Genomic DNA, 55202 nt, shown 5'->3' with positions numbered 1-55202 from the left:
CATGGAGGGTATCCTTACTAACCGCTTTAGGTGTGATGCCGTGCGAAACGAGAAAGACAAAAACAGTTACATTCTTGCCGCATATATTATTGCGGTGAACGACCTTAAGTACAGCCCGCGTGTTATGGATCTCGCCCGACACACCAAAACGGGTGGGTAAAAACCCTCACCAGATCGCGCTAGTCTGCCTGATTTGAATGGATGACCAGGACTAACGATTAGAACGTATGGAAATTATTTTGATGCGGCATGGAGAACCCCATTACAGGGGCGCGCCAAGGGTCTCGTGCAGGGAAATGACCGAATGGATCGACAGCTATAACCTCTCTTCGACGGGCAGCGACAGGCCGCCTGAAAAGGCTCAAATTCAGGCGTACCGCGCGCTCACGTTTCTCAGCAGCCCTCTCCCGCGAGCCCTTTCATCGTTGAAAACGCTGGGGTGTGAACCGGATTTAATTGATGAGGTTTTTCGGGAAGCAGAGCTGCCGGTGTTCCGCATTCCGGGGTTACGGCTATCGCCTTTTTACTGGGCAGCGCTGTTTCGCGTTCTTTGGCTCTGCGGCCTGTCTGGCGAGGCAGAGTGCGTGAGCGTCGCAAAAGAACGTGCCGTTAAGGCGGCAGAAATCCTGGTGAATGTCGCGAAGGACTCTGACGGCCCCGTCTTGCTCATGGGGCACGGAATGATCAATCGGTTTATTGCGAAGGAACTGATCGCATCAGGCTGGAAAGAACAGACTTCCCGGGGTACCGGTTACTGGGGAGCGGGGATTTACAGCCTTGTGTAAGGGTACATACTGACACCGAGGATTTTTTCATCCTCGGCGCTTGGGTCATAGCGTCTGGCCAAGAATAACGCGATCAAACAGACGGTCTCCCAACCAGAGACGCATGCGGATGAGCATCTTTGCATACTTGCCGGCTGCATAGCGTGTACGCGGATGAGGGCTTTTAACGGCGCGGGCAACCACGTCCGCAATCACCTTCGGATCGCTGCCTCTGCCATTCCCGTATGCATTTTTGACCGATTTAGCCACCTTTTCCACGAGGCGAGCGTAAGGGCCATTTGCTGAACGTTTAACTATATTGCTGCTGACCACATCACCAAAGCCTGTCTCGATTAAACCCGGTTCAACAATCACAACCTTAATGCCAAACTCAGCCACTTCAAGACGCAGACAGTCAGACCATCCCTCAAGCGCATGTTTCGTTGCGTGATACCAGGCTCCCAGAAGGGTGTAAATCTTACCCCCCATAGAGGTGATATTAATAATGTAACCGCTGCGTCTGGCGCGCATGGCCGGGATCAGCAGTTGCGTAAGGCGGGCCGCACCAAACACGTTAACCTCAAACTGATAGCGAGCTTCATCAATACCGATCTCTTCTACCGGTCCATAGAGCCCAAAACCCGCGTTGTTGACCAATACGTCAACCCCACCTGTCTGCGACATGATGGTGTTCACTGCAGCCAAAATGTCTTCATCACGTGAGATATCCATCCGCAGAGGGTACGCGCCAAGCTGGGCGAGATCGTGCATTTTCTCAACGCTACGGGCAGCAGCGTAAACCTGATAGCCATCCTGAATAAGACGACGGGCGATGGCTTTGCCCATACCTGACGATGCACCGGTGACCAGCGCAGTTTTTTTGTCCTGAGTAAACATAGATACCTCGGTGAGTAGACTGTGGCTAGTTTGCTCTCCTTCGACCTGATGTTAACTAGCGTATCGCGCCATGTGACTAGCAAACTGCGCCATCAGAGCGATAAATACGCGCGTGTTTACTCAAGACGCATGGTTGACCTGGCCGCTTCAGGGGTCTGGCCAGTCCAGGTCATAAATGCGCGATAGAATGAATTAGGATCTTCGAACCCCAGCAAAAATGCGATCTCATAGCCGGAAAGACGCGTATTGCGAAGATAATGGCGGGCCAGGTGTTCGCGACACGCGTTGACGAGGTTGCGGAAATTGTCCCCTTCCAGCTCAAGCCTGCGCTGCAGCGTGCGCTTGCTCATTCCCAGGCGCTCCGCCGTTTTTTCGATAGTCGCTTCGTTACCGGGAATAAGTTCCAGAAGTACTGAACGTACGCGCTCAGCGGTTGAGGCCGTGTCATCTAACTGACCGAGACGACGCTGCAGTTCCGGTTCAAATACCTGCCACATTCCCTCATTTACCGTTAAAAAAGGCCGAAGCGCATCGGCTGCGGAAAAAGTGATGGCGGGATGTTCTCCGTATTGCACGTCAGTACCAAAGAAACGTGAAAAGTGGCTGTTCTGAACCACTGACGGTAGCGCAGAAACGCAGATCTTTAAGGGGGTAACCGGTTCGCGGGTTCCCAGCCGCAGAAGCTTGAGCAGGAATCCCAGCTCTGCCACCTGCAGAAACGGCGGAAGATCTGTCGCAAAAAGCCAGCGCGGTGAAACGGTCAGGTTGCCGTTGTGATCCACCTTTGTCTCCAGAACCATGGGCGCAATAAGCTGTTTATATCTGGCCAGACGCTGGACGGCCTGCATCATATTGCTGCTACACAGTGCGGCAAAGAGCGGTGGATCAAATACGTCCGCTGAGATCAGTTCAATAAGCGGAACGGGAAAGGCCGGATCGTTCGATTCTGTCTCCAGCGCGTCCCAGAAACGGATGTATTCATCCGTATCAAGCCCCCGCGCTTTTTGCACAAACAGATCGTCAGGTAATCCTGCCCTGCGAAGAATGCGTTCTGGCTCAAGCCCCGCGTCTTTCAGCAGCGTTTTCCAGCTTATATCGAGCGCGAAAGTGCGGTTATAGGCCATTTGCTCATTTCCGGTGTGAAGGTTATTGAACGCTTAGCATTATTGTTCATCAACCGATGAACGAGCGCAACGCAGTAACGAGGAGGAAAGCTTTTTAAACGGGATCTCGCCAGTCATTTTTCCCCTGTTAACCCTGATAATGCCTTCTTCAATGGTTTGATGACATCAGCTGTATTCACGCCCATTTGCGCATGAATAATTGCGCCGTCAATCAGCAGCATGATCTCGCTAACGACGCCCTCGTCAGCGGTTTTCGTCAGCAACGCAATGATTTTCTTTGTTTCTATTTTATGGTTGCGGCAAATCTCTTTAATTTCGCTTTCAATATCTTCAGATTTTGCCTCTGCGCTGGCGTTAATAAACGCGCAGCCGTGAAACTCGGGCGAAACAAACCATTCGTGAAGCGTTGCGGATAATGCATCAGACGCTGTCAGGCCTGCTTCGAGATGTCGACGCAGCGTGGTTTCAAACCAGTTAATCCATATTTCATGCCGGTACTGTAAATAGGCAAGAATAAGTAAACTTTTACTCGGAAAATGGCGATAAAACGTCACCTTCGTCACTTTCGACTCTCTAATCAGCGTATCTACCCCCGTGGCTTTGAAACCCGTGGAATAAAACAGATCGTGCGCCGTATGTAATATTTTATCCCTGACGCTGATTTTTTTATCGTTACTCATGACGGGTGTATTCACTTTTCGGCAGCCTCTAAAAGGAGTGTTGACAGCGTTATTTTTCAGGCATAGATTAGCGTAAGTAGACAGACCTGTCTACATAATAACAGACAGAGGTAATCGCAATGAACGCACGCCCTCCTTTACCGCCCTTTACGCGTGAAAGCGCAATCGAAAAAGTCAGACTGGCAGAAGACGGCTGGAATAGCCGCGACCCGGCGAAGGTCGCGCTGGCCTATACGCTGGATACTCAATGGCGCAACCGCGCGGAGTTCGCCACCAACCGTGAAGAGGCGCAGGCGTTTCTGGAGCGGAAATGGAAAAAAGAGCTCGATTATCGTCTGATTAAAGAGCTCTGGGCGTTTACGGATAACCGCATCGCCGTTCGCTATGCCTATGAATGGCATGATGATTCCGGCAACTGGTTCCGCTCTTACGGCAATGAAAACTGGGAATTCGAACCGGACGGACTGATGAAGCGCCGTTTTGCCTGCGTAAACGATATGCCGATAAAAGCCGCTGAGCGACTGTTCCACTGGCCGCTGGGCAGACGCCCGGACGATCACCCCTCATTGAGCGATCTGGGATTATAGTGTTGTCGCCAAAATAAGAGATAGCGCGCATTTCGGTGACCACCTCAGGACTACGCTATGAGCGGTTTTCAGGAGGAACAAAATATGAAAAAGCTTCTGATATGTTGTTTGTTCGGTTATACCGCAAACGCTCTTGCCAAAAAAATGCAGTCCCTGGCAGAACAAGAAGGCTCTCCACTGATGATTAGCGCCGTTGGGCTGGATAACTTCGCCAGCGTCGCCCCCGCTTTCGACGGTTTTCTTATCGCGCCGCACATTCAGTACAAACTCGATGAGATACACGCAACGGTGGGCAATACGCGTTCAATCGCCATCATTGAGAGTCTTCCCTACGCGTCGCTGGACGCGAAGAAGGTGTTGAATTTCGTGAAGGAGCAAATGCCTGAACTGGCTGCCTGACAGACAAGGCCGCATCGCTATTGCGGCCTCCTCGCCCCCGCAGACAGATAGATGCCATAGCGCGCGAAAAACAGTGATACACTTACCCCCACCTGGTTGATCGTCCCGTCTGAACGGCTCACGACGAAAACGAATGTAACCAAAATACGAAATGGTCACTCGTTGTCAATCGTAGCCCGTCACGCTAAGCTTAAATAATGACTAAAAATATGAACGCCCCATCAACGCGTGGTCCCCTTGACCACTCTGTCAGAGAGCAAATCGTCGAAGCGGCTTTTGAGCACTTCGGTCACTATGGCTATGAAAAAACCACCGTAGCAGAACTGGCTAAATCCATCGGTTTTTCAAAGTCCTACATTTATAAGTTTTTCGATTCCAAACAGGCTATTGGCGAGGTGATCTGCGCTAACCGCCTGGAGTTGATTATGGCGGCCGTGCTTGCGGCCATCAAAGATTCGCCGTCAGCAAGCGAAAAACTACGCCGTCTTTTCAAAGCCCTCACCGAGGCAGGCAGCGAGCTGTTTTTCCACGATCGTAAGCTTTACGACATTGCCGCCGTTGCCGCACGCGAGCAGTGGCCGTCGACTGAACGGTATGCAGAAAGCCTGATGAAGCTGATTGAGAGCATCATTATCGAAGGCAGGCAGGCCGGCGAGTTCGAGAGAAAAACGCCGCTGGATGAGGTCACCCAGGCCATCCACATGGTGATGTGCCCTTATATTAATCCCGTACAGCTGCAGTACAACCTCGAAACGGCCCCCGCTGCTGCTGTGCTGCTCTCTTCGCTGATTTTAAGAAGCCTGGCCCCCTAATTTGTGACCATTGACTTTATTGGTCACTAGTCAGAGAATGCGGATACCGTCCTGTTACGTCGATAAGGTTTCCCCATGCTCAGGCTCACTTCTGCCCGCGTTGCCGTTTGTCTCCTGCCGTTTGCCCTGGTGGCGTGCGGCGATAATTCCGCGAGTGACGATCCGCGCACTCAGCCACCGCTCGTCAGATCCGCCTCCGTCGAGCTTGCGAACAATACCGCCCGCGCCTTTACGGGAGTGGTGGTCGCCAGAACGCAAAGCGATTTAGGCTTCAGGGTTCAGGGCAAAATCCTCGAACGCCTGGTGGATACCGGGCAGACCGTCAAGCAGGGCCAGCCGTTGCTGCGCCTCGATCCGGTTGACCTCAAATTACAGGCCCAGGCGCAGCAGCGCGCGGTGGATGCCGCCCGGGCGCGTGAGCGAAAAGCGTCCAGCGATGAGGCGCGCTATCGCGGCCTTGTGGCATCCGGCGCCGTATCTGCCTCGGAGTATGACCAGATCAAAGCCGCGGCCGATACGGCCAGGGCCGAGCTCAGCGCGGCCCGCGCGCAGGCTAACGTGGCGCAAAACGCCACAGGCTACGCCGTACTGCTGGCGGATTCAGACGGCGTGGTGATGGAAACGCTCGCCGAGCCTGGCCAGGTCGTCAGCGCCGGTCAGGTGGTGATCCGGCTTGCCAGAGCGGGACAGCGCGAAGCGCTTGTGCAGTTCCCGGAGACCTTGCGCCCTGCCGTCGGCAGCGAGGCGCAGGCCACGCTGTATGGCAATGAAAAGCACCCGGTCACCGCAACGCTGCGCCAGCTCTCTGATTCAGCCGACGCCGCTACCCGCACCTTTGAAGCACGATACGTCCTGGAAGGCGCCCTGGCCAACGCGCCGCTGGGGGCCACCGTCACGTTGAACATTGCAGACGCGAAAGCGCAGGGCCAGGTCATGCAGGTGCCGCTGGCCTCGCTCTACGATGCGGGCAAAGGCCCCGGCGTCTGGCGCATTTCCGCTCCGCCAGCAAAGGTCGCCTGGACACCCGTCAACGTGCTGAGCGTGGGTGAAGCTGCGGCGCAGGTCACGGGCGGCGTGAAGCCCGGCGAGAAGATCGTTGCGCTAGGCGCGCATCTTCTGCACGAGGGTGAAGTCGTCAGGCTTGCCGTACAACGCGATGCCACTCGCGCGGAGAACACGCCATGAGCGGAAGCCGCTTTAACCTGTCAGCACTTGCCGTTCGCGAGCGTTCAGTCACGCTGTTTCTGATCGTTCTCGTGACGATTGCCGGTATTTACGCCTTTTTTGGGCTTGGACGCGCGGAAGATCCGCCCTTCACCGTAAAGCAGATGACGGTGATCGCCGTCTGGCCGGGTGCCACCGCGCAGGAAATTCAGGATCAGGTTGCCGAACCGCTGGAGAAGCGCCTGCAGGAACTCAAATGGTATGACCGGACGGAAACCTATACCCGCCCCGGCATGGCCTTTATCACCCTGTCATTGCAGGACAAAACGCCGCCCGCGGAAGTGCAGGACGAGTTCTACCAGGCGCGTAAGAAGCTTGGAGACGAGTCCCAGCGTCTTCCGGCAGGCGTCATCGGCCCGATGATGAATGACGAATTCGCGGATGTTACCTTTGCACTTTTTGCCCTGAAGGCGAAAGGCGAGCCCCAGCGGCAGCTGGTACGCGATGCCGAAGGCCTGCGCCAGCAGCTTCTGCACGTGCCCGGCGTGAAGAAAGTGAACATTATCGGCGAACAGGCCGAACGGATTTATATCTCCTTCTCGCACGATCGTCTGGCGACGATGGGGCTCTCGCAGCAGGATATTTTCAGTGCGCTTAACAGCCAGAACGCGTTAACCGCCGCGGGCGCCATTGAGACCCGGGGCGCGCAGATTTTCATCCGCCTGGACGGCGCTTTCGATGAACTGCAGAAGATCCGCGATACGCCATTTGTTGCTCAGGGGAAAACGCTCAAGCTCTCCGATGTGGCAACGGTTGAACGCGGCTACGAAGATCCCCCGACGATGCTGATACGCAATCAGCACGAGCCCGCCCTTCTGCTGGGCATCGTGATGCGTGAAGGGTGGAACGGCCTGTCGCTGGGTAAAGCGCTGGATGCGGAAACGGCAAAAATTAATGATGCCCTGCCTCTCGGCATGACCCTGACCAAAGTCACCGACCAGTCCGTGAATATCCGCTCGTCGGTCGATGAGTTTATGATCAAATTCTTCGTCGCCCTGCTCGTGGTGATGGTGGTCTGTTTTGTCAGCATGGGCTGGCGCGTGGGCGTGGTGGTCGCGGCGGCGGTCCCGCTGACGCTGGCTGTCGTCTTCGTGGTGATGGAGGCCGCGGGGATTAACTTTGACCGCGTCACGCTGGGCTCCCTGATCCTCGCCCTCGGCCTGCTGGTTGATGATGCCATTATTGCCATCGAAATGATGGTGGTGAAGATGGAGGAAGGTTACGACAGAATCAAAGCCTCAGCCTACGCCTGGAGCCATACCGCCGCGCCCATGCTGGCGGGTACTCTGGTGACGGCCATTGGCTTTATGCCGAATGGTTTTGCCCAGTCGACCGCCGGGGAATACACCAGCAATATGTTCTGGATTGTCGGCCTCGCCCTGATTGCGTCGTGGTTTGTCGCCGTGGTGTTCACCCCTTATCTGGGTGTGAAGATCCTGCCGAACATCCCGAAAGTGAAAGGCGGCCATGCCGCCATCTATAACACGCCACGTTACAACCGTTTTCGCCAGCTGCTTGGCCGCGTTATCGCCAGAAAATGGCGGGTGGCCGGCTCCGTGGTCGCCATCTTCATCCTGGCCGTGCTCGGCATGGGGATGGTGAAAAAACAATTTTTTCCGACCTCCGATCGCCCGGAAGTGCTGGTTGAGGTACAGATGCCCTACGGCACCTCGATTGCCCAGACCAGCGCCGCCAGCGCAAAAATAGAAGCCTGGCTGAGCAAGCAGCCGGAAGCCAAAATCGTTACCGCCTATATTGGTCAGGGTTCACCCCGTTTTTATCTGGCGATGGCCCCCGAACTGCCCGACCCTTCATTTGCAAAAATCGTGATCCTGACGGACAGCGAGACGTCTCGCGAGGCGCTGAAGTTCAGGCTCAGAGAGGCCGTCGCCAGCGGCCTTGCGCCCGAAGCGCGCGTGCGGGTGACGCAGCTGGTATTCGGCCCCTACTCTCCCTTCCCGGTTGCCTGGCGCGTGTCGGGACCGGATGTCGATACCGTGCGCGGTATCGCGGATAAGGTAAAAGCCGTGCTCCAGGCAAGCCCGATGATGCGGACCGTTAACACCGACTGGGGATCGCGGGTGCCCGTTTTACATTTCACCCTCGATCAGAACCGCCTGCAGGCCACCGGCTTAACCTCCAGCGCCGTCGCCCAGCAGCTCCAGTTTCTGTTATCGGGCGTGCCGATTACCGCCGTGCGGGAAGACATTCGTTCGGTAGAGGTGATGGGCCGCGCGGCGGGCGATATCCGCCTCGATCCGGCAAAAATCGAGGGCTTCACCCTTGTGGGTAATGCGGGACAGCGTGTTCCGCTGTCACAGATCGGCAAAATTGAGATCGGCATGGAAGACCCGCTTCTGCGCCGTCGCGATCGCACCCCAACGATTACCGTGCGGGGCGATATCGCCGACACCCTTCAGCCGCCGGACGTGTCGACCGCCGTCATGAAACAGCTCCAGCCGATTGTTGATGCGTTGCCGGCCGGCTACCGCATCGACATGGCGGGGTCGATTGAAGAATCGGGCAAAGCCACGCAGGCCATGTTGCCGCTGTTCCCAATCATGATTGCCCTGACGCTGCTGATCATCATTCTGCAGGTGCGTTCACTTTCGGCGATGGTAATGGTGTTCCTGACTGCTCCGCTGGGGCTGATAGGCGTGGTGCCGACCCTGCTGATCTTTAATCAGCCGTTCGGCATCAACGCCCTGGTGGGCCTGATCGCCCTCTCAGGCATTCTTATGCGCAATACGCTGATTCTGATCGGGCAAATCGATCATAACCAGAAGGACGGCCTCGATCCGTTCCAGGCGGTCGTCGAGGCGACGGTCCAGCGTGCGCGCCCGGTATTACTCACCGCCATGGCCGCCGTGCTGGCGTTCATTCCCCTGACGCATTCCGTATTCTGGGGAACGCTGGCCTGGACGCTGATCGGTGGAACGCTGGGCGGGACGATAATAACGCTCGTCTTCCTGCCCGCGATGTATGCGATCTGGTTCCGGATCCGCCCTGTGGAACAACGCGTGCAGCCCACCACGGAAAACGTGTAAACTACCATCGGTAGATAACTATATTGAGGAAAGCATGGTTGTTAAGCGCTTAAGAAAAGAGGACCGCCGCGTGCAACTGCTGGAAGTTGCGCGTGGAATTGTCCGCCAGCAAGGCACGGAGGCACTGACGCTGGGCTATCTGGCTGAACGGGCCAACGTGACAAAGCCTATTCCCTACGATCACTTCGGCGATCGCGAAGGGCTGCTGATGGCGCTGTACCAGGATTATAGCGATCGGCAGCTGGCGAAATTCCGTGAGACGCTGGCGGTAGACAGCAAAACGCTGGAAAAGACAATCCGCTTTTTCAGCGCTGCCTATATCGATTGCGCGATAACCGCCGGGCCGGAAACCGGGCCGATCGCCGCGGCGCTGTCCGGTTCCCGCGCGCTGCAGACGTTTCGGGAGGCCTGCGTGGCCGAATGCGCCGACTGCCTGCGCACCGCGCTTTCTCCTTTTATCGTGCTGAAAGGTGTTCAGGGTGAAGCGGTGCTGACGGCCATCATTGGTGCCGCGGACGCGCTCAGTAGCGCCGCGGGTAACGGCGTGCTCGCCCGAAATGTGGCGGAAGATATGCTCAGCGGCGCCATGTCCGGCGTGCTGGAGACCTACGCCAATAGCACAAAATGATCGTAGAAGGCGGATTGACACCTAAGTTACCAATAGTAATATAGGTGTCAATTCACTCCCCTGTTGAGGTTTCTATGTCTGCTACAAACGTCATCAAGAATGCGCTGATCGTGACGGCTCACCCTGTCGAAAATTCGTTATCTCATTCACTGGCAGATCGCATTGCCGGAAAGCTTCGCGAACAAGGTATGCAGGTTGAAATTGCCGACCTGCATGCCGAAGGCTTTAATCCGGCCATGTCTCGCCCCGATCTGGATCTGTATCACGGTGATGCCAGCGCCCTCCCCGACGATATTCTACGCGAGCAGCAGCGCGTCGAGCGTGCGGATATGCTGGTGTTTGTCTTCCCGGTGTACTGGTGGTCGGTTCCCGCGCTGTTGAAAGGCTGGTTCGATCGCGTACTGACCCTGAACTGGGCGTATAAGGTGGCCGACGACGGCCGGATCGTGGGCAACTTACGGGATGTTCCCGTTCGCCTGATTGCCACTGGCGGTAGCGATCTCACCGGATTTGATAAACACGGCTATTCGACGGCGATTCAAACGCAGATAATCGAAGGGGTATTTGGCTTCTGCGGGTTGAAGAACGTTAAGCTCGATATCCTCTACCAGGCAGACACGGCGACGCCTGAGCAGGTTGAGGATTTCCTGCAAAGCCTCGGCAATATTAAATAATATCAGCCAGTGAACTTTATATCATCCGGGCGCAACGCTGACGTTGTGTAGCACCAATATTATAATGTCACTTTTTGCGGCATATAAGGATACAACCTTCGCTGCAACAAGGACATCCGGATGCTGGTGACTGTGTCAGATAAAGAATTAATCGCGTTAACGTCATTCAGGCGGTCTGTGAAAAGCGGCTCAGACGGCGTGATGCAGCCGCTCATCTGGAACTGACTGAACTGCAGGTACAGCGGCTTGTCAACCGTTACCGTGAATCAGGCGCAGCAGCACTGGCTCACGGGCCCGGCAATCATTGTTGTTGTCTGCCTGACTCCTTTAAACTTCATGTGCTGGCTCTGGTGCACTGAGAGCCATCAACCCCGTATTAGCCAATCCGGAAGAATTCAGAGCCATTCTGATAAAATAGAGCAGACATCCCGGCCTTCATTTAGCACTACGAGTGCAGGTGGCAGGGCGGTAGAAAATGATTTCAGGGTCACCTTCATCAAGGTTGTCTATGTAACCGCTTGGTCTGAAGCCCAACCTGACAAACAACTCCTGCATCTGCCTGTTCGACATGTTGGCGGAACCGAACAATTTCGAGTCGGTGAAAGCTGACTCGAAATGTCTAACAATTGCTGTGCCTAACCCCTGGTTACGATATTCTACGCCTACCATCACCATCTCAATAAAAGGCTGGTCAAAGAAATGGCGCGTTAATACGCCGTAAGCGACCACCCGATTATTTACCTCTGCAACACAACAGCACGCCGACCCGAGCCAGTAACGAATTTGGTCACGTCGCGCCATGCTCTCTGCGGCAACTGAGTCGATGGCGCAAAGCGCCTCATAGTCATCAATACTGGCTGAACGTACGCACATGATCTCATCTTCTCCGTAGTAGCCAACTGCAATAGTTGTCAGAGTCCGAAGTAGGCTTTCTGAAACTTAATCGCAATAAACTGTTTTTTCATTGTGTTACGGAACTCCCTTTTTATACTTGACCATCATAATAAAAAGTTGAAGACAGTTCTCTAAAGAAGAAAATGTGACATTTTAAATTTGCAATAACACGTTGCACCTACTGATGTTGGTGTATTGAAGAGAATCTCTCACCAGGGCTATAACTGGACACGATAGTTGCGTTAACAGCGAAATAAACAAAGGTCATTGCATGGTTAAGTCAGTTCAGCCAACAACCCCCCTCACCACCACCGACACCTTCGGCGGCGTGGGCGTATCTGTAGCGAACGACTGACAAACAGAACCTCATCCCCGCCAATCTGGACGGGGAAATGTGTCTCCGTTCATCACCTTCTGAATGGAGAAAGAAAATGGTTTCATCTGACAATGCTCTCTTAGTTATCGACATGCAGCAGGGACTGTTCAATGACCCGGTTTCCCCCTGTTCCGCCGATGCCGTTCTGGCAAATATCCGTTTGTTAATAGCCAAAGCGCGTCACGCGCAGGTGCCCGTCTTTTTTGCCCGCCATACCGGGCCTGATAACTCTCCGTTTTCAGAGAAGAGTCCGTTAACAAGCCTGCTACCCGAACTGGAGGTGAAGCGTGAGGTGGATGTTGTTTTCACAAAGCGCTATCCCAGCTGTTTTCGGGATACCGTATTGCAGCGTGAACTTAATCAGAGAGGCATCAAACAGCTGGTCATTGCCGGGATGAAGACAGAGTTTTGTGTCGATACCACTTGTCGGATTGCACCGGAACTGGGTTTCAGGACGGTATTGATTTCAGATGCACATACCACAATTGATAATGAATATTTATCTGCCAATGACATCATTACTCATCACAACAGCACGCTGGCAGGCCCATTCGTGACGCTGTCGACTGCCAGTGACTGGCATTTTAATACGGTCAGTTGAGTCAGCGGGATCTTGTCTATCTTGCCCGGCTCGCCTTTACGCGCGCCGGGCACCGGAGGGTATCTCTACAGGGTAAAACCACCGTCACCCACCTGCGCCTGAGCGTACCATTTCATCAGCTCGGCGGTGCCGGGCGCGTTTTCCGCCGGTGACCATGGGGCGGTATCGTGCTCAGCCACGGGCTGGTAACCGCCGTGTTTTACCTCAAAAATAACGCCGCCTTTATCAAGCGACAGCACGGCATGCCAGGTCCCTGCGTCCATCTCCAGCACCCTGCACTCTTCACCTAACACAACGCGCTGGGTCACGGTACCGTTGTCATCAAAATTCAGCACCAGAAAGCGGCCGCTAAGCGCGGTCAGCAGTTCAAACGTGTGCGGGTGGCGATGGGGACGAACATAGGTACCGGGCTCCATCGCAATGGCCAGACGCTGCACCGGGTCGCTCAGTTCAGGATGTAAATTACGATGCGCGCGTAAGCGAGGGGAATTTGCGGCCTGCTCGCTCTGTTGCTGCAGGTCACTGAAAGTAATTTGTTTCATATACACCTTTATGAATAGGATCGGCTGACGGCAATCCGATTGCCGCAAGACGTTATATCATTTGGAACAGTTGATGAGCCATGGCATTTGTGAAACAAAACGCTGCCTGAGTTATCGGACTATGGCTGATATAAGGCTTCAAAGAATTGAGACGGACTCTTCCAGCCAGCCGGGAAGATATTCTCTGTACCAGTTAAGGTAGAGATTCAAATCAGGCTTTTTCCTTTCGTTCAGCAATAATACGACTTCCGTGACAATCCAGGCTTTGGCGAGTGTGATTTCTCTGGCTAATCTATCTGCAACTAAGTGCCCGGCAAAAAAACAGTAGCGTTCAGCAAGCTGTAAAATGCTTTGTCCTGTGCCCAATCCTTTTACCAGCGGGGCAAGGTCGATAGCCGGACTACCCGTACCGAACCTTTCCCAGTCAAAAAGGATCACATCGCCGTTTTCTCTTTTGCCCCAGTTACCGGCATTGGTATCCCCTGATATTAAACATTCCTGGCTGAACAAAACGCTGCCTGCCTGTTGAAAACACCGCATCTGCCGGGCAGCGCGGTTCGGCAATTTTAAAAGAGACAGGGCTTTTTCAAGCGCCGAAGCAGACCAGCCGTGGGTATGATAAATCCATGCAGGATCGGCAGAATAATTGTGAAGAGCAGAAAGTCGTCTCAAGATTTCATCACCAGCGACCTCCTCCTGGGAAACCTTGTGAGGAACGTATTCCAGCCACAGACTGCGTCGGTGTGGATCGGCGTGCAGCAGTCGAGGAGATTCAACAACGCCGCGAAGGGGTTCCGCCACGCGCTCATAAAAGCAGTATTCAACATCACTAACAGGGCATTTTTCTATTATCTGCTTGCCCTGTTGATTCGCAAAAAGGCGAACCTCTGCTTCGCCCATTCTGGATAAGTTCCCGGTAGACATATCATCCTCATACGACATATTCGGTTTCTGATCGTAAGTATAGCGTCATGTTAACAACGAGATGTTGAGTAAAACTCACACTAATTCTCACTATTTATCGTTTTTCAAACACGTTGGTCTTGAAATACCATCCGCACATCCCTGGGATATATTTATCACGTCTAAAAATAATGAATACCAAGCCTGTATGGAGCACCTATGACACTCGATGTTTTATTCCGTGTGACGAAAATTATCGCGGCACATAAAAGCAGTACCGGTGAAAGTTTACATGAAATAATAAAGATTCTTTCAGCAGAAAAAGAGAGCTCAGAAGCACTGTCACCCTTTATCCATCGGCTGCATCTGCTCTCTTTCGCTCAGGGCAATCCAGGCAACGCCGAAGAGCTGCTGGCAGCGCATTTACCAAAAGATGACGGGATCCTCCCACTGCTTGACTTCGCGGACTGGCCCCGGGTACGTTACGCAGCATCAGGCGAAGTGCAGACGCCGGAATCAGAGGAGTATTTCCGTAAAATGACCTCGGCTGCTAATCTGTTACGTTCAGCGCTGATCGATGCCGAACGCACCAAGGGAACGCCTGCGCTGTATATTCTCGATAAATTACTCAACCTGAATAGCGCCCTGCCGGAAAGATATAGAAAAATGGCAAACATTCCCTACGCGTAAATACATTTAATATGCAGGACATCCGGTAAGGAATATCCTGCATTGATATTGTTAAAGCCGTTTTTCATCGTATTCAAGACAGACGATATCCAGGGCGGGAACAACCGGCGAGTTAAGGTTAAGCCAGTTCAGCAGCCGTTCAATACTCTGCGCTCGGAGCGAATTTTTCGGCCAGACAAGATAGTAGCCGTCTCCCGTGGCGATGGCTTCCCTGAAGGGCAATGCGAGCAAGCCACTTTTCAGGGCTTCCAGCGTGAGACGAAGGTCCGCCATCGCGACGCCGTGTCCGTTCATGGCGGCCAGGCTTCCCTGCTCCAGGGTGTCGAACACTATTCCGCCGCTTACGTCGAGCCCCGGGAATAACCCCGTCCTTTTCAGCCAGCGGCGCCAGTCACGTCGGTCCGGGGAGGGATGAATAAGATCGCACTGCGGAAGATGCTGCCGGGCTGATTCAAGCAAGGATGGGGTGCAAACCGGAACAAGCCATTCACTGAAAAGCAGCTGGCTCTCTGTTGCTTCGCCAAAATAGCCATTACCGAGGAGGATCGCGCAATCGTAAGGCTCACGGCTGAAGTCAACCGTGTCGAAGTCCATCCAGACGCTGGCAATTTCGATTTTGGGTTTCGCATGGTTCTCGCGAAAGGATTTGAGAACGTTCAGAAGCCATCGCATCGTCAGGGTGCTGGGTGCCTTAAGACGCAGAAGGTGATTTTCACTTTTGAATGCGCGGCAGGCCCACTCGATGCTGGTGAAGCTTTCGCTAAGATGACCGGCCAGAATGCGCCCGGCATCACTGACCTCGACTCTCGGGCCTTGCCGCTTAAAGAGCTCACAGTCGAACCACATTTCAAGCGTCCGGACATGTCTGCTGACCGCCCCCGGCGTGATGTTGAGCGCTTCAGCGGCCTTGCTGAAGGAGTTCAACCGCGCGGCAACTTCAAACGCGCGCAGGGCATACAGTGGAGGTAAGGACATAATTTCCCTTTCGGTGAGGTTTATTCATGCTGTGGTTTTATCGGTACCCGGCGACGTATCCACCTCGTCCTCGGGCGGGAACGCCAGCAGTAACTCCCTGAGCAGGGACTCAAGCTGCGAGCGCTGTGCGTCAGATAAGTTTCTCAGCAGCGCATTTTGCGTTTGGGTATGAACGAGCAGCGCCTGTTCGATACGCTCCAGCCCGAGGGACGTCAGGCTTACGAGGGTGCTGCGCTTGTCATCGGGATCGGCAACTCGCCGGATAAGCCCCTGTTGTTCGAGGTGCGTGAGCCGGTTCGTCATCGCCCCGGAGGTGATCAGCAGCGATTTATACAGCTGCGTGGGCGAAAGACAGTACGGCTCTCCGGCGCGACGCAGCGTGGCGAGTACGTCAAATTCGCCCTCGCGAAAGCCAAACGGCGCCATGGCCTGCGCGCGTTTTTTCCCCAGATGCTTCATTAGCCTGAGCATTCGGCCAAAGATTTTCATCGACGAGGCGTCCAGTTCAGGCATGGCGCGGCTCCACTGGTCGACGACGAAGTCTACATGGTCTTTCATTTTCACCCCTGATGGCGTGGGAATTTATCGTGTTGTGCGGTACATCTTACACAAAAATACATTTTATCTTAACGTTAAGATAAATGCTCGCGGCGATTTGCCCGGGCTATTCACAACCGAAAAGGATTCCATGTTGAAACGCACGTCTCCAGTACTCTTCGCCCTTATCGCGTTTATCGTCGGGTTGAACCTGCGCCCCATTCTGGCATCTGTCGGGCCGCTTTTTTCCGTGCTCCAGCGCGAAGCGGGACTGACGGCCACACAATTCAGCCTGCTGACCACCCTGCCGGTCGCGATGATGGGTCTGGCCGCCCTGTGCGGCCCCTGGCTGTTAGCCAGAGTCGGTGCCGTCCGGGGGATCGCGATCGGTCTTTTCATCCTGCTGGTGGCCTGTTTATTACGCGGGTTGAGCGCTTCGCTGGCGGGGTTGATGGGCACCGCGTTACTGGGCGGGGCAAGCATCGGCACGATCCAGGCGTTAATGCCCGCCCTGATTAAAAAAGAGTATGCCCAAACGGCCAGCACGGTCATGTCGCTGTTCAGCACGGGCATTATGGCGGGTGCGGCACTAGCCGCCGCCAGCGCCGAACCGTTGTTTTCGTGGCTGACGCTGAAACCGGCGCTGGCCATGGCAGGCCTGTTGGCACTGCTTGCGCTGATGCTGTGGCTGGCCCTCGTAACGCGTTCGCAAAGTGAAAATACGGCCCGCGAAGCCGTTACGCTCACCGCCTCCCGGACAGGGTTACTGCTGCTCTTTTTCGGCGTCGGGACGGGAGCCTATACGCTGGTGCTCGCCTGGCTGCCTCCGCTCTATATTCAGGCGGGATGGTCCGCACGCAGCAGCGGCTATATGCTGGCCTGGCTGACGTTAACCGAGGTGGTCGCAGGGTTTGCCGTCTCCGCGCTGATTGGTAAATTCCCCGACCGCCGCGTTCCGCTGATTACGGTCCTGTTGCTGCTGCTGGCAGGATTACTGTGTCTGGTCTTTGCGCCGGGCACCACGCCGGTGTTATCAACACTGCTGCTTGGCACAGGGATCGGCGCCCTCTTCCCGCTGTCGCTCATCGTCACCTTCGATCACGCCCGCACGCCCGCGCAGGCCGGGAAGCTATTGTCTAACGTTCAGGGAGGGGGATATATGATTGCTGCGCTAATGCCGTTAATTGCGGGGATTGTTCGCGACAGCGCTGTTTCACTAACCAGCGCATGGCTGGTCATGAGCGCGGGTGTTATCCTGCTGATCGTCATCGCGCTGAAGTTTAAACCCGTCGTGAAAGCGCAACCGCGGTGAATGCGGTACCCGATTTGAGAGCCGTACTATAAATTTTCCAGCCAATTAAGGAGTGGATATGTCGCAGACGTTACCGGGAATTGATGTCTTATTTATCGCCGGCTTCGGGCCTATTTCGCAAAGCATCGACGCCAGCACCGCGTTTTATGTCCAGACGCTCGGTTTGCCGCTGAAGCCGATGGAAGGAAATGCCGACTATCTGCTCACTGAAGAGAGCCAGTTGCCGGGCGCGAAGCATTTTGCCGTCTGGCCGCTCTCACAGGCGGCAACCTCCTGTTTTGGCGAAGCGCACTGGCCCTCTGAATACCCGATACCGCAGGGATGGATTGAATACGAGGTGCAGGACCTGGATTCCGCTACCCGCATTCTGAGCGAAAAAGGCTATCGCCTGCTGGTGCACAACCGCATCGAACCGTGGGGACAGACCGTTACTCGCCTGCTCAGCCCGGAGGGCCTGCTGACCGGCCTGACAATCACGCCGTGGCTGCGCGGGTAAACGGAATTTATTGTGGCGCCGGTTACAGTGAGTCAACTGACTGCTATTTTGCACCGAGCCGGTAATGATTTAAATATTATCGGCCACCTCCTTCAGGCGGCCCAAAGTTAAATATCGCCCCTTACGTCAAATTATAAAAAAATTACCAAAACTGGCAGTTGATTCTTATTTGTGTGGCTTTTAACATTTCCCTGCAACTCATTGATTAATTTGTTTTAGGGAAATAAAAATGACAAGAAATATTGTTGCGGGAATGATGATGGCCGCGTTTTCAGGGGCGGTATATGCAGGTACCTCACAAGTCACACCGGATTTTTCACCGGAAAGCTTCACGGTTTCAGCGTCCGCCGGGATGCTGAGCGGAAAATCTCACGAGATGGTTTATGACGAAGTCACAGGAAGAAAAGTTAGCCAGCTGGACTGGAAAATAAAAAATGTCGCTATTCTGAAAGGCGATATTTCCTGGGACGCGTACTCATTCTTGACGCTGAACGCCCGCGGCTGGACCTCTCTGGCATCAGGCTCAGGTCACATGGATGACTATGACTGGATGAATGCCAAACAATCCTCCTGGACAGACCATTCAAGCCATCCTGCGACCAACGTGAACTATGCCAATGAATACGATCTCAACGTAAAAGGCTGGATCTTCCAGGGCGATAATTATAAAGCGGGCATCACCGCAGGTTATCAGGAAACCCGCTTCAGCTGGACGGCGACCGGTGGTTCTTACAATTACGACAACGGCGCCTATCAGGGGAATTTCCCGGCAGGCGAACGCGGCATTGGTTATAGCCAGCGCTTCTCTATGCCGTATATTGGCCTGGCAGGACAGTACCGCTTTAATGACTTTGAATTTAACGCCCTGTTCAAATTCAGTGACTGGGTTCGCGCGCATGATAACGACGAGCACTATATGCGCGATCTGACCTTCCGCGAGAAGACTTCTGATTCCCGCTATTATGGCGCATCCGTTGATGCCGGATATTACGTGACGCCGCACGCCAAAGTTTTTGCTGAATTTACCTATAGCAGTTACGAAGAAGGTAAAGGCGGTACGCAGATTATTGATACCAATACCGGGCAGTCCGGCTCTATTGGCGGGGACGCTGCGGGAATTTCTAACCACAACTATACCATTACAGCGGGTCTGCAATATCGCTTCTAATTCAGACGTTAAAACAGACCAGGCCCCTTACGGGGCCTGAGATTGATGACAAACCCTGCCATCAACATTTTTGCCGGGTGGCGCTGCGCTTACCCGGCCTACATTTCACACCGGGCGAAACCCACAAATTGCACTGTGTCAGCAGTCTGAAATTTCGGTTTCGGGTAAATCGATGATAACCAGTGTGCCAAAGCTGCCGATTTCCACCGTATGAGGCACGCCCGCTTTGGCTATATAAAGCTCGCCCGAGCTTACAGAGATTTTTTTGCCGTTAACACTCATTTCCAGACGACCGTCAATGACCAGTAATCCCTCGTCGTACTCATGCACCTCTTCAGTGACCGAGCGCTCATCCATTCGCAGAATTTTGAGATTTGTTTCCCCAACGCGGCCTAGTACATGAGAGCGCCAGGCCTCATTTAATGCATCTGCTTCAGTCTTAAGGTCATAAAGCGACATACGGTCGTTTCCGTTGATATTCGTATGGAGCATTTATGCCATATAAATTCTCTTTCGCTATATAACAAATCGGGGAAAACAAGGCGAAAAACAGACTAAAGAAAGGCCATCAGGCCCGCTCCAATCGAAGACGCTTAGCTTTCCAGGGCAGCCAGAATCGCTGCTTCCATTTTCTCGGGCTTTGTCATCGGTGCAAAGCGCTTGAGAGGTTCCCCGCTGCGTCCGATCAGGAACTTCGTAAAGTTCCACTTAATACGCCCGCCCAGCACGCCGGGCAGTTCGTTTTTCAGATAACGAAACAGCGGGTGCGCTTCAGTTCCATTTACCTCTACTTTCTCGAACATCGGGAAACTGACGCCGTAGTTGATGTAACAGGTTTTTGAGATATCATCGGCACCACCGGGTTCCTGCTTACCGAACTGGTTGCAGGGGAAGCCAAGCACCACCAGCCCTTGAGCCGCGTATTTCTTGTATAGCGCTTCAAGCCCGGCGTACTGAGGCGTGAAGCCGCATTGGCTGGCGGTATTCACGACCAAAACCACTTTACCCGCGTAGTCGGCCATAGGGATCGGTCGACCATCAAGGCTGGTCGCTGTAAGTTGGTAAAAGCTAGTCATATATGGCCCCGTCTAAATTGAAGAGCTGTGAAGAAAACAGAGAAATGGATTCGGGCTGAGCTAAATCAGAGAGATACCCGTTTGCGACGCCACCTTCAGTAGCGATGATGTTTTGAATATCCTCAACCCATCGGGCGCTAAAAAATTAGCTTTCTGCCCCTCTGAATTCGGAACATGGCGTATTTATACCTTGGTTTAACTTTAATGCTTAATTTAGCAGCGTCATACTTTGATTTTGCATCTAACTCTCATTCGACTCGGGTGTGCCCTGATGAAAAACTAGTTTCCACTGGTCATCATCATAACGCCCCCAACATGAAGAACGAAGAGCAGCACGACTGCCATCTGGATTAAAAGTCTTGTAATGCAATATGGCGAAATTTTCGCTTACGCTGGTGAGTTGAAAATCGCTACTGAGAATGGTCGGTGCATTTATTTCAGCAGAAAGGCTTTCTATTGCCTCTGCACGATCAACTAACACACCTGAACGTGTTATTTCTCTAAATTCTTTATGAAGTATCTGTTCAAGCCATACCCTGTCTTTCCGCTTATTGCCATGGAGAGAACATTCGAGCCTGATAAGCTTCTCCAGGAGCATACTGATTGCCCTCATTAAATTCTGTCAGTGTTTACAAAACGACAATCATTCTAAGGCAGCATCCGCTTCACCCGCGAAGCGGACCTTCCACCCTACACCGCCGACTTCGGCCGTAAATTCTCGTCAAACGTCAGCCGTTTCCGCTCAGGCTCAACCTCGCGCAGCGGCTCCACCTGATGCATCGTCAGCTTGCAGCGTTCGACCAGCACCTGATACTCCCGCGTGCCCTGCTGTTTCCAGGCCAGCTCCTGCTCGCTCAGCTCGCGGATCGCTTTGGCCGGGCTGCCGATAATCAAATGGTTGGCGGGCATTTCCGCTTTCGCCTTCACGAACGCCGCCGCGCCGACGATGCTGTTTTCACCGATGACGGCCCCGTCCATCACCACCGCGTTCATGCCCACCAGCGCATTGCGACGGATCACGCAGCCGTGGAGAATGGCACTGTGGCCGATATGCCCGTCCTCTTCCACCACCGTGTCCTGCTCCGGGAAACCGTGCATCACGCAGTTATCCTGAATGTTCGCACCGTCTTTCACCACGATACGACCAAAGTCTCCGCGCAGGCTGGCATTCGGGCCGATATACACGCCTTTGCCCAGAATCACGTCGCCAATCAGCACCGCCGTTGGGTGAACATAGCTCTCGTCCGGCACCACTGGCGTCAGGCCGTCAATTTGATAAACAGGCATCTTCACTCCTTATGCGCTCGTAAGACCACCAAAGCGTTGATAGTAGAGCGTGCCGGGCACGGGCAGTTCGCCGACGGAGGTTTCGCCCTTCTCGCTGACAAACGCCAGCGCCCCCGGTGCCACACGCTGATAAATATTGATGCAGAGCTGTCGCGCGCTTTGTCCCGCCCAGTGCGCAGGCAGTAACTCTTCCGGCAGCAGCGGGTCTTTCAACACCACGCGACGATAAAAGTGAATCAGTAACAGCTGGATCTGGAAGCAGCGTTCCGGCGTCAGTTCCTCCGGCGCGGCCTCTTTCAGCAGCGGCAGCAGCGGGCGGAACGAGCTGATAAACGTCTCGTACATCGCGTTTTGCTCGGTCAGCTGCCAGCACTCTTCTACCCGTGAGCGCAGTGCGGCGCGGGAGAGCGCCAGCGGCGAGTGGGCTTCAAAGAAAATCACGTTTTCCGCCACGCCGGCATCGTGAAGCAGAGACTGCACGTCCGCCAGATGCTGCGACGGCGAGGCCATCAGGCTCGGCGCCAGCGTGCCAAACCCCTGCCAGATAAGCTGTTTTTTAACGTCGGCAAGGGTGTTTTTATCCAGCCCCTCGGAGAGCAGCAGTAACCATTTGCCGTCCCAGGCGGGCAGTTCCGCGCGGTAGATCTTGTTTTCCGCGCGACGCGTCAGGCGCAGGCCTTTATCGCTCAGGCGGTAAAAGCTGCGCCGCCCGATGCGCGAGACGTCCAGCCAGCCCTCTTTGTTGAGGCGAAACAGCGCGGTACGCACGAAGCGTTCACCAAACCCCATGCCTTCCAGCAGGGCCGCCAGGCTGCCGAGCCAAATCTCACCGCCGCGATGGGAAAGCGCGTCACCGTATAACGAGGAGATAAGCGAAGTCCCGCTGACGGGAACGGAGCTGACCGCGTGCTGGATAAAGGCATCGAGTTTATTCATGTGATTCATTCTGTTGTTATTTTTGTCCTGGATGAATCATAGCATACGATTCTGGGGTGTACCCTCACCCTAACCCTCTCCCACAGGGAGAGGGAACTCAATACACCCTCTCCCTTTGGGAGAGGGCTGGGGTGAGGGAAATTCAACCGTTGGCTGCCACTTTACGCAAATCAAACACCCGGCAGGCTTTCCCCTCCGAGCGCGGGATGCTGCCGCAGTTGACGATCGTCACGTCGGTGGAAATCCCGACCATCGATTTGATCCGGTGGCGCAGCTGGTGGCACACCTGACAGCGCTGCTCGTGGGTCAGCGTCAGGCTGCTCTCTTTCAGCTCCACCTTCACGGAAAGTGAATCAAGATGGCCGCGGCGGTTCACCTCCAGCTGGTAGTGCGGAGAGAGATGTTCGAACTTCACGATCTCCTCTTCCAGCTGCGACGGGAAGACGTTGACCCCGCGGATGATCAGCATATCGTCACTGCGACCGCTGATGCGGTCCATACGGCGCATACTGCGTGCGGTCGCCGGCAGCAGACGCGTCAGGTCGCGGGTGCGGTAGCGGATCACCGGCAGCGCCTCTTTGGTCAGCGTGGTGAACAGCAGTTCCCCCTGCTGACCGTCATCCAGCGGCGTGCCGTCGTTCGGGTTGACGATCTCCGGGTAGAAGTGGTCTTCCCAGATGGTTGGGCCGTCGACGGTTTCGATACACTCCATCGCCACGCCCGGCCCCATCACTTCGGAAAGGCCATAGATGTCCAGCGCCGTAATGCCCAGGCGTTTTTCGATTTCGCGACGCATGGCCTGCGTCCACGGTTCGGCGCCGAAGACGCCCACGCGCAGGGAACAGCCGCTGGCATCGCCGCCCATCTGGCGCTCAAGCTCTTCAATCAGGTTAAGGCAGTAGGATGGCGTCACCATGATCATGTCCGGCTGGAAATCACGGATCAGCTGGGCCTGTTTCTCCGTCTGGCCGCCGGACATCGGGATCACCGTCGCCCCTAAACGCTCGGCGCCGTAGTGCGCCCCCAGCCCGCCGGTAAACAGGCCATAGCCATACGCCACGTGAATTTTGTCCTTCGCGCTGCCGCCTGCGGCGCGCAGAGAGCGGGCCACCAGGTTGGCCCAGTTGTCGATGTCGCCCTGCGTGTAGCCAACGACGGTCGGTTTGCCAGTGGTGCCGGATGACGCGTGAATGCGCACCACCTGCTCCATCGGCACGGCAAAGGTATCGAACGGATAGTTATCCCGCAGGTCCTGCTTAGTGGTGCACGGGAATTTACGGATATCCGCCAGCTCTTTGAAATCGTCAGGATGAACGCCCGCGGCGTCAAACTTGCGTTTGTACATCGGCACGTTGTTATAGGCGTGGTGCAGCGTCCATTTCAGACGCTCGGTTTGCAGCGCCTGTAACTCGTCAAGGGAGGCCGTTTCAATCGGATCAAGCTTTGTTGTATTTGTCATTGTAGGGTACTCACATTGTTTTTATGCTCAAACACGCTCAAGGATCATGGCAATGCCCTGACCCACACCGATGCACATCGTACACAGCGCGTAGCGCCCGCCGCGTCGGTGCAGTTCATTGCTCGCGGCCAGCGCAAGCCTGGCACCGCTCATCCCCAGCGGGTGGCCCAGCGCAATCGCGCCCCCGTTCGGGTTGACGTGTGCGGCATCATCCGGCAGCCCCAGCTGACGCAGCACGCCCAGCGCCTGCGCGGCGAACGCTTCGTTAAGCTCAATCACGTCCATATCGTTAATACTAAGTCCGGCGCGCTCCAGCACCTTACGCGTGGCGGGTACCGGGCCGAGCCCCATCAGACGTGGCTCCACGCCTGCCGTTGCCATCGCCACGATCCGCGTGCGCGGGATTAACCCCTGTGCCAGTGCCATCTTCTCACTGGCGATGAGCAGCGCCGCGGCGCCGTCATTGACGCCGGAGGCATTTCCCGCCGTGACCACCCCGTTCTTGCGGAACGGCGTTTTAAGCCCGGCGAGCTGCTCGAGCGTGGTGTCCGCGCGCGGGTGTTCATCCACGCTGAACTCTGTGACCGCGCCCTTTTTACCCGGCACCTGCACCGGCACGATCTCCTGCGCCAGAATGCCGTTCTGCTGCGCCCGAGCGGTACGCTGCTGGCTGCGCAGCGCGAACGCGTCCTGATCGGCTCGGCTGAGATTTAACAATTCAGCTACATTCTCTGCCGTTTCCGGCATAGTGTCAGTTCCGAATTGCTGATGCATGAGCGGATTCACAAATCGCCAGCCGATGGTGGTATCAAAGATTTCCGCCTGACGCTGAAACGCGGCGGTGGCTTTGCCCATCACAAACGGCGCGCGGGACATCGACTCCACGCCACCCGCGATCAGCAGGTCGCCGTCGCCTGCCTTAATGGCGCGTGCGGCAAAACCAATCGCGTCCAGCCCCGACCCGCACAGGCGGTTAATGGTGGTCCCGGAGACCGTCTGCGGCAGCCCGGCTAGCAGCGCCGACATGCGCGCCACGTTGCGGTTATCTTCCCCCGCCTGGTTGGCGCAGCCGTAAATCACGTCGTCAACCCGCTCGAGGTCGAGTTGCGGATAGCGGGCCAGCAGCGCGCGCAGCGGCACGGCGCCGAGATCGTCGGTTCTGACCGCAGAAAGCGCGCCGCCGTAGCGCCCCACCGGCGTCCGAACGCCATCACAAATAAATGCGTCACGCATTTGCCTCTCCTGTCACGCTGCCGCCGATGCGGTGAGATTTCCCGCGAAAAAGGGCGACGGTTTTCTGTTGTTGGTTCTGGATTTCAATGTCGTACACGCCGGTCAGCTTGCCCTGATGCATCACCCGCGCGGTGGCGGTAAGCGTGTCACCGGCAAAGCCCGGACGCAGAAAATCAATCGAGCAGCCTGAGGCCACCGCCGCCAGCCCCTGGCTGTTGCAGGCGTAGGCAAAGGCGGTATCTGCCAGGGAAAACAGCTGCCCACCGTGGCAGGTTTTATGGCCGTTAAGCATCTGCGGGGTGATGGTCATGGTCACCACCGCGTAGCCGTCGTCCATGTCGACGATGTCCATCCCCAGCGCCTGCGCGCAGGCGTCCCGTTCGTACATGACGCGGGCGTTATGCCAGGCGTTATGACTCATAGCTACTCTCCAGAAGCGCGCGCTGGCGCAGCAGTGAACAGGGGCGATAGCGTTCTTCGCCGTAATGGCGCTGCAGGTTCTCCAGCAGGGTCAGCAGGCGCTGCCAGCCCAGACGCTCGCCCCAGCCAATCGGGCCGCTCGGGTAGTTCACGCCGAGGCGCATGGCGGTATCAATATCCTTCTCGCTGGCGACCCCTTTTTGCAGGGCATCCAGCGCTTCGTTGGCAATCATCGCCACCGTGCGCCAGATCAGCAGGCCGGGATAATCGGCAATTTGCACCACCCGGTTACCCTGCTGTTGCAGGTAGCGGATGGCTTTTTGCGTCGCGGTATGCGGGTTACTGGCGGCCGCGGCAATCACCGCCACATCGTGTTCAATGCGGTCGACCACCACCACCGGACCGTTGAGCCGCAGCGCCAGCGCCTGAGCGGTTTCCCCCTGCGTTTCAACCAGAAACACGTCATCAACTTCGGTGACACCGTCACGTCTTTTTTCCACGCGCATCGGGCTGTAGCTGTCATTCACCGCCTTGACCCACTGCACGTCGGGTTTGCCACTCTGCCAGTCGTAAACGCCCTTCCCGCTCTTTTTGCCCAGCCGTCCTGCCAGCACCAGCTCCTGCTGCACCAGCGAGGGCAGAAAACGACGCTCCTGCCAGAAGGCGTTAAATACTGAGCAGGTCACCGCAAAGTTAACGTCCTGACCAATCATGTCGGTCAGCTCCAGCGGCCCCATCGGGAAGCCGCCGCCTTCGCGCAGGGCGGCGTCAATGACTTCCGGCGCAGCCACCTGCTCTTCCAGCGCGCGCCAGGCTTCGGAATAGAACGGACGCGCAACGCGGTTGACGATGAACCCCGGCGTGGACTGGCAGCGAACGGGCTGTTTCCCCCAGTTCAGCGCCAGCTCGCACAGCGCGTCGGCCACTTCCGGTGAGGTTGCCAGCCCGCTCACCACTTCCACCAGCTTCATCACCGGCGCCGGGTTAAAGAAGTGCAGCCCCGCAACGCGCTCCGGGTGGTGCACGTCCGCCGCAATCGCGGTAATGGAAATGGAAGAGGTATTGCTGGTCAGCACCGTCTGCGGCGGGCAGATCTCAGCCAGCTGCGCGAACAGCGCCTTTTTGACGTCCAGCCGCTCGGCGGCCGCTTCAATCACCAGATCGGCCGCAGCAAGCGCGTTGATATCCGCGGCCGGAAGCAGCCTGGCAAGGATCTGGCTGCCGGCATCGGCGGAAAGTTTTCCCCGCGTCACCCGGGAGGCCAGGCGCTGGCGGATCCCGTCGATGGCGCGCGAAATCGCATCGCTGGAGATGTCGTAGAGCAGAACCTGATGGCCGTGGCTGGCCGCCACTTCGGCAATGCCGGCGCCCATCGTGCCGCTGCCAATCACGGCGACAGTGCGTATGTTCAGCATCTTATTTCCCCGTAAAGTTCGGCGCGCGCTTCGCCAGGAAGGCGCTGACGCCCTCCCGGTAGTCGTCGCTGCGCCCGGCCATGCGCTGATAGTCGCGCTCGAGATCGAGCTGCGCGTCCAGGGTGTTGGTTTCTGCGGCATTGATGGCCTGCTTGATCAGCCCCAGCCCGAAGGTCGGCTGCGAGGCAAAATGCAGCGCCATCTGCTGCGCGGTAGCGGAGAGCTGGTCGTCATCCACCACCTGCCAGATCATCCCCCAGTTCTGCGCCTGTTCGGCGCTGAGCTTGTCGCCGAGCAGCGCAAGCCCCATAGCGCGGGCGCGTCCGGCCACGCGTGGCAGCAGCCAGGTGCCGCCGCAGTCCGGGACTAAGCCGAGCTTGCTGAAGGCCATCACAAAGTTGGCGGAGCGCGCGGCAATCACCATGTCGCACTCGAGCGCCAGCGTAGCCCCCGCGCCCGCAGCCACGCCGTTAACGGCACAAATGACCGGTTTCGGCAGCTTTGCCAGGCGGCGAACCAGCGGGTTGTAAAAGGTCTCAACGGACATGCCCAGATCCGGTGCCGGGCCGTTGGGGTCGACGTTGCGGTCGTTCAGATCCTGACCGGCACAGAAGCCGCGCCCGGCGCCGGTGATCAGCAGGCAGCGAACGGTGTCATCCCGCTCGGCCTGCTTCAGGCATTCGGCAAGCTGCTGATGCATTACGTCATTGAAGCTGTTCAGACGCTCCGGGCGGTTCAGGGTGATCGTCATTACGCCCTGTTCTACTTGACTGAGAATAAATTCCACAATTAGCGTCCTTTAAAGTCGGGAGTGCGTTTTTGTAAGAAGGCATCGATGCCTTCCCGGCGGTCTTCGGTGGCAGAAAGCAGCGTAAAAAGCTGGCGTTCCTGCGCCAGCCCGGCCTGGAGCGGCACCTCCTGAGACTGGCGCAGGGCCTGTTTCGCCGCCTGCAGCGCCAGCGGCGAGTGGCGGGCCATCCGTGCCGCCTGCTTCAGGGCATACTCCAGCGTCAGCGCTGCCGGGAAAACGTCGCTGACCAGCCCGGCGCTCAGCGCCTGCTCTGCACAGATACTCTCGCCGGTCAGCACCATTTTGCTGGCAAGCGATTTCCCGACGCAGCGAATAAGACGCTGGGTACCGCCCGCGCCGGGCATAATGCCGAGCGTGATTTCCGGCAGGCCGAAACGGGCGTTGTCGCCGGCGATAACCACGTCGCACAGCAGCGCCAGCTCGCAGCCCGCCCCCAGCGCAAAGCCGTTCACGGCGGCGATCAGCGGTTTAGGAAACGCGTTGATTCGCGCCCATAGCTGCGGACGGATATCGTTCAGGGTGGCAGGCAGGTCTTTCTCTGCCATTTCACTGAGATCGGCCCCGGCGGCAAAGCAGCGCTCGCTGCCGTAAATCACGCAGACGGCGATGTCCGCATCCGCTGCGGCGGACTCAAGCTGCTCGGCAAGCTGCGTCAGCAGCGCGTTGTTCAGGGCGTTGCGCGCCGCCGGGCGGTTCAGCGTCAGCTGCAGCACGCGCCCATGACGGGTAACGGTCAGTTCGCTCATGCCATCCCCTTCGCGTCAAAATCCACGATCACGTCAGCGGTTAACGGCAGCGACTGGCAGCTCAGCACGTATCCAGCGGCCAGCTCGTCCGGCTCCAGGCTGTAGTTGGTCGCCATGTCCACCTTCCCGCGCAGCACTTTGCATTTACAGGTGGCGCATACGCCGCCCTTGCAGGCATACGGCAGATCCGCGCCCTGGCGCAGGGCGGCATCAAGGATGCTTTCATCGTCCGCCGTCAGGGTGATTTCCCGGTCGCGTCCGTCCTGACGCACGGTCACTTTCTGGCCTTCCGCCTGCACGTTCACCGCGCGTTTAACGGCGCGTTCTGGCGTATTAAAGCGCTCGAGATGAATGGACGTTTCCGACATCCCCAGCGCCTTCAGCGCGGCATCCGCGTCGTCCATCATCGCTGAGGGGCCGCAGATAAAGGCTTCGTCGTACTGGCGGAAGTTGATCAGGGTTTTTGCCAGCGCCTGCAGCTTTTCGCCGTCGATGCGGCCGTAAAGCAGGTCGCTGTCCAGCCGCTCCTGGCTAAAGATGGAGACCAGCTGCAGCCGCTGCGGGTATTTGTCCTTCAGGTCCGCCAGCGCCTGGCGGAACATCATGCTCTGGCTGCTGCGGTTGCCGTAAATTAGGGTGAAATGGCTGTTCGGTTCGGTCGCCAGCGTTGCGGAGATAATCGCCAGCATCGGGGTGATCCCGGAGCCTGCCGCAATGGCCAGATAGTGCCCCTCGCGCTCTGCGTGCGGCTGGTAGCCAAACTGTCCCTGGGGAACCATCACCTCAAGTGCCATGCCCGCTTTGATCTCATCCCGGGCATAGCGGGAAAAGCGCCCGCCTTCGATGGCTTTGACCGCCACGCTGATCTCGCCCGGGGCGGTACTCCGGCAGATGGAGTAGCAGCGGCGCAGCTCGTCCCCGTCAAGCTTCGTTTTTAACGTCAGGTGCTGGCCGGGGCGGAAACGGTAGGCGTCCTGCAGCGCCTGCGGCACCGCGAACGTGATGGTCACCGCATCGCGAGTTTCCGGTTCCACTTTTGCCACTGTTAATGAATGAAACGTTGTCATGGCAGCCTCAAATACATTTGAAATAGTCGAAGGGCTCACGGCAGGTATTGCAGCGGTAGAGCGCTTTGCAGGCCGTCGAACCAAATTCACTGATAAGCGAGGTGTCGGTGCTGGCGCAGCGCGGGCAGCTCACCTCGGCCGGCGCGTGCGCGTGACAGCTATGACCCACGGGCGGGCTGATGCCGTACGCCCGCAGGCGCTCGCGCGCGTCGGGGGTCATCCAGTCGGTGGTCCAGGCGGGTTCAAGCTGGAGCACAATGTGCACCGGGGTAAAGCCGTGCGCGGTCATCGCGTCGCGGATCGCCCCCAGCAGGTGTTCCGTTGCCGGACAGCCCGAGTAGGTGGGCGTGAAGCCGATAACCCAGCCTTCACCCTGCGCCTTCACGCTGCGCACCATGCCTAAATCGGTGATGGTTAATACCGGCACTTCCGGGTCCGGGATCTGGCTTAACAGCGACCAGATCTCAGGAATTTGCGCGGGCGCAATGTCGACGAGGCGTTGCATAGCGTTCTCCTTTACCACTGCTGACCGGGATACGCGCGCTGGAGATACTGCATTTCTGCCAGCATCGGGCCCAGATGTTCGGTATGCAGCCCCTGCTTGCCCCCGGTGCGGTACGCCGCCTCTTCGGGCACCTGCAGGCAGGCTTCATTCAGACCGGCAAAGACTTCGCTTTCCCACGGCTGGCGCAGGAGGCGTGGGTCAACCGCCACGCCGGCGTCAATCAATTCCAGCTCAACGTCATCCGCTTCAAACAACTCCGCCGTAAAACGCCACAGGCTGTCGATGGCCTGCTGCATTTTCTGCGCGGAGATTTCGCTGCCGTCGCCCAGCCGCACCAGCCAGCCGCGGCTAAAGCGCAGGTGGTAGCGCGCCTCTTTAATCGCTTTGGCGGCGATGGCGGCAAGCTGGCTGTCGCGGCTTTGGGTCAGCCGTTCGTACAGCGCCACGTTCCAGGCATCCATCAGGTACTGGCGGGCAATCGTGTCGGCGAAGCTGCCGTTCGGCTGCTCCACCAGCAGGACATTGCGGAACTGGCGCTCGTCGCGACCAAACGCCAGGGTGTCTTCATCTCCCTGGCCTTCAAGATCTGCGGCATAGGTCAGGAAATTGCGCGCCTGGCCCAGCAGATCAAGACCGATATTGGCGAGCGCAAGGTCGATTTCCAGCTCCGGCGCGTGGCCGCACCAGGCGCCCAGACGCTGGGAGAGCACCAGACCGTTGTCGCCCAGTCGCAGGGCATAGGCAGTCACTGAATTCATTCTTTGCCTCACATGTGCTCGATGCCGTCGGGGATGGTGTAAAACGTCGGGTGGCGGTAAACCTTGCTTTCCGCCGGGTCGAAGAACTCGCCGCTCTCTTCGGGCTGAGAGGCGACAATCTCGCTCGCCTTAACCACCCAGATAGAGCACCCTTCGCTGCGCCGGGTGTAGGCATCGCGCGCATTTTCCAGCGCCATGCGGTCGTCGGCGGCATGCAGGCTGCCCACGTGACGGTGGGATAACCCTTGTTTGCTGCGTACGAACACTTCGTACAGCGGCCAGTAGACATTGCTCATGGTTATTTCCTCTTATGCGGCCTGACGGGCGCGCTGTTTTTCGGTGTGCGCAAGCGCGGCTTCCCGCACCCACGCGCCCTCTTCCCAGGCTTTACGTTTCGCGGCCAGGCGTTCATGGTTGCAGATGCCGCGCCCGCTAATGACCTCTTCAAACTCCTGCCAGTCGATCTCGCCGAAGCGGTAGTGGCCGCTCTCGTCATCAAAGCGCAGGTCGGGATCGGGCACCGTCATGCCCAGCATCTCCACCTGCGGCACCGTGTTGTCGACAAAGCGCTGGCGCAGCTCGTCATTACCGAAGCGCTTGATTTTCCACGCCAGGCTGCGGGCGCTGTTCGGCGAGTTGTCGTCGTTTGGCCCGAACATCATCAGCGCCGGCCACCAGAAGCGGTTGATGGCGTCCTGCAGCATCTGGCGCTGGGCCTCGCTCCCCTGCGCCAGCGCCATGCAGGCTTCAAAGCCCTGACGCTGGTGGAAGCTCTCTTCTTTACAGATTTTCACCATCGCCCGGGCATACGGACCGTATGAGGTGCGGCACAGCGCCACCTGGTTGACGATGGCGGCACCGTCTACCAGCCAGCCGATCACGCCGATGTCGGCCCAGCTCAGGGTTGGATAGTTAAAAATGGAGGAGTATTTCATCCTGCCGTCGAGCATCTTCTGGTAGATATCTTCCCGCGCGCAGCCCAGCGTTTCCGCCGCGCTGTAGAGGTAGAGCCCGTGTCCGGCTTCGTCCTGCACTTTCGCCAGCAGGATCGCTTTTCGGCGCAGCGTCGGCGCGCGGGCGATCCAGTTCCCTTCGGGCAGCATGCCGACAATTTCGGAGTGCGCATGCTGGCCAATCTGGCGGATCAACGTCTTACGGTAGGCGTCAGGCATCCAGTCCTGAGGCTCAATCGCCGTCTCCTGCGCTATGCGCTGCTCAAACCGTTGTTCTTGCGTCACGTCATCACCTTTATGATTCGTTAGTTTGCAAATTAAAGCGTAATGTTGAATCACTTTGTTTTTTAAAAGTTACACAAAGGTTAAATACAACCCCAAGAATTGTTTCCTTGTTTTGTGATACCGCTCGCAAGGCTTTTGCTTTAGGCCCTACAGGCAGCGCCTTCTGGCGAGAAGATTCAGCACGCCGGATCACAATGTTAACAATTCATTAAAACTCAGCTTGATTTTTATGATTCACGATCAAACTATTAATAGTGAAATTACGTAACATTTGGAGATAAGCGATGCAGCAGTTAGCCAGCTTCGTGTCCGGTACCTGGCAGTCTGGCCGGGGCCGCGAACGCACTATTCATCACGCCATCAGTGGCGAAGCGCTGTGGAGCGTGACCAGCGAAGGGCTGGACATGGCGGCCGCCCGCCGGTATGCGATTGAGCGCGGCGGTGAAGCGCTTCACGAGATGACCTTTATCGAACGTGCTGCCATGCTGAAGGCGGTGGCAAAGCACCTGCTTGGCGAGAAAGAGACGTTTTATGCCCTGTCCGCCCAGACCGGAGCGACGAAAGCTGACAGCTGGGTCGATATTGAAGGCGGCATCGGCACCCTCTTCACTTACGCAAGCCTGGGTAGCCGCGAGCTGCCGGACGACACGCTGTGGCCGGAAGATGAGTTAATCCCCCTGTCTAAAGAAGGCGGCTTTGCGGCGCGCCACGTCCTCACCTCGAAGTCCGGCGTGGCGGTGCACATCAACGCCTTCAACTTCCCCTGCTGGGGCATGCTGGAAAAACTGGCGCCGACCTGGCTTGCCGGCATGCCAGCCATTATCAAACCCGCTACCGCTACCGCACAGGTAACGCAGGCGATGGTGAAATCCATCGTGGACAGCGGACTGGTGCCGGACGGCGCCATCAGCCTGATCTGCGGCGGCGCGGGGGATCTGCTCGACCAGCTCGACAGTCAGGACGTGGTGACCTTTACCGGCTCCGCCAGCACCGGGCAAAGCCTGCGCGTACACCCGAATATTGTGGCGAATTCGATTCCGTTCACCATGGAGGCGGACTCCCTGAACTGCTGCGTGCTGGGTGAAGACGTCACCCCGGAACAGCCGGAGTTTGCCCTGTTCATCCGGGAAGTGGTGCGCGAGATGACCGCCAAGGCCGGGCAGAAATGTACCGCTATCCGCCGCATTATCGTCCCGCAAAGCCAGGTTGACGCCGTGAGCCAGGCGCTGATTGCGCGTCTGGAAAAGGTGGTGGTGGGCGACCCTGCGCAGGAGGGGGTGAAGATGGGTGCGCTGGTCAATGCCGAACAGCGCGCGGACGTGCAGGAGAAAGTGGAGCAGCTGATCGCCGCAGGCTGCCAGATCCGCCTGGGCGGCAAAGCCGATATGCAGGCCGCTGGCGCGTTCTTCCCGCCAACCCTGCTGTTCTGCCCGCAGCCGGATGAAACCCCTGCCGTTCACGCGACGGAGGCTTTCGGCCCGGTTGCGACCCTGATGCCGTATCGCAACGCACAGCACGCGATGCAGCTTGCCCGCGCGGGCGGCGGTAGCCTGGCGGGAACGCTGGTCACCGCCGATTCGGCGATTGCCCGTCATTTTATTGCCGGTGCGGCGCGCGCCCACGGGCGTATTCAGATCCTTAACGAAGAATCGTCAAAAGAGTCCACCGGCCACGGTTCCCCGCTGCCGCAGCTGGTCCACGGCGGCCCGGGCCGCGCGGGCGGCGGCGAAGAGCTGGGCGGCCTGCGCGCGGTGAAGCACTACCTGCAGCGCACCGCGATCCAGGGCAGCCCGACGATGCTGGCCGCCATTGGCAAACAGTGGGTGCGGGGCGCAACGGTGCAGGAAGATCGCGTTCATCCGTTCCGCAAATACTTCGAGGAGCTGCAGCCGGGCGACAGCCTGCTGACGCCGCGCCGCACCCTGACCGAAGCGGATATCGTGAACTTTGCCTGCCTGAGCGGCGACCACTTCTACGCCCATATGGATAAGATCGGTGCGGCGGAGTCGATCTTTGGCGAGCGCGTGGTGCACGGCTATTTCCTGATTTCCGCCGCGGCGGGACTGTTTGTCGACGCGGGCGTCGGGCCGGTGATTGCCAACTACGGTATGGAAAACCTGCGCTTTATCGAGCCGGTTAAGCCGGGCGACACCATTCAGGTGCGTCTGACCTGCAAACGTAAAACCCTGAAAAAACAGCGTACCGCGGAGGAAAAACCAACTGGCGTGGTGGAATGGTCCGTTGAGATTTTCAACCAGCACCAGCAGGCCGTGGCGCTCTACTCCATTCTGACGCTGGTGGCGCGCCAGCGGGGCGATTTCAGCTAAGTTTCCCCTCACCCTGACCCTCTCCCCAATGGGGAGAGGGGATTGTTCTGCACGAGCATGTGATGTATCCCCGCTCTTTTTTTAACCTGGCAAGACCAACAAATAACCTGGCAGATGCAGGCAAACGCTTTTCTCATGGGCCTGTCAGGATAAGGCTGTCACAACACAATAAACACAACAAGATGAGGTCTACGATGGGAAGCAATTCTTCTTTTTCTGCCCGTAGAACGGCGCTGGCCATGGCCGTTGCGCTGTGTTGCGCCTGGCAATCCCCTGTTTTCGCCCACGGCAGCGAGGCGCATATGGTCCCGATGGACAAAACGCTGCAGGACTTCGGCGCGGACGTTCAGTGGGATGATTACGCACAGATGTTCACCATTGCGAAAGACGGTGCCTTTGTGAAGATCAAACCGGGCGCGAAAACCGCCATCGTCAACGGCAAAACCCTCAAGCTTGAGGTGCCGGTGGTCATGAAAGGCAACAAGGCCTTTATCTCTGACAGCTTCATCAACGATGTTTTCCAGTCAGGTCTTGACCAGACCTTCCAGGTCGAAAAAAGCCCCCACCCGTTAAACGCGCTAACGGCGGACGAAATTAAGCAGGCCGTTGAAATTGTTAAAGCCTCAGCGGATTTTAAGCCGAATACCCGCTTCACCCAGATTGCCCTTGCCGAGCCAGAGAAAGCCAAAGTGTGGGACTTTGTGCTTAACGGTACGCCTGTGGATTCCCCCCGCCAGGCGAAGATCGTGATGCTCGATGGAAAGCACGTTATCGAAAGCGTGGTGGATCTGAAGGATAAAAAAATCCTGCGCTGGGAACCGGTGAAAGACGCGCACGGCATGGTGCTGCTGGATGATTTCACCGCGGTGCAGCAGATTATCAACGAGAGCACAGAGTTTGCCGAGGTGCTTAAAAAGCACGGCATCACCGACCCGAAAAAAGTGATAACCACGCCGCTGACCGTCGGCTATTTTGACGGTAAAGACGGCCTGAAGCAGGAAGATCGCCTGCTGAAGGTAGTGAGCTATCTCGACGTTGGCGACGGCAACTACTGGGCGCACCCGATTGAGAACCTGGTCGCCGTGGTGGATCTTGAGCAGAAGAAAATCCAGAAAATTGAAGAAGGCGCCGTTATTCCGGTGCCAATGACCCCGCGCCCCTATGATGGTCGCGACCGCGTAGAGACGCCGAAAAAGCCGCTCGACATCACCGAACCGGAAGGCAAGAACTACACCATTACCGGCGACCGGATCCACTGGCAGAACTGGGATTTCCACCTGAGCCTCGACTCCCGCGTCGGCCCGATGATTTCCACCGTGACCTATAACGACAACGGCAAAAAGCGCCAGATTATGTATCAGGGCTCCTTAGGCGGGATGATCGTCCCGTACGGCGATCCGGACGTCGGCTGGTACTTTAAAGCCTATCTCGACTCCGGCGACTACGGCATGGGCACCCTGACCTCCCCGCTGGTGCGCGGGAAAGACGTGCCGTCTAACGCCGTGATGCTCAATGAAACCATCCCGGATTACACCGGCGCGCCGATGGAGATCCCGCGCGCGATCGCCATTTTCGAACGCTACGCCGGGCCGGAGTACAAGCATCAGGAGATGGGCCAGCCTAACGTCAGCACCGAGCGCCGCGAGCTGGTGGTGCGCTGGGTGAGTACCGTTGGCAACTACGATTACATCTTCGACTGGGTGTTCCATGAAAACGGCACCATCGGCATTGACGCCGGCGCGACGGGTATCGAAGCGGTGAAAGGCGTGCAGGCGAAAACCATGCACGATGCCACCGCCAAAGACGACACTAAATACGGTACGCTGATCGACCACAACATCGTGGGCACTACGCACCAGCACATCTACAACTTCCGCCTGGATATGGACGTGGACGGCGTCAACAACAAGCTGGTGGCGATGGACCCGGAAGTGAAGCCGAATACCGCCGGTGGCCCGCGCACCAGCACCATGCAGATCAATCAGTACGATATTGATACCGAGCAGCAGGCGGCGCAGAAATTCGACCCGGGCACCATTCGCCTGCTGAGCAACACCCGCAAAGAGAACCGCATGGGCAACCCGGTTTCGTACCAGATCATCCCTTACGCGGGCGGTACGCACCCGGTAGCGACCGGCGCGAAATTTGCCCCGGACGAGTGGATTTACCATCGCCTGAGCTTTATGGACAAACAGCTGTGGGTGACCCGCTACCACCCGGATGAGCTCTACCCGGAAGGTAAGTTCCCTAACCGCTCAATCCACGACACGGGCCTGGGGCAGTACAGCAAGGATAACGAGTCGCTGAACGACCAGGATGACGTGGTCTGGATGACCACCGGCACCACCCACGTGGCGCGCGCGGAAGAGTGGCCGATCATGCCGACGGAATGGGTGCATACCCTGCTTAAACCGTGGAACTTCTTCGACGAGACGCCAACGCTCGGGAAGAAAAAAGACGATAAATAACCACCTACCGGGCAATTGCCCGGTTTTTTTTGCCTATGCAATTGAGGTTCGTCCAGGCTTGCTTATAGTTACTGATATCTCACCTGCATGATTTATCCCCCGGACGGGAAAAGACTTTATGGAAAAAAGAAAAAAAACGACATTTGAACGGGCAACCTGGCCGACGCGCCATGCCATGGTCATGCATGGACTGGCGATGAACCTGCCGTGGCTGGCTTTCGTCAACGTTAGCTTCGCCGTGATGATCCTGCTGCGACATATCCTGCTTAAGGCCGGCGATCCCCTTTATCCGACCACATCGCATCTGACGAAAATGGTCGATGCCTCAATGCTCGGGATTATTATCCTCTCTGCCGCGCTGGTCCTGATGGCCTGGCGGCGCATTGCCGGCATCAGCGCGGTGCTGTTTATCTGTAGCGCCATCTGGTCGGTAGCCTGCTTCTGGTTTATAACCCAGCTGCTGCTGCCTCACGTCTGGCCGCTGTGCGTCATTTTATTGCTCGCTGGCTTAACGGCGCTCTACTTTTACCCTGAGGGGTTAGTCGCCTTTGTGCTCCCGCTCTGGATCACCCTGCCGGTCGCCAGCTGGCGGCTCAATGACGGTCTCAATCTTCACTTCGTCGTCATCTGGAGCGTTTTTACGCTGATCCTCATCTGCGGGCGTTTCATCCTGTTAAGCTGGTTTGACGAAGCCTGGCGGCGCAACCAGCAAAATCAGCTGCTGATCTCCAGGCTGGACGCGCTGGCGCATCAGGACCCGTTAACCAAAACCGCCAACCGCCGGAAAATGGAAGTGGTGCTGGAAAACGCCGTTGAGCAGAAAAAAGCCTTCTCTGTGATCATGCTGGATATCGACTATTTCAAGCGCTACAACGATACCTACGGGCATCAGGCGGGTGACGAATGTCTGACGCGCGTGGCGCGGGTGCTGAAGCAGTCGGTGCGTACACCTGAGGATGTGGTCTCTCGCTACGGCGGGGAAGAGTTTCTGGTGATTCTGTTTAATTGTCCTGAAGCCATCGCGGAAAAGGTTGCCCTGCGTATTCAGGACGGCCTGCGCGCGGAGTCTATACCGCACGGCTCCTCAACCGTCAGCGACCACGTCACCGTGAGCATGGGCATTGCGAGCATGGCGGAGGGGTTAGCCGGGACCGAGATCATCGCACGCGCCGACGCGGCGCTGTACCGGGCGAAAGAGGCCGGGCGGGATCGGGTATGCCGCTGAGACCGGCGGCTATTCCACATGCCGCTCGGCGACCCACTTACGGTATTGCCCGGGCGACATTCCCGTCACGCCAGCGAATGCGCGTCTGAATGCCGTGTCGTCAGCGTAACCGCAAGCCTCAGCAATCTGCCCTATCACGTTCCCCGGCTGCTCCAGGAGCCGCATCGCCTTTTCAATTCGCATGCGCGTCAAAAAGTTTTTGGGGCTTTCATTCATCTCTTCCGCCATTTTTCGGTGCAGGGTGCGGGTGGTCATATTCAGCACCCGCGCAAGCTGCTCCACGGTAATCGCCGGATTTTCATACCGGACGATGTGTTCCGCTTTCATAATCATCGGGTGTACTGAGTTTAAAAAACCAGCCGGCGCGTAAACCTGCTGAGACATCGGCTGGCTGTCAGCCACGGCCATATCGGCCGTCAGGCGCGCCAGCTTCTGCCCCGCGTGCAGACGAATGATGTGCAGCGCCAGATCAACCCACGAGAGCGGACCTCCGGAGGTGATAATCCGTGCGTCCTGCACCAGCGCCTTACCCCACACCGGTTTGCTGAGCGGATAACGCTGGCGAAAAGTGTGGTAAAGCCACCAGGTCGTGGTGCATGTCCGGCCATTTAGCACCCCCGCCTCGGCGAGAACCAGCCCGCCGGCACAGGCTCCCGCCAGCATCGCACCCTGACTATGCTGGCCCCGCAGCCATTCTCCCGCCTCGTGGACCGCCGCCGGCGAGACCGGGCGCTTTTGCTCGTCAAGCTTCATCCCGCTGACAATCACGAGATCGAAGTTTCCCCCGGTGGTAAAACTCCCGTCGGCGTCAATCAGCCGGCCCTGTGCGTCCGGAACCGGCGTCCCCTCCGCCGTGATGATGGCCGCTTCAAAAGCAGAAATGCCCTCGCCGTCCGGCTGCTGGGCAATCACCTCATTGGCCAGCCAGAACATATCGCAGAGCCCAGCCACGGCTGACTTCATGCTGCCGGGTAACGCTAAAATGCCAATTTTCATGATTCAGGCCTGAGCAGAATGTCTGATTTCGTATGTTAACCGTCATTTCGGACACTACAAGCGTCATTACACCTCTCGTTACACTGTGCTTCACCGTTACTCAGAAAATTACGTCACGCCTATGAAACCGACACGCTTGCCCGCTCTTCTCACTTTGCTGTGCCTGGCCGCGTCGCAGCCAGTGCAGGCGCGGATTAATAACATCGTCCTCGTGCACGGAGCCTTTACCGATGGTTCCGTCTGGCAGGCGGTAATCGGTCGCTTGCAGTCCCGGGGCTACCGCGTCACGGCGGTGCAGAACCCCCTGACCTCGCTGAAGGATGACGTCGCCGCCACGGAGCGCGTCATCGATCGCCAGCAAGGGGATGTCGTCCTGGTCGGGCACTCCTGGGCCGGCGCGGCGATCGCCCAGGCGGGCAATAACCCGAAGGTGAAGAAGCTGGTTTTCCTTTCCGCCCTTGCCCCCGACAGCGGAGAATCGGTCGCCTCTCTTCTGACCCGACTTAACGCACCGATGGCGGACATGCGCCCGGATAAGCAGGGATTAATCTGGCTCGACGATCCCGTCGCTTATCAGCGCGTGATGGCCAACGACCTGCCTCTCAGCCGCGTAAAAGTGCTTACGGCGACCCAGCAACCTATCGCCGCAGGCGCCTTTAGCGAGAAGGTTGAGCACGCCGCCTGGCGTGAAAAGCCCTCGTGGTATCTGCTGACCGAAGACGATCGCGCCCTCTCTCCCGGCGTCCAGCAGCAGCTTGCCGGTGCCATGCACGCCACCGTCATGCGGATTAAGAGCAGCCATATGTCGATGATTTCCCATCCGGACGCCGTCAGCCAGCTTATCGAACAAGCAACCCAGCCCGACGTAAAGGAAACCAAAAATGAAGATCCTGCATATAGATTCAAGCATTAACGGCGAGTTCTCACTTTCACGTCAGCTGACGGCAGAGGTGGTTCGCCAGCTCGCGTCAGACAAGGTGGTCTACCGTGACGTCGTTAAGACGCCCGTTGCCCATCTCACCGGCACCGTTGCCGCCGGCTTCCGGCCGCTGCGGATAGCCACGGACGCGACGGCGGAAGACGTCCGCGAACACCGGCTGTCCGGGGAGCTGGTGAACGAGTTTCTCGACAGCGACATTATCGTGATCGGTGCGCCTATGTATAACTTCTCCGTCTCAACGCAGCTTAAAGCGTGGTTAGATCGACTGGCCCAGCCGGGAAAAACCTTCAGCTATACCCCGACGGGCCCGGTGGGACATGCGACCGGCAAGAAGATTATTGTCGTCTCCACCCGAGGGGGGATCTATCACGGTACGCCAATCGCGGACATGGATTTTCAGGAGCGATACCTGCAGAAGTTTTTTGGCTTTCTGGGCATCGACAGCGTGGAATTCGTGCGGGCTGAAGGAGCGACGCGCGGTGAGGAGATCCGCGCTAAAGGCGTTGCGCAGGCGTTTGACGCTATTCCGTCCGCCATCGCCGCCTCGCTAAAATAGCCATCGGGTGAAAGCATGCCGGGTAAGCGTAGCCGCCACCCGGCTTGTTTTTAGTACCGCACGCACACCGATTTGGTTTCGCACCAGCCGTCCAGCCAGTCCGGGCCAAAGTCGCGTCCGGTGCCGGACTGCTTCATCCCGCCGAACGGCAGGTTGGCGTCGATCAGCGTATGGCTGTTCACCCATACGGTGCCCGCCTGCAGCCTGTCGGTATACTCCAGCGCCTTGCTGATATTCTGCGTCCAGACGCTGGCCGTCAGGCCATATTCGGTGTCGTTTGCCAGCTGGAGCGCCTCTTCCCCGTCGGAGACGCGCACCAGGTTGACCACCGGGCCGAACACCTCTTCGCGGGTCAGCCGCAGCGCGGCATCCGGGTTCACCACCAGCGTAGGCGAAACGTAATAGCCTTTGCCTTCCGGGCCACGGTTCCCGACGATCAGCTCCGCGTGGCGAGACTTCGCTTCATCGAGGAAGGTCTGCACCTTGTCGCAATGCGCGCGCGACACCAGCGGGTTGATAAACGCCTCCGGGGACATGCCCGGCCCGACGCTCAGGGATTTCACCGCCTGCTCAAACCCGCTGACCAGCGTGTCAAACAGCGGCGCTTCAATATAGATGCGGGAGCTTGCCGCGCAGACCTGCCCCTGGTTCAGGAAACTGCCGGTCATTAAGCCTTCTATCACCCACGCCGGGTCGGCATCTTTCAGCACAATGGCCGGGTTTTTCCCCCCCAGTTCGAGAGTCACCCCGGTCAGCGTGTCCGCCGCCGCGCGGGCAATGTGCTTGCCCGTTGCCGTTGAGCCGGTAAAACTGACCTTGGCAATATGCGGATGCGAGGTCAGCGCTGCGCCACACACCGCGCCACTTCCGGTCACCACGTTAAACACGCCTTCCGGAATGCCGGCTTCGCTGGCCAGCTCCGCCACGCGCAGCATGGTCAGCGGCGTGGTTTCAGACGGTTTAATGACGATAGAGCAGCCCGCGGCCAGCGCTGGCATCACTTTCCACATTCCGATCATCAGCGGGAAGTTCCAGGGCACAATCCCGGCCACCACGCCAACCGGCTCTTTGCGCGTCCACGCCTGGTAGCGTGCGCCCTGCGGCAGCGGAATGGAGAGGTCGAGCGTTTTACCCGCAATTTTGGTGGTCAGCCCGGCGGTATAGCGCATCCAGTTGAGGGTGCAGCCGACTTCAAAGGCGCGCGAAATGTTGATGGATTTGCCCTGCTCCAGCGTTTCAAGCTGGGCCAGCTCCTCGCTGTGCTGTTCAACCAGATCGGCGAAACGGAGCAGGATCCGCTCGCGTTCAGCGGGTAATTTTCCGGCCCAGCTGCGGGCGACAAAGGCGCGCCAGCCGGACATCACCGCGCGGTCGACGTCATCGACGCTGGCATCGGCAGTGGAGGCAATCACCTCGCCGGTGGCCGGGTTGTAGACATTCAGCCGTTTTTCACTGTCCGACGCGGCCTGACGCCCTTCAATCCACAGGCCATGGTGTCGGTCTAAGAACTGCTGCACGGCAGGCTGAATAGCCACCTGTGATTCAGACATAGGATACTCCTTCGTTATTATTCGCAGGGTGTTAATCCAGTCTAAGAGGGGTTTCGCATTCTCGCTTTTGTCTCTGTGACATTCGCTTTGCCACCTGTGACAGGCTCCGCAAATCGTGATAATTCCGTCTTATATCGCTGTCCCCGGTGAGTGTTCTTTCCTATAGTCAGCCCCAGAGCTCTGACAAAATGCAACACAAATGCAACAATGCGAAAACGTTGACGGTGCAGTGAGAGAAGCGATGGCGTGTGCAAGCGAGCAGGAACAGTATCAGCAGTGGCTGGCGCAAATTAACCAGGTTTGCGGGCGCTTTAACGCGCGTCCTCTGGAGGGAAAATTCTTCGGTGAACTGGAAACCAGCTACGCGCGCAGCCTGAAGCTCAGTACCGTTACCGCTGGCGGCGTTAACCTGTTTCGCTCTCGTCAGGAGATCGCTCAGAGTAACGATGCCTGGTTCTATACCGTTTTCCAGCTTGAAGGCAGCGCGGAGATTGAACAGGACGACCGCCGCGCGGTGCTTAAAACCGGTGATATCACGCTGCTTGACGCATCGCGCCCCTGCTCAATCAACTGGCAGGAAAAATCCCGCCAGATTTCTCTGCTGGTCCCCCGCCAGATTATTGAGCAGCAGTGTCGGTTTCAGGAGATAAGCTGCGCGCTCCCCCTTTCCCGCTCGTTGCCGACGGTCCAGCTGAGCCATCGCCTTTTGATGGACAGCATGAGCAACGCCGACCTGAGTGACCGGGAGAGTGAAGCGGCGCTCGAGGCGATGGTCTGCCTGCTGCGCCCCGCTTTCCAGCAGCGCGAGCTGATTCAGCCGCGTAAGGAACGCCAGTTCCAGCACGTGGTGGCGATGATTGACGACCATATTCAGTCTGAATCTCTGCGCCCGGAATGGATTGCCGCCGAGAGCGGAATGTCCGTGCGCAGCCTCTACCGCATGTTTGCCGAGAAGGGGCTGGTGGTGGCGCAGTACATCAAAAACCGTCGTCTGGATCTCTGCGCGCAGGTGCTGCGCTCGGCCGGGGATGATGAAAAGCTGGCGGGGATTGGCTACAGCTGGGGGTTCACCGACCATAGCCATTTTTCAACGGCATTTAAGCAGCGTTTTGGCGTCTCACCGGGCGAATACCGCAGGCGCTACCGCTAGCTACTTCCTGAGCCATTTTCCGTTAATGCCCTTCACGTACTCGCCCGGCTGCGCGCGAGCAACCAGTTTTTGACCCGCCATTTTTGCCACTTCATCGACAGGCAAATTATTGCTGTCGGCCAGCTTCTGGTAGTTCTCCGCGCGCGCCGCGTTGATACGACTGACCAGCGCCAGCGTTTCCGCGTCCTGTTGAATCGGGGCAAGATAGCCGCTGAGGGTTTCCCCCACGCGCCCCTGCGACCGCGCATCGTTTAAGGTCAGCGCAGCCGCCTGCACGTTCAACCCGACTGCCAGTAAAATCAGAGCTAATCGTTTCATGACGTCCTCAGAACAGATCGCTACGCGATTTCAGCAGGGTTTCAACGTCTTTATCGACCTTAATATGGATCTCATGTTCGATTTTGACATTCATATTGATGGTAATCGGCTCCTTTGGCGCAGCGACTTCAATACGCGGCGTACAGCCGATCAGTAGCGCGGCAGCGGCAACGGTGAGCACACCAGCCATCTTTTTCATTGTTGTTCCTCACTTTCCTTGCCAGTCGAACTGCGGGGAGCAGGTATCGCGGCATGTTGCTCAAACCAGGTTTGCAGGTTGTCTCCAAAACGCAGGCTGCGCCAGAGGGTAAAGATATTCTCGTCATGGGTATAGTTCAGGTTGACGGAGCTGCTTTTGCCATCCACGCGGCTGGTCCCCTTGATGGTCGCCTGCATGGTTAATTCACCCAGGTTATCTAAATTGATTCTCGTCCACGAACGCGAAATTTCCATATAGCGGAGCCAGTTAATCGCGGCGCCCGCTACCATATTATCTTTCACGATGGCGTCTGCCGTGTCTTTATCGATGCGCAACGTCATGGGTCCCGGATTGGTCAGCCAGCCATCTTTAATGATCCATTTTTCATTGTCCAGCCAGAACGGCAGCGCCCCGCTGACCGGGCCCGACATGGCAAACTGTTTCGGATTAACGGCGCTGATCAGTTCGCTCGAGGAGATATTGTCCACGCGCAACAGGGCCGGATCGTGCTGCGGCATCCTCAGCTGCTGCATGGTGATCTTCCCGCCGAGGGTTTCCACCTTCACGTTGGTGAGCAGAAGCGGATTGTCCTCCGTCCAGGGATAATCCCCCTGTAAGTCGGCGGTGATGTTGCGCGCGGTCACCAGGTTTACGACTTCGCCAATGCGCAACGTGACCGGGCCGCGCGTGCCCAGGGACCAGGTCCCCTCGCTGAAGCGGAACGGCAGCACAAAATCAACTCCGTTGATCTGGTTATCCGGCATCCAGGCGCTGCCGGACTTCAGCACCCCGTGCCCACCCGCTTCAAAGCCCTGGTCGGCCGCCGCCGAGAAGGCGACCTGCGCATAGAGTTCCCCGTCGCGCAGCGTCATTTTCCAGTCCGGCGGGATCAGAGGCTGGAATACGGTGAGCGACTGTTTCGGCCACCAGGCCTGCCCGCGAAGGCGTACGCCATCCCAGCGACCGTTGACCTGCACCGGGCCGATTTTGTCCGCATGCAGGTCGCCCTTAAACTGGAATATCGTCGGGTCGGTGCCGTCGACGCTGAAGGTCAGGACCGACGGCGGCAAAAAGCTGCCGCCGGAGAAACGGGTTTGCCCGGCGTTGAGCGACAGCGCGCCGCTGAAGCTCGGCTTTGCAGGATCGCGGAACCAGCGCACCGGCCGATCCAGCACCAGACGCGGCTTGCTAACTTCCATCGTGCCGTACTGGAGCTTGTCAAAGCCGGTGGAGAGCGCCGTCAGCTCGATAAGCTTGTCGCGCCACTCGCCTTTTCCGGCAACATCCCAGCGGGCATTCATCGGCGTAAAGCCGCCTTTCCCCCAGTAGCGCCACTGCCACAGGCCGTTGTCGGGTAAAAAGTCGTTGGCCTGTCCGTCCAGGTGGAGCTCAAAATCACCCATCTCGTTCTCATGGGCGCGCAGAATGGCCTGTAGACGTCCGTCCACGCCCTTCTGCGTCAGCTTAACGCCCGCCAGCGGCCAGCGGATTTCATCGATGTCGAGTGAGTTGATGATGCGCCCGCGCGAGCGGAGCAGCGCGCCCGGCTCAAAGTCGAGCTGCGGTTCATAAAGGCTACCGGTCAGTTTTGCCGGCAATCTGGCGTAAAGAATGAGATCGTTTTGCTTCGCCTCGCCGCTCAGGTGCAGCGGCATTTCGCTGTTTTCCATGCTGAGCCTGCCGGGACCAATATTCAGTACGGCGTTGCCTTTGCCCGCATCGCCGTGCGTCAGCACGTTCAGTCGTCCGGTCAGGGTGGCTTTCTCCAGCCCCTGCTGCCAGTTGTCGACGCGAAGCGAAACGCGCCCGCTCAGCGGCATACCGGAAAGATCCCAGTTCCAGCGCCCGTCGCTGATATTTAGCTGTTCCGCGGTTACCTGCCACGGCAGGTCGAGCAGCGGATCGGGGTTGTCTCGCGCCATCACCACCAGCTGCCCCTGATTCTCTTCCCAGTCGAGATCGGCATCGACCAGGGACGTTAACTGTGGCACGTTAAAGGTCGCGACCGCGTGGCCCTTCACCGGTACGCCGTCCGGAACCAGCGGCAGGGTGAACTCGCCCACCAGCTTAATAGGCTGCGGTTGATCCGGAAGCTGAATATCGAACTGGCTGACGGAGAGCGTCTGGCCGCGAAGCGTTCCTTTAATGCTGACCTGCTCGCCTTTGTAGGCGATCTCCTGGCTTGAGGGGGTCAGCGACGCGTTCAGCTCCCCCTGCCACTGCTGCCAGGGGGAAAGCGTCAGACGATGAACGGTGAGCCAGGTATTGGGCAATACCGCCTGCCACTGGGCCAGCGTTTTGGGGGCAACCGTTGACGGCGCGGACTGGGGAATTTTGCTGAGGCAGACCGAGTTTAAATCCAGCGCGCCGATATCCAGCTTCCAGCGGCTGGGATGTGACAGCGTCACGTTATTGATGCGGGCAATCTCGCAGTCTTCAACCAGATAGCGGAGATCGGGGATAACCAGCGCGTGACGAGTGAGCCTCGGGCTCTCTTCGAAAGCAATGCGCGTCCCGACGGGCAGCCAGATCCCGGCGAGCGTCGGTACCCACTGGGCGAGCGTCATCAGCAGCGTCAGCGGCACCAATATGAACAGCAGTAAAAGCGCAAGTGCGGCTTTGTATTTACCCTTCATGGGCAGTTAATATCCTGATTTAGCGAAAGAATTAAGCCGACAGTGCCGATCATTGTCGCATGTTTAGCCAGTTAGTTGAAGGGAATGCCATTTTTAAGGATAGATGCTCTAGAATAATTGATAGAACTTATTGAATTAAATAATATTTTAGAAATTGTAAGATAATTTTAATCATGCTAACGTGAAGGTAAAATCACTGGAGAAAGTCTTATGAAACTCGCGGTATATAGCACAAAGCAGTACGACAAAAAGTATCTGCAACATGTTAACGAGGCTTACGGGTTTGAGCTTGAATTTTTCGACTTTCTGCTGTCCGAGAGAACCGCCAAAACGGCGCACGGCTGTGAAGGCGTCTGCATCTTTGTTAACGATGACGGCAGTCGTCCGGTGCTGGAGGAGTTGAAAAAACAGGGAGTGAAATACATCGCCCTGCGCTGCGCGGGATTTAACAACGTGGACCTCGACGCGGCGAAAGAGCTGGGTCTGAAGGTGGTTCGCGTGCCGGCGTACTCCCCGGAAGCGGTCGCGGAACATGCGATTGGCATGATGATGTCGCTCAACCGTCGTATTCACCGCGCTTATCAGCGTACCCGTGACGCCAACTTCTCGCTGGAAGGGCTCACCGGCTTTACCATGTACGGCAAAACCGCCGGCGTGATCGGGACCGGTAAAATTGGCGTGGCTGCCCTGCGCATTCTGAAAGGCTTCGGCATGCGTCTGCTGGCGTTCGATCCGTACCCAAGCGCTGCGGCGCTGGATCTGGGCGTGGAGTACGTCGACCTGCCGACCCTGTTCTCGCAGTCTGACGTTATCTCCCTGCACTGCCCGCTGACGCCGGAGAACTACCACCTGCTCAATCAGGCGGCGTTTGACCAGATGAAAGACGGCGTGATGATCATCAACACCAGCCGCGGCGGATTGGTTGACTCCCAGGCCGCTATCGAAGCGCTGAAGACTCAAAAAATTGGCGCGCTGGGGATGGACGTGTATGAGAACGAACGCGATCTGTTTTTTGAAGACAAGTCTAATGATGTGATTCAGGACGACGTGTTCCGTCGCCTCTCTGCCTGCCACAACGTGCTGTTTACCGGACACCAGGCGTTTCTGACCGCCGAAGCGCTGATCAGCATTTCAGAAACGACGCTGGGGAATTTACAGCAGCTGGAAAAGGGTGAAGCCTGCCCTAACGAACTGGCTTAAGCCCAACGCCGGGTGGCGTCTATACCTCACCCGGCACGTTTGTTTCCCAGCTCCGGTGAGCAACGCGCCACCAGAGCAGAACGGCCAGCAGGGCAATCGCGCTCAGTACGCTGAATGCCGTCGCAAATGAGTAGTGCCCCGCGATCGTGCCGGTTAACGCCGGACTCATCGACGCCCCAACCCCTTGCATCAGCATCACCACGCTCTGCCCGGCATTGACGTGCCCGCTTCCGCGCAATAGCACCACAATAAACGACGGTACCACGACACCCAGGATCCCGGCGGCCAGCCCGTCGAGAATTTGTACCGGAATCATCATCAAGGGAGCGTCCGTGGACGCCGCCAGCGCCGCGCGCACCGGCATCACCAGCAGCGCCAGCATGATTAAGCGCCAGTAGCCGTAGCGCTCTATGCGATGAGAGACCCAGATGGCGACGGGGATCATCACCGCCTGAGAGATGATGACGGTGCCCGCCGCATACAGGCCGGGGTTAATCGAGGCGGGGGCCGCTGCAACCCTCATGCTCAGCATCGGCAGCAGCGCGGCGTTTGCCAGGTGGAACAGCAGCAGCGTCAGGCCGGTCACAAACAGCGCGCGGTTTTTCATCAGCACCGTAAAGCCGGGAACCGGCAGGCTCTCTGAGGATGACAACCCCCGCGCGGCATTGTTATCGATATCGCCGCTGCGAATGGCCAGCAGCGCGCACAGTGTTAGCAGCGTCGTGCAGGTCATCAGCAGGAATATCCCGCCGACGCCCCAGTACCAGGCGATGCCGCCCGCAATCAGCGCGGTAGCAAAGTTGCCGCCATGATTGAACGCCTCATTTCTGCCCATCTGCGCGCTGAACCCGCTCTGGCCGGTCAGCCCCAGCGTAATCCCCGCAATTAGCGGCCCGACAAACGCCGCACAGATACCCGTTACTATCTGCGAAATAGCCACGATACCGCTCTGCTGACTAAACCAGAGCAGAAGCGTACTGAGGGTGATGAGCAGGCACACCAGCGCCAGCACGGTCCGCTTGCTACGTGAGGTGTCGGTGATGAACCCTGCCGGTAGCGTGGCCAGTAACCCCGCCAGACCTCCTGCCGTCATCAGTATGCCGATATCATCGGGGGTCCAGTGACGTTCGGTCAGAAAAATACCGAGAAAGGGACCTAGGCCATCGCGAACATCTGCGATGAAAAAACTGGTCAGGCATAATGCCCGCAGCGAACGAAGAGACATACTTCCTGCCTTTGCATGTTATCGCCGGTAAAAAAGCAAAATGTAGTTTATCGGGTGTTTTTGAAAATCAGATGACGTCTTAAAACACTCATCCCGAACTTAAACAATTCATAACGGACGTGGCTTTTTCGCTTTACTGAACATCACTCCTGATTATACTGGCACTAAATTTATACAGGAGCTCTTCGTTGGAAAGCCATTTTATATTTGATACGAAGGTAAGCTGACGCGAATTTCTCGCTGCTTGCCTTCACGGTGGGCAGCAATCCTCTTTAAGCGATTGCATCCCGACACATAAAGTACCGCTCAATTGTGGGGCATCGCGATGTTCATGTTTACACATTCACTCTTTCCGCCACCCTCGTCCTGACATGCTACGTGTTTAGGGCGTCATGGTGTCTTTTATGAAGCACTGACGCTTATTATTTAATAATGTTAACAGGCGACAGGCTGATGTTCCCTTATATCTCTCATCTGCTCGCAGCGATGCTGCTGGGCGCAATTATTGGCGCCGAAAGACAATGGCGCCAGCGTATGGCCGGGCTTCGTACCAATGCACTGGTCGCCACGGGCGCGGCGGTGTTCATTTTAAGTTCCGTGTCCACCTCACCTGACAGCCCGGGGCGCATCGCAGCGCAGATAGTCTCCGGAATAGGATTTCTTGGCGCAGGCGTCATTATGCGCGAGGGGATGAATATCCGTGGCCTGAATACCGCCGCAACGCTGTGGTGCTCGGCCGGAATTGGCGTATTATGCGGCTTAGGGCAGTTCTGGAATGCCGCCATGGCCAGCTTGATTATCCTTTGTGCCAACATATTGCTTCGTGAAGCCGCACAGAGGATTAATCAACTGCCTGCGATCCATGAGGGCGAAAAATGCTATGTCCTGAAAATCACCTGCAGTGATGAGCATGAAGATGCGGTGCGGCAAAGTGTGCTAAGCATGGCGAAAGAGTTGACGATTAGCGTGAAAGGCATTTATTCCACCACGACGCAGGCGGAAGGAACAACCGAAATTCGGGCTGAGGTGATTACGCGCGAAGAATATCGAAAATTACTCGATCAGATTATGGGCACTATTGGCGGAAATAAAATTATTGCGTCCGTAAGCTGTCACGCAATTTGAAAAAATCGGGCGTTACAAAAGAAAATTCACGCTACTCACCCAACCCGACAGACAAAGTCTTCTCACGACTTTTTGCGCGAATTTTTTACAGGAGAATAGTTCCGGAAGTGTTAAGGACGAGTACCTTGCTGAGGGAAAGGCATCTCCCTCAGCAAGCGTTCGGTTGTTTACCCTTCCCTGTTCACGCACAGAGCAAACGGCGACTGTAAGTTTCCTATCAACCAACCATTACTGGAAGGCTCAACTCTCAGCTGGCGAACCGTTCCATCCGGGACATAAAAGAAACTGCTTTTGAAGCTCTCCTCATCGGCCGCGTCGCGGTGAGTTTTCACGTAACGCGTATCCATTATGGAGATCTCGCCGGGCCTGTTCATTTCATAACTGAACAATACTGTTCTTGAGATAATTTTAGACCCTTTATCAGAGTGAATATTTCCTGACAAGACAGCTTGACCATCATGGTTTTCGTCTAAACGAAAGACCAGATCCAACGTCGCAATGAAATCAGGATCCTGATGGTTATAGCGTAGAATCGTTGAGCAGTTAACTTTTAGAAAATTTTGATTCTGCCGTTTGTGTACATAGAACCAAACAGATAACGCCAGCACAACGAGTAGAAGTATAGCAATCAACCCTGTTTTTTTAGTGAGTGCGTTCATAACCATTCCAATAGTTATTTAGACAGGAAATGTATTTATCGTTTCTTGACGTACATCGACTGATGAAAGCTCGTCCCTTGTTGCCGTAAAGATATGACTCAGAAACCTGATACAAGAATGAGGTTCCGTCCAGACAGTCAATTCCATTGGCCTTTGCCAACTCGATGAACAAGTCTTTTTTTTGTTCAGAAAGCGATGCGGAATTTCTTTGTACAGTGTATACAGGGCACGATCCATACTTAAAGAGAAAATAAGTCTTCAATTCTCTTACCTGAGCCAAGTCTTTGGATGGAACCCTAAGCCCTAAAGTAATCAAGGTCGCGCTTATTAAAAAGACTGTCAATGCCAGAGCGATCGGTAAATGTCTATATTTAACCCGCACGAGCGAGAGTTCTTCTACTACTTGCGCATCATTTTTTTCATCTTCTAACCGAGGCTCATCCTCAATAGTGGATTGAGTCTGAACCCTTACCTCGACATCACTATTAAACATAAAACCAACGCGAGGCACTGTAGTAATACACTCCTCGACAATCCCAAACTGTACGAAATGCTTTCTAAGTTCGGAAATGTATTTGTTTAGCGTGTGACTAGAAGAACGGAGACCATGAGCATCCCATACGCTATCCAGAAGTTCATTTCGCGTCAGAACCTGACCATGCTTTTCCAGAAGACATGCAAGAAGTCTGTTCATTGTCAGGGTCAGAATGACAGTAGAGCCTTCGTCTCCGGATGGCCATATAGCACCATCTTCCGAGCGATAGAAAACCCTATTATCAATCACGAAAACCATCTCTGACTCCTTATCCATGATGGTAATTGAATGGTTTCTCTCGTTTCTCCAACTTACGGAAACCCATCAGCTTCATTCTTTCATCCTAGCACAGCCAGGCGCAGCAGCAGTTCTTGCAGTAATATTGCTTGTAAATGGATTCATGCTTAGAACATTGATTTGTAATTTAACAAATTCACGATACATATACCTGCATTGCGTTTTTGGTTGATAGGATTATTCGCAGAAGTGAATGAGCAGGTTCTTAATCTCCAGGAGTAGTCATCCGCCCTACCGCCATTCACAGTCCCGGGAACGAAGAGACAGCTCGGGTAGCGAATCCAGTAGATAAGGAGCGACATTATGATAAGCACCAAAATGCTCATGAAGGCAGAACGTTTTTTCATCAAAGCTCGTACAGTGATTAGAGAAACAATCTTATCAGCGGAACTGACTGGTGCTGAATTTGTTCCCTTCATCCAGCCGGTATGTAAGGGCGATAAGATCGTAGGCGGAGAGGTATTACTCAGAGTTCTTAAAGACGGGATTTACCAATCTCCCGAAAAATACCTCTCTGCAATGGAATCATGCGAGGTGATTAATGATGTTACTTGTAGCCTGATGTCTGATGTTAAAGCATTTTTTGAAGACTATGAAGGAACTCTACCTGAAGACTTTTATCTTTCCTTCAATATCTGTGCGAGACAGTTGAACTCTTCAAGAGTTATTGAAGCAGTGACGAACTTTAAGAAAGTATTCGACGGACGCATTGATGTCACACTAGAAATTGTCGAACGTGGAACAATGAACCTGGACGACTTTGCACTCGATGCTATGCAGCAACTTACTGAGTCAGGTGTGCGATTTGCGATTGATGATTTCGGTAGCGGGAGTTCATGCCTTAAATATATTGAACATGCAGGTTTCTCAACAATCAAGATTGATAAATGCCTCACAATTGCCAGCAATGGATCATTAATCTATTCCGCGGTGATTGATTCAATTATCACTCTCGCAGAGCGGCTGCAAATTCATGTCATTGCTGAAGGTATAGAAAATAAGGAACAACTATCGCTTTTGAAAGATAAAGGGGTGGATATTTTTCAGGGTTATCTATTTTCAAAACCTGTAAGCATGCACGAGTTTTGCACGCACATATAACATTTTTCAAAAGCATAAACACAGCTATTCGCAACCTTTCATGGAACAGCATTACTTAAATAACAGTAGTGCACTCAACCTATTTGTTACAGATTTAAAATTACCACCGAGGACAAATTATATATGTCAGCTAACTTCCCAAACCCTCCAGAGCTTCCGTCATGCACAGGACCGGACGGAATTCTTTATGACTTTAACTATGGCGCGCGCGTTTTGCTTCCGGAAGGAAAATGGCACGTCATCTTAATGGATGACGACAGCGGCAATATTCTCTTCAGCTGTGATTCAGAAGGCGGTTGGGTTACCAGTAATAAAAAATATTACGTCCGTTTCCGCATTCAGGTATTCCACCAGGGATCGACTAGCCCGGTCCTGGATGAAACGTTAGATATGAAGGATAAGCCCGTTGTTATCTTTTTCCCTACGGGCACGCTGGGCGACATGCTTGGCTGGTTCCATTACGCAGAGCGTTTTCGCCAGCTGCACCGCTGTCAGCTTGAGTGCGTCATGGGGCAGGAAATTATCGAGTTGCTCAGCGCGCAATATCCGGAGATCACGTTCTCCACAAAGGACCATCTGCAAACGGTAAATCCCTACGCGTCCTGGTATGTCGGCCTTTTCTTTAAGGGTGATACCACTCATCAGCCCATCGATTTCAGGAAGGTCGGCTTCCACCGCAATGCCGGCTATATCCTCGGGGTCGATCCGCGGGAGTGCCCTCCCCGACTGAAGCTGGATGCAGAACGGAAAATTGCTGAGCCATATGTCTGCATCGCCGCGCAGTCCACCAATCAGGCGAAGTACTGGAACAACGGCCATGGCTGGGCAGAGGTGGTTGCCCACCTAAAATCTCTGGGATACCGGGTGCTGTGCATTGACCGACATGCACATTACGGCCAGGGCTTCGTCTGGAACCACATTCCTCAGGGCGCCGAAGACTTCACGGGGGACATTCCGCTCCAGGAGCGTGTGGACCTGTTAAAGCATGCAAGCTTCTTTATCGGACTGGGCAGCGGGCTGTCATGGCTTGCCTGGGCGTCCGGGATCCCTGTGGTGTTAATCAGCGGATTCAGTCTCCCCAATAGCGAATTTTACACCCCCTGGCGAGTGTTCAGCAGCCATGGCTGTAACGGCTGCTGGGATGACACGTCCGTTGATTTTGACCACGTGGATTTTTTGTGGTGTCCGCATCACAAGAACACCCCTCGACAGTACGAGTGCACAAGTCTGATCACCGGTCGTCAGGTTATCGGCATGGTGGACCGTCTGCATTCAGGATTAGTTGATAAGTAAGGAAAATAAACATGAACAAGATCTACACCACAGTCTGGTGCGAGTCGCGCCAGCAGTGGATTGTTACCTCTGAACTCGCGACCGGGTCCGGTCGCCCGAAGCTGACGCCGAAGAAAAGCGCACTGGCGTTACTGCTGGGTGCCGTGCTGCTGCCTTCAGGTCCGGTTATAGCTGCGGATTATGTGGGCGTGATAGTAACGGGTGTACAGGCTATTCATTCAGGCGATACGGCCACCTCCTCCACCATTAACAGCGGAGGTAGCCAGTTAATCACTACCGGAGGTTATGTCTCTATCACCACGATCAATAGTGGTGGTGCTCAGATCATTTCCAGTGGTGGCTCGGCCACTTCCACGATGATTAGCGGTGGAGGACAACTCGTCTCCGGAGGCACCGCCTTCAGAACCACCATTGGCAAGAGTGGTTATATTGTTGGTGGCTATCAGGACATATTTAATGGTGGTTCAGCCACCTCCACCACCATCCACTATTCTGGTATTCAGCGCGTTTCCAGTGGTGGTCTAGCCACCTCATCCATCATCAACGCCTTAGGTACCCAGCACGTCTTTAATGGCGGTTTGGCCGCCTCTACGACCATCAATAACCAGGGCGCGCAACACATCTCCAGTGGTGGCTCGGCCAACAAGACGACAATCAGCGGCTTTGGCGGCACTCAATACGTATCAAGTGGAGGCACAGCGACTTCCACTACCATTCACAGTGGTGGCTATCAGCGCGTTCAGGGCGGCTCAGCCACCTCTACCACCATTAATAGTGGTGCTTATCAATACATATCTAGTGGCGGTTCGGCCAACATCACTACCGTCAGCGGCGGTGCTCAGAACGTTTACAGTGGCGGCTCGGCCAATGACACCACCATCAACAGCGGTGGTCGGCAGTCCGTTTCAAGTGGCGGGTCGGCCAACATCACTACCATCAGCGGCGGTGCTCAGAACGTTTACAGTGGCGGCTCGGCTACCTCCACTTCCATAAACAGTGCTGGTCTTCAGCAAATCTCCAGTGACGGAACGGCCACCTCGACTTCCATAAACAATGGTGGTCAACAGAGCATCTACAGTGGCGGCTCGGCCACCTCTACTGACATTTACGGCGGTGGTATT

The 55202-nt window shown here is 56.3% G+C and carries 57 protein-coding genes and 1 pseudogene (2 of these 58 running past the window's edge); 25 read left to right on the top strand and 33 right to left on the bottom strand.

The window, feature by feature from the left end:
• Positions 1–3 carry the 5' portion of a GNAT family N-acetyltransferase gene (locus AC3WOK_RS04445; RefSeq protein ID WP_492354018.1) on the bottom strand. Its footprint begins 510 nt before the window's first position, so the window shows 3 of its 513 coding nt (coding positions 1–3); it begins with the start codon at positions 1–3; the stop codon falls past the left edge of the window.
• A gap of 239 nt (positions 4–242) precedes the next feature.
• Here AC3WOK_RS04445 and AC3WOK_RS04440 point away from each other — a divergent pair, with 239 nt between their 5' ends.
• The gene (locus AC3WOK_RS04440; RefSeq protein ID WP_059311402.1) at positions 243–785 is read left to right on the top strand and encodes a histidine phosphatase family protein; all 543 of its coding nucleotides are present in this window, start codon (positions 243–245) and stop codon (positions 783–785) included.
• A 45-nt stretch (positions 786–830) separates the two neighbouring features.
• Here AC3WOK_RS04440 and AC3WOK_RS04435 read toward each other — a convergent pair whose 3' ends face one another.
• From AC3WOK_RS04435 to AC3WOK_RS04425, 3 genes are all read right to left on the bottom strand, one after another.
• Positions 831–1661 carry an oxidoreductase gene (locus AC3WOK_RS04435; protein WP_059311352.1) on the bottom strand — a complete coding sequence of 277 codons (831 nt, stop codon included), beginning with the start codon at positions 1659–1661 and terminating at the stop codon, positions 831–833.
• Between the two features lie 116 nt (positions 1662–1777).
• On the bottom strand, positions 1778–2785 hold the full coding sequence (locus AC3WOK_RS04430; RefSeq protein WP_063956225.1) for an AraC family transcriptional regulator: 1008 nt from the start codon (positions 2783–2785) through the stop codon (positions 1778–1780).
• Between the two features lie 113 nt (positions 2786–2898).
• The gene (locus AC3WOK_RS04425; protein WP_074164645.1) at positions 2899–3480 is read right to left on the bottom strand and encodes a TetR/AcrR family transcriptional regulator; all 582 of its coding nucleotides are present in this window, start codon (positions 3478–3480) and stop codon (positions 2899–2901) included.
• Between the two features lie 104 nt (positions 3481–3584).
• Here AC3WOK_RS04425 and AC3WOK_RS04420 point away from each other — a divergent pair, with 104 nt between their 5' ends.
• The 8 genes and pseudogenes from AC3WOK_RS04420 to AC3WOK_RS04385 all read left to right on the top strand — a co-directional run.
• Positions 3585–4052 (top strand): nuclear transport factor 2 family protein, encoded by a 468-nt coding sequence (locus AC3WOK_RS04420; protein WP_047348631.1) that lies wholly within the window; start codon positions 3585–3587, stop codon positions 4050–4052.
• Between the two features lie 84 nt (positions 4053–4136).
• Entirely contained in the window at positions 4137–4451 is a 315-nt protein-coding gene (locus AC3WOK_RS04415; protein ID WP_492354017.1) for a PTS sugar transporter subunit IIB, read from the top strand.
• A gap of 197 nt (positions 4452–4648) precedes the next feature.
• Positions 4649–5263 (top strand): TetR/AcrR family transcriptional regulator, encoded by a 615-nt coding sequence (locus AC3WOK_RS04410; protein WP_059311356.1) that lies wholly within the window; start codon positions 4649–4651, stop codon positions 5261–5263.
• Between the two features lie 75 nt (positions 5264–5338).
• On the top strand, positions 5339–6448 hold the full coding sequence (locus tag AC3WOK_RS04405; RefSeq protein WP_492354016.1) for an efflux RND transporter periplasmic adaptor subunit: 1110 nt from the start codon (positions 5339–5341) through the stop codon (positions 6446–6448).
• On the top strand, positions 6445–9534 hold the full coding sequence (locus AC3WOK_RS04400) for an efflux RND transporter permease subunit (protein WP_492354015.1): 3090 nt from the start codon (positions 6445–6447) through the stop codon (positions 9532–9534). Before AC3WOK_RS04405 ends, AC3WOK_RS04400 begins: the two co-directional genes overlap by 4 nt.
• Before the next feature lie 34 nt (positions 9535–9568).
• Positions 9569–10162: a TetR/AcrR family transcriptional regulator gene (locus AC3WOK_RS04395; protein WP_059311359.1), complete on the top strand. Its 594-nt coding sequence runs from the start codon at positions 9569–9571 to the stop codon at positions 10160–10162.
• A gap of 74 nt (positions 10163–10236) precedes the next feature.
• Complete coding sequence (locus tag AC3WOK_RS04390) at positions 10237–10836, top strand: NAD(P)H-dependent oxidoreductase (protein WP_059311360.1); 600 nt, start codon at positions 10237–10239, stop codon at positions 10834–10836.
• Positions 10837–10982: 146 nt separating this feature from the next.
• A pseudogene (locus AC3WOK_RS04385) lies at positions 10983–11189 on the top strand (helix-turn-helix domain-containing protein); the annotation flags it as partial.
• Between the two features lie 82 nt (positions 11190–11271).
• On the opposite strand, the gene AC3WOK_RS04380 reads toward AC3WOK_RS04385, so the two are convergent.
• Positions 11272–11709, bottom strand: coding sequence for a GNAT family N-acetyltransferase (locus AC3WOK_RS04380; RefSeq protein ID WP_447855574.1), 438 nt, complete (start codon positions 11707–11709; stop codon positions 11272–11274).
• Positions 11710–12161: 452 nt separating this feature from the next.
• On the opposite strand from AC3WOK_RS04380, the gene AC3WOK_RS04375 reads away from it, so the two are divergent.
• A complete protein-coding gene (locus tag AC3WOK_RS04375; RefSeq protein ID WP_059311362.1) occupies positions 12162–12707 on the top strand; it encodes a cysteine hydrolase family protein in 546 nt (181 codons plus the stop codon).
• A 65-nt stretch (positions 12708–12772) separates the two neighbouring features.
• On the opposite strand, the gene AC3WOK_RS04370 is transcribed toward AC3WOK_RS04375, so the two are convergent.
• Positions 12773–13249, bottom strand: a complete 477-nt coding sequence (locus AC3WOK_RS04370) for a WbuC family cupin fold metalloprotein (RefSeq protein ID WP_059311363.1) — start codon at positions 13247–13249, stop codon at positions 12773–12775.
• Positions 13250–13387: 138 nt separating this feature from the next.
• Entirely contained in the window at positions 13388–14173 is a 786-nt protein-coding gene (locus AC3WOK_RS04365; protein ID WP_492354234.1) for a phosphotransferase, read from the bottom strand.
• 198 nt (positions 14174–14371) lie between these two features.
• Between AC3WOK_RS04365 and AC3WOK_RS04360 the strand changes: the two genes are divergently transcribed.
• A complete protein-coding gene (locus AC3WOK_RS04360) occupies positions 14372–14842 on the top strand; it encodes a hypothetical protein (RefSeq protein WP_492354014.1) in 471 nt (156 codons plus the stop codon).
• 51 nt (positions 14843–14893) lie between these two features.
• On the opposite strand, the gene AC3WOK_RS04355 is transcribed toward AC3WOK_RS04360, so the two are convergent.
• Positions 14894–15817 carry a LysR substrate-binding domain-containing protein gene (locus AC3WOK_RS04355; RefSeq protein WP_059311366.1) on the bottom strand — a complete coding sequence of 308 codons (924 nt, stop codon included), beginning with the start codon at positions 15815–15817 and terminating at the stop codon, positions 14894–14896.
• A gap of 24 nt (positions 15818–15841) precedes the next feature.
• Entirely contained in the window at positions 15842–16375 is a 534-nt protein-coding gene (locus tag AC3WOK_RS04350; RefSeq protein WP_059311367.1) for a MarR family winged helix-turn-helix transcriptional regulator, read from the bottom strand.
• A 130-nt stretch (positions 16376–16505) separates the two neighbouring features.
• On the opposite strand from AC3WOK_RS04350, the gene AC3WOK_RS04345 reads away from it, so the two are divergent.
• From AC3WOK_RS04345 to AC3WOK_RS04335, 3 genes are all read left to right on the top strand, one after another.
• Positions 16506–17666, top strand: coding sequence for an MFS transporter (locus AC3WOK_RS04345; RefSeq protein ID WP_059311368.1), 1161 nt, complete (start codon positions 16506–16508; stop codon positions 17664–17666).
• Positions 17667–17724: 58 nt separating this feature from the next.
• On the top strand, positions 17725–18162 hold the full coding sequence (locus AC3WOK_RS04340; protein WP_059311369.1) for a VOC family protein: 438 nt from the start codon (positions 17725–17727) through the stop codon (positions 18160–18162).
• A 229-nt stretch (positions 18163–18391) separates the two neighbouring features.
• A complete protein-coding gene (locus AC3WOK_RS04335) occupies positions 18392–19330 on the top strand; it encodes an omptin family outer membrane protease (protein ID WP_063956206.1) in 939 nt (312 codons plus the stop codon).
• A gap of 138 nt (positions 19331–19468) precedes the next feature.
• Here the strand turns inward: AC3WOK_RS04335 and AC3WOK_RS04330 are convergent, their stop codons facing one another.
• The 16 genes from AC3WOK_RS04330 to paaA all read right to left on the bottom strand — a co-directional run bounded on the left by AC3WOK_RS04330 (position 19469) and on the right by paaA (position 32281).
• Positions 19469–19789, bottom strand: coding sequence for a cupin domain-containing protein (locus AC3WOK_RS04330; protein ID WP_492354013.1), 321 nt, complete (start codon positions 19787–19789; stop codon positions 19469–19471).
• 134 nt (positions 19790–19923) lie between these two features.
• Positions 19924–20406 carry a glutathione peroxidase gene (locus AC3WOK_RS04325; protein WP_492354012.1) on the bottom strand — a complete coding sequence of 161 codons (483 nt, stop codon included), beginning with the start codon at positions 20404–20406 and terminating at the stop codon, positions 19924–19926.
• Between the two features lie 241 nt (positions 20407–20647).
• Positions 20648–21004, bottom strand: coding sequence for a nuclear transport factor 2 family protein (locus tag AC3WOK_RS04320; protein ID WP_492354011.1), 357 nt, complete (start codon positions 21002–21004; stop codon positions 20648–20650).
• Between the two features lie 92 nt (positions 21005–21096).
• Complete coding sequence (paaY, locus tag AC3WOK_RS04315) at positions 21097–21693, bottom strand: phenylacetic acid degradation protein PaaY (protein WP_348578444.1); 597 nt, start codon at positions 21691–21693, stop codon at positions 21097–21099.
• Between the two features lie 9 nt (positions 21694–21702).
• A complete protein-coding gene (paaX, locus tag AC3WOK_RS04310) occupies positions 21703–22638 on the bottom strand; it encodes a phenylacetic acid degradation operon negative regulatory protein PaaX (protein ID WP_025757961.1) in 936 nt (311 codons plus the stop codon).
• Positions 22639–22771: 133 nt separating this feature from the next.
• A complete protein-coding gene (paaK, locus tag AC3WOK_RS04305) occupies positions 22772–24088 on the bottom strand; it encodes a phenylacetate--CoA ligase PaaK (protein ID WP_047647866.1) in 1317 nt (438 codons plus the stop codon).
• 27 nt (positions 24089–24115) lie between these two features.
• The gene (gene pcaF, locus AC3WOK_RS04300; RefSeq protein ID WP_492354010.1) at positions 24116–25321 is read right to left on the bottom strand and encodes a 3-oxoadipyl-CoA thiolase; all 1206 of its coding nucleotides are present in this window, start codon (positions 25319–25321) and stop codon (positions 24116–24118) included.
• On the bottom strand, positions 25314–25742 hold the full coding sequence (paaI, locus tag AC3WOK_RS04295) for a hydroxyphenylacetyl-CoA thioesterase PaaI (protein ID WP_492354009.1): 429 nt from the start codon (positions 25740–25742) through the stop codon (positions 25314–25316). Before paaI ends, pcaF begins: the two co-directional genes overlap by 8 nt.
• A complete protein-coding gene (gene paaH, locus AC3WOK_RS04290) occupies positions 25732–27156 on the bottom strand; it encodes a 3-hydroxyacyl-CoA dehydrogenase PaaH (RefSeq protein WP_492354008.1) in 1425 nt (474 codons plus the stop codon). Before paaH ends, paaI begins: the two co-directional genes overlap by 11 nt.
• Before the next feature lies 1 nt (position 27157).
• On the bottom strand, positions 27158–27946 hold the full coding sequence (paaG, locus tag AC3WOK_RS04285) for a 2-(1,2-epoxy-1,2-dihydrophenyl)acetyl-CoA isomerase PaaG (RefSeq protein ID WP_492354233.1): 789 nt from the start codon (positions 27944–27946) through the stop codon (positions 27158–27160).
• Complete coding sequence (gene paaF / locus AC3WOK_RS04280; protein ID WP_492354007.1) at positions 27946–28713, bottom strand: 2,3-dehydroadipyl-CoA hydratase PaaF; 768 nt, start codon at positions 28711–28713, stop codon at positions 27946–27948. Before paaF ends, paaG begins: the two co-directional genes overlap by 1 nt.
• Positions 28710–29780: a 1,2-phenylacetyl-CoA epoxidase subunit PaaE gene (gene paaE, locus AC3WOK_RS04275; RefSeq protein WP_492354006.1), complete on the bottom strand. Its 1071-nt coding sequence runs from the start codon at positions 29778–29780 to the stop codon at positions 28710–28712. Before paaE ends, paaF begins: the two co-directional genes overlap by 4 nt.
• A 7-nt stretch (positions 29781–29787) precedes the next feature.
• Positions 29788–30285: a 1,2-phenylacetyl-CoA epoxidase subunit PaaD gene (paaD, locus tag AC3WOK_RS04270; RefSeq protein WP_059311382.1), complete on the bottom strand. Its 498-nt coding sequence runs from the start codon at positions 30283–30285 to the stop codon at positions 29788–29790.
• 11 nt (positions 30286–30296) lie between these two features.
• Positions 30297–31043: a 1,2-phenylacetyl-CoA epoxidase subunit PaaC gene (paaC, locus tag AC3WOK_RS04265; protein ID WP_063431475.1), complete on the bottom strand. Its 747-nt coding sequence runs from the start codon at positions 31041–31043 to the stop codon at positions 30297–30299.
• An 8-nt stretch (positions 31044–31051) separates the two neighbouring features.
• Positions 31052–31339, bottom strand: coding sequence for a 1,2-phenylacetyl-CoA epoxidase subunit PaaB (gene paaB, locus AC3WOK_RS04260; RefSeq protein WP_003857353.1), 288 nt, complete (start codon positions 31337–31339; stop codon positions 31052–31054).
• 12 nt (positions 31340–31351) lie between these two features.
• Positions 31352–32281, bottom strand: coding sequence for a 1,2-phenylacetyl-CoA epoxidase subunit PaaA (gene paaA, locus AC3WOK_RS04255; RefSeq protein WP_492354005.1), 930 nt, complete (start codon positions 32279–32281; stop codon positions 31352–31354).
• Positions 32282–32565: 284 nt separating this feature from the next.
• Between paaA and paaZ the strand changes: the two genes are divergently transcribed.
• The 3 genes from paaZ (at position 32566) to AC3WOK_RS04240 (ending at position 38301) form a co-directional block, all read left to right on the top strand.
• Positions 32566–34608 (top strand): phenylacetic acid degradation bifunctional protein PaaZ, encoded by a 2043-nt coding sequence (paaZ, locus tag AC3WOK_RS04250; RefSeq protein ID WP_492354004.1) that lies wholly within the window; start codon positions 32566–32568, stop codon positions 34606–34608.
• Positions 34609–34802: 194 nt separating this feature from the next.
• On the top strand, positions 34803–37076 hold the full coding sequence (tynA, locus tag AC3WOK_RS04245; RefSeq protein ID WP_492354003.1) for a primary-amine oxidase: 2274 nt from the start codon (positions 34803–34805) through the stop codon (positions 37074–37076).
• 118 nt (positions 37077–37194) lie between these two features.
• Entirely contained in the window at positions 37195–38301 is a 1107-nt protein-coding gene (locus AC3WOK_RS04240) for a GGDEF domain-containing protein (protein WP_492354002.1), read from the top strand.
• Positions 38302–38310: 9 nt separating this feature from the next.
• On the opposite strand, the gene AC3WOK_RS04235 is transcribed toward AC3WOK_RS04240, so the two are convergent.
• Positions 38311–39297 carry a GlxA family transcriptional regulator gene (locus AC3WOK_RS04235; RefSeq protein ID WP_492354001.1) on the bottom strand — a complete coding sequence of 329 codons (987 nt, stop codon included), beginning with the start codon at positions 39295–39297 and terminating at the stop codon, positions 38311–38313.
• Positions 39298–39418: 121 nt separating this feature from the next.
• Here AC3WOK_RS04235 and AC3WOK_RS04230 point away from each other — a divergent pair, with 121 nt between their 5' ends.
• Together AC3WOK_RS04230 and AC3WOK_RS04225 are read left to right on the top strand one after the other, a co-directional pair.
• The gene (locus AC3WOK_RS04230) at positions 39419–40210 is read left to right on the top strand and encodes an alpha/beta fold hydrolase (protein WP_492354000.1); all 792 of its coding nucleotides are present in this window, start codon (positions 39419–39421) and stop codon (positions 40208–40210) included.
• Positions 40179–40793, top strand: a complete 615-nt coding sequence (locus AC3WOK_RS04225; RefSeq protein ID WP_492353999.1) for an FMN-dependent NADH-azoreductase — start codon at positions 40179–40181, stop codon at positions 40791–40793. The genes AC3WOK_RS04230 and AC3WOK_RS04225 overlap by 32 nt, the downstream gene beginning before the upstream one ends.
• A 50-nt stretch (positions 40794–40843) precedes the next feature.
• Here AC3WOK_RS04225 and AC3WOK_RS04220 read toward each other — a convergent pair whose 3' ends face one another.
• Positions 40844–42343 carry an aldehyde dehydrogenase family protein gene (locus tag AC3WOK_RS04220; protein WP_063431491.1) on the bottom strand — a complete coding sequence of 500 codons (1500 nt, stop codon included), beginning with the start codon at positions 42341–42343 and terminating at the stop codon, positions 40844–40846.
• Positions 42344–42584: 241 nt separating this feature from the next.
• Here AC3WOK_RS04220 and feaR point away from each other — a divergent pair, with 241 nt between their 5' ends.
• The gene (feaR, locus tag AC3WOK_RS04215; protein ID WP_492354232.1) at positions 42585–43493 is read left to right on the top strand and encodes a transcriptional regulator FeaR; all 909 of its coding nucleotides are present in this window, start codon (positions 42585–42587) and stop codon (positions 43491–43493) included.
• Here the strand turns inward: feaR and AC3WOK_RS04210 are convergent, their stop codons facing one another.
• The 3 genes from AC3WOK_RS04210 to AC3WOK_RS04200 are packed head-to-tail and all read right to left on the bottom strand — an operon-like array spanning position 43494 to position 46646.
• Positions 43494–43811: a YdbL family probable chaperone protein gene (locus tag AC3WOK_RS04210; RefSeq protein WP_492353998.1), complete on the bottom strand. Its 318-nt coding sequence runs from the start codon at positions 43809–43811 to the stop codon at positions 43494–43496.
• Positions 43812–43818: 7 nt separating this feature from the next.
• A complete protein-coding gene (locus tag AC3WOK_RS04205; protein WP_492353997.1) occupies positions 43819–44010 on the bottom strand; it encodes a YnbE family lipoprotein in 192 nt (63 codons plus the stop codon).
• Positions 44007–46646 (bottom strand): YdbH family protein, encoded by a 2640-nt coding sequence (locus AC3WOK_RS04200; protein ID WP_492353996.1) that lies wholly within the window; start codon positions 46644–46646, stop codon positions 44007–44009. The genes AC3WOK_RS04205 and AC3WOK_RS04200 overlap by 4 nt, the downstream gene beginning before the upstream one ends.
• A gap of 210 nt (positions 46647–46856) precedes the next feature.
• Between AC3WOK_RS04200 and AC3WOK_RS04195 the strand changes: the two genes are divergently transcribed.
• Positions 46857–47846, top strand: coding sequence for a 2-hydroxyacid dehydrogenase (locus AC3WOK_RS04195; protein WP_047348665.1), 990 nt, complete (start codon positions 46857–46859; stop codon positions 47844–47846).
• Positions 47847–47865: 19 nt separating this feature from the next.
• Here AC3WOK_RS04195 and AC3WOK_RS04190 read toward each other — a convergent pair whose 3' ends face one another.
• Positions 47866–49071: an MFS transporter gene (locus tag AC3WOK_RS04190; protein ID WP_492353995.1), complete on the bottom strand. Its 1206-nt coding sequence runs from the start codon at positions 49069–49071 to the stop codon at positions 47866–47868.
• Positions 49072–49524: 453 nt separating this feature from the next.
• On the opposite strand from AC3WOK_RS04190, the gene AC3WOK_RS04185 reads away from it, so the two are divergent.
• Positions 49525–50196 (top strand): MgtC family protein, encoded by a 672-nt coding sequence (locus tag AC3WOK_RS04185; protein ID WP_059311396.1) that lies wholly within the window; start codon positions 49525–49527, stop codon positions 50194–50196.
• A 167-nt stretch (positions 50197–50363) separates the two neighbouring features.
• Here the strand turns inward: AC3WOK_RS04185 and AC3WOK_RS04180 are convergent, their stop codons facing one another.
• Positions 50364–50855, bottom strand: a complete 492-nt coding sequence (locus AC3WOK_RS04180; protein ID WP_492353994.1) for a hypothetical protein — start codon at positions 50853–50855, stop codon at positions 50364–50366.
• The gene (locus tag AC3WOK_RS04175; protein ID WP_492353993.1) at positions 50839–51648 is read right to left on the bottom strand and encodes a winged helix-turn-helix domain-containing protein; all 810 of its coding nucleotides are present in this window, start codon (positions 51646–51648) and stop codon (positions 50839–50841) included. Before AC3WOK_RS04175 ends, AC3WOK_RS04180 begins: the two co-directional genes overlap by 17 nt.
• 342 nt (positions 51649–51990) lie before the next feature.
• Between AC3WOK_RS04175 and AC3WOK_RS04170 the strand changes: the two genes are divergently transcribed.
• From AC3WOK_RS04170 to AC3WOK_RS04160, 3 genes are all read left to right on the top strand, one after another.
• Complete coding sequence (locus tag AC3WOK_RS04170) at positions 51991–52788, top strand: EAL domain-containing protein (protein ID WP_492353992.1); 798 nt, start codon at positions 51991–51993, stop codon at positions 52786–52788.
• Between the two features lie 123 nt (positions 52789–52911).
• Entirely contained in the window at positions 52912–54081 is a 1170-nt protein-coding gene (locus AC3WOK_RS04165) for an autotransporter strand-loop-strand O-heptosyltransferase (protein ID WP_492353991.1), read from the top strand.
• A gap of 11 nt (positions 54082–54092) precedes the next feature.
• Positions 54093–55202, top strand: partial view of an autotransporter outer membrane beta-barrel domain-containing protein gene (locus AC3WOK_RS04160; RefSeq protein ID WP_492353990.1) — the 5' end (the start) only. The gene runs 3036 nt beyond the window's last position; the window shows 1110 of its 4146 coding nt (coding positions 1–1110); its start codon is at positions 54093–54095; its stop codon lies off the right edge, out of view.

Source organism: Enterobacter sp. FW301-JW81, assembly GCF_058788735.1.
This window is presented reverse-complemented; position numbering and strand designations above follow the sequence as displayed.

Bases quoted from the DNA above. Each gene is read 5' to 3' on its own strand.
- paaF (WP_492354007.1), bottom strand. From the start codon at position 28,713: ATGAGCGAACTGACCGTTACCCGTCATGGGCGCGTGCTGCAGCTGACG.
- AC3WOK_RS04345 (WP_059311368.1), top strand. From the start codon at position 16,506: ATGTTGAAACGCACGTCTCCAGTACTCTTCGCCCTTATCGCGTTTATC.
- paaD (WP_059311382.1), bottom strand. From the start codon at position 30,285: ATGCAACGCCTCGTCGACATTGCGCCCGCGCAAATTCCTGAGATCTGG.
- AC3WOK_RS04190 (WP_492353995.1), bottom strand. From the start codon at position 49,071: ATGTCTCTTCGTTCGCTGCGGGCATTATGCCTGACCAGTTTTTTCATC.
- paaY (WP_348578444.1), bottom strand. From the start codon at position 21,693: ATGCCTGTTTATCAAATTGACGGCCTGACGCCAGTGGTGCCGGACGAG.
- paaI (WP_492354009.1), bottom strand. From the start codon at position 25,742: ATGAGTCATAACGCCTGGCATAACGCCCGCGTCATGTACGAACGGGAC.
- tynA (WP_492354003.1), top strand. From the start codon at position 34,803: ATGGGAAGCAATTCTTCTTTTTCTGCCCGTAGAACGGCGCTGGCCATG.
- AC3WOK_RS04230 (WP_492354000.1), top strand. From the start codon at position 39,419: ATGAAACCGACACGCTTGCCCGCTCTTCTCACTTTGCTGTGCCTGGCC.
- AC3WOK_RS04210 (WP_492353998.1), bottom strand. From the start codon at position 43,811: ATGAAACGATTAGCTCTGATTTTACTGGCAGTCGGGTTGAACGTGCAG.
- AC3WOK_RS04335 (WP_063956206.1), top strand. From the start codon at position 18,392: ATGACAAGAAATATTGTTGCGGGAATGATGATGGCCGCGTTTTCAGGG.
- paaB (WP_003857353.1), bottom strand. From the start codon at position 31,339: ATGAGCAATGTCTACTGGCCGCTGTACGAAGTGTTCGTACGCAGCAAA.
- AC3WOK_RS04355 (WP_059311366.1), bottom strand. From the start codon at position 15,817: ATGTCCTTACCTCCACTGTATGCCCTGCGCGCGTTTGAAGTTGCCGCG.
- paaX (WP_025757961.1), bottom strand. From the start codon at position 22,638: ATGAATCACATGAATAAACTCGATGCCTTTATCCAGCACGCGGTCAGC.
- AC3WOK_RS04320 (WP_492354011.1), bottom strand. From the start codon at position 21,004: ATGCTCCTGGAGAAGCTTATCAGGCTCGAATGTTCTCTCCATGGCAAT.
- AC3WOK_RS04240 (WP_492354002.1), top strand. From the start codon at position 37,195: ATGGAAAAAAGAAAAAAAACGACATTTGAACGGGCAACCTGGCCGACG.
- AC3WOK_RS04170 (WP_492353992.1), top strand. From the start codon at position 51,991: ATGATAAGCACCAAAATGCTCATGAAGGCAGAACGTTTTTTCATCAAA.
- AC3WOK_RS04180 (WP_492353994.1), bottom strand. From the start codon at position 50,855: ATGAACGCACTCACTAAAAAAACAGGGTTGATTGCTATACTTCTACTC.
- AC3WOK_RS04405 (WP_492354016.1), top strand. From the start codon at position 5,339: ATGCTCAGGCTCACTTCTGCCCGCGTTGCCGTTTGTCTCCTGCCGTTT.
- AC3WOK_RS04435 (WP_059311352.1), bottom strand. From the start codon at position 1,661: ATGTTTACTCAGGACAAAAAAACTGCGCTGGTCACCGGTGCATCGTCA.
- AC3WOK_RS04430 (WP_063956225.1), bottom strand. From the start codon at position 2,785: ATGGCCTATAACCGCACTTTCGCGCTCGATATAAGCTGGAAAACGCTG.
- paaC (WP_063431475.1), bottom strand. From the start codon at position 31,043: ATGAATTCAGTGACTGCCTATGCCCTGCGACTGGGCGACAACGGTCTG.
- AC3WOK_RS04400 (WP_492354015.1), top strand. From the start codon at position 6,445: ATGAGCGGAAGCCGCTTTAACCTGTCAGCACTTGCCGTTCGCGAGCGT.
- AC3WOK_RS04395 (WP_059311359.1), top strand. From the start codon at position 9,569: ATGGTTGTTAAGCGCTTAAGAAAAGAGGACCGCCGCGTGCAACTGCTG.
- AC3WOK_RS04365 (WP_492354234.1), bottom strand. From the start codon at position 14,173: ATGTCTACCGGGAACTTATCCAGAATGGGCGAAGCAGAGGTTCGCCTT.
- paaE (WP_492354006.1), bottom strand. From the start codon at position 29,780: ATGACAACGTTTCATTCATTAACAGTGGCAAAAGTGGAACCGGAAACT.
- AC3WOK_RS04420 (WP_047348631.1), top strand. From the start codon at position 3,585: ATGAACGCACGCCCTCCTTTACCGCCCTTTACGCGTGAAAGCGCAATC.
- AC3WOK_RS04165 (WP_492353991.1), top strand. From the start codon at position 52,912: ATGTCAGCTAACTTCCCAAACCCTCCAGAGCTTCCGTCATGCACAGGA.
- AC3WOK_RS04235 (WP_492354001.1), bottom strand. From the start codon at position 39,297: ATGAAAATTGGCATTTTAGCGTTACCCGGCAGCATGAAGTCAGCCGTG.
- AC3WOK_RS04375 (WP_059311362.1), top strand. From the start codon at position 12,162: ATGGTTTCATCTGACAATGCTCTCTTAGTTATCGACATGCAGCAGGGA.
- AC3WOK_RS04340 (WP_059311369.1), top strand. From the start codon at position 17,725: ATGTCGCAGACGTTACCGGGAATTGATGTCTTATTTATCGCCGGCTTC.
- AC3WOK_RS04415 (WP_492354017.1), top strand. From the start codon at position 4,137: ATGAAAAAGCTTCTGATATGTTGTTTGTTCGGTTATACCGCAAACGCT.
- AC3WOK_RS04330 (WP_492354013.1), bottom strand. From the start codon at position 19,789: ATGTCGCTTTATGACCTTAAGACTGAAGCAGATGCATTAAATGAGGCC.
- AC3WOK_RS04200 (WP_492353996.1), bottom strand. From the start codon at position 46,646: ATGAAGGGTAAATACAAAGCCGCACTTGCGCTTTTACTGCTGTTCATA.
- paaZ (WP_492354004.1), top strand. From the start codon at position 32,566: ATGCAGCAGTTAGCCAGCTTCGTGTCCGGTACCTGGCAGTCTGGCCGG.
- paaK (WP_047647866.1), bottom strand. From the start codon at position 24,088: ATGACAAATACAACAAAGCTTGATCCGATTGAAACGGCCTCCCTTGAC.
- AC3WOK_RS04185 (WP_059311396.1), top strand. From the start codon at position 49,525: ATGTTCCCTTATATCTCTCATCTGCTCGCAGCGATGCTGCTGGGCGCA.
- AC3WOK_RS04370 (WP_059311363.1), bottom strand. From the start codon at position 13,249: ATGAAACAAATTACTTTCAGTGACCTGCAGCAACAGAGCGAGCAGGCC.
- AC3WOK_RS04175 (WP_492353993.1), bottom strand. From the start codon at position 51,648: ATGGTTTTCGTGATTGATAATAGGGTTTTCTATCGCTCGGAAGATGGT.
- AC3WOK_RS04440 (WP_059311402.1), top strand. From the start codon at position 243: ATGCGGCATGGAGAACCCCATTACAGGGGCGCGCCAAGGGTCTCGTGC.
- AC3WOK_RS04350 (WP_059311367.1), bottom strand. From the start codon at position 16,375: ATGAAAGACCATGTAGACTTCGTCGTCGACCAGTGGAGCCGCGCCATG.
- paaH (WP_492354008.1), bottom strand. From the start codon at position 27,156: ATGCTGAACATACGCACTGTCGCCGTGATTGGCAGCGGCACGATGGGC.
- AC3WOK_RS04195 (WP_047348665.1), top strand. From the start codon at position 46,857: ATGAAACTCGCGGTATATAGCACAAAGCAGTACGACAAAAAGTATCTG.
- AC3WOK_RS04205 (WP_492353997.1), bottom strand. From the start codon at position 44,010: ATGAAAAAGATGGCTGGTGTGCTCACCGTTGCCGCTGCCGCGCTACTG.
- feaR (WP_492354232.1), top strand. From the start codon at position 42,585: ATGGCGTGTGCAAGCGAGCAGGAACAGTATCAGCAGTGGCTGGCGCAA.
- AC3WOK_RS04380 (WP_447855574.1), bottom strand. From the start codon at position 11,709: ATGTGCGTACGTTCAGCCAGTATTGATGACTATGAGGCGCTTTGCGCC.
- AC3WOK_RS04410 (WP_059311356.1), top strand. From the start codon at position 4,649: ATGACTAAAAATATGAACGCCCCATCAACGCGTGGTCCCCTTGACCAC.
- AC3WOK_RS04390 (WP_059311360.1), top strand. From the start codon at position 10,237: ATGTCTGCTACAAACGTCATCAAGAATGCGCTGATCGTGACGGCTCAC.
- AC3WOK_RS04220 (WP_063431491.1), bottom strand. From the start codon at position 42,343: ATGTCTGAATCACAGGTGGCTATTCAGCCTGCCGTGCAGCAGTTCTTA.
- AC3WOK_RS04325 (WP_492354012.1), bottom strand. From the start codon at position 20,406: ATGACTAGCTTTTACCAACTTACAGCGACCAGCCTTGATGGTCGACCG.
- AC3WOK_RS04225 (WP_492353999.1), top strand. From the start codon at position 40,179: ATGAAGATCCTGCATATAGATTCAAGCATTAACGGCGAGTTCTCACTT.
- pcaF (WP_492354010.1), bottom strand. From the start codon at position 25,321: ATGCGTGACGCATTTATTTGTGATGGCGTTCGGACGCCGGTGGGGCGC.
- AC3WOK_RS04360 (WP_492354014.1), top strand. From the start codon at position 14,372: ATGACACTCGATGTTTTATTCCGTGTGACGAAAATTATCGCGGCACAT.